Origin of the sequence: Shouchella miscanthi, assembly GCF_007725405.1 — a bacterium.
Taxonomy (GTDB): Bacteria; Bacillota; Bacilli; order Bacillales; family Bacillaceae_D; genus Shouchella; species Shouchella hunanensis.
Genome location: NZ_CP042163.1, coordinates 1,550,922 through 1,608,592 on the forward strand (window position 1 = coordinate 1,550,922; position 57,671 = coordinate 1,608,592).

59 protein-coding genes (2 of these 59 cut by a window edge) are annotated in these 57,671 nt (G+C 39.6%); 43 read left to right on the top strand and 16 right to left on the bottom strand.

Annotated features, from left to right (window positions below; translation table 11 throughout):
• Positions 1–10: the 3' end of an N-acetylglucosamine-6-phosphate deacetylase gene (gene nagA, locus FPV17_RS07715; RefSeq protein ID WP_144558674.1), read on the top strand. Its footprint begins 1,154 nt before the window's first position; only the last 10 of its 1,164 coding nucleotides appear in the window; the start codon falls outside the window, past its left edge; its stop codon occupies positions 8–10.
• Between the two features lie 16 nt (positions 11–26).
• Complete coding sequence (nagB, locus tag FPV17_RS07720; protein ID WP_035395258.1) at positions 27–767, top strand: glucosamine-6-phosphate deaminase; 741 nt, start codon at positions 27–29, stop codon at positions 765–767.
• A 16-nt stretch (positions 768–783) separates the two neighbouring features.
• On the opposite strand, the gene FPV17_RS07725 is transcribed toward nagB, so the two are convergent.
• Positions 784–1,989, bottom strand: coding sequence for a DUF418 domain-containing protein (locus tag FPV17_RS07725; protein WP_144558675.1), 1,206 nt, complete (start codon positions 1,987–1,989; stop codon positions 784–786).
• 153 nt (positions 1,990–2,142) lie between these two features.
• Between FPV17_RS07725 and nfsA the strand changes: the two genes are divergently transcribed.
• The 10 genes from nfsA (at position 2,143) to FPV17_RS07780 (ending at position 16,595) form a co-directional block, all read left to right on the top strand.
• Complete coding sequence (gene nfsA, locus FPV17_RS22510) at positions 2,143–3,531, top strand: oxygen-insensitive NADPH nitroreductase (RefSeq protein WP_367614632.1); 1,389 nt, start codon at positions 2,143–2,145, stop codon at positions 3,529–3,531.
• 59 nt (positions 3,532–3,590) lie between these two features.
• On the top strand, positions 3,591–5,129 hold the full coding sequence (locus FPV17_RS07740) for a GNAT family N-acetyltransferase (protein ID WP_144560441.1): 1,539 nt from the start codon (positions 3,591–3,593) through the stop codon (positions 5,127–5,129).
• A gap of 90 nt (positions 5,130–5,219) precedes the next feature.
• The gene (locus FPV17_RS07745; protein ID WP_035395255.1) at positions 5,220–5,609 is read left to right on the top strand and encodes a hypothetical protein; all 390 of its coding nucleotides are present in this window, start codon (positions 5,220–5,222) and stop codon (positions 5,607–5,609) included.
• A gap of 23 nt (positions 5,610–5,632) precedes the next feature.
• Positions 5,633–6,340 (top strand): DNA/RNA nuclease SfsA, encoded by a 708-nt coding sequence (gene sfsA / locus FPV17_RS07750; protein ID WP_035395254.1) that lies wholly within the window; start codon positions 5,633–5,635, stop codon positions 6,338–6,340.
• A 60-nt stretch (positions 6,341–6,400) separates the two neighbouring features.
• Complete coding sequence (locus FPV17_RS07755; protein ID WP_144558676.1) at positions 6,401–8,005, top strand: FAD-dependent oxidoreductase; 1,605 nt, start codon at positions 6,401–6,403, stop codon at positions 8,003–8,005.
• A 37-nt stretch (positions 8,006–8,042) separates the two neighbouring features.
• Positions 8,043–9,782, top strand: a complete 1,740-nt coding sequence (locus FPV17_RS07760; RefSeq protein ID WP_144558677.1) for a phospho-sugar mutase — start codon at positions 8,043–8,045, stop codon at positions 9,780–9,782.
• 102 nt (positions 9,783–9,884) lie between these two features.
• Positions 9,885–11,276, top strand: a complete 1,392-nt coding sequence (locus FPV17_RS07765) for a SpoVR family protein (protein WP_437183313.1) — start codon at positions 9,885–9,887, stop codon at positions 11,274–11,276.
• 369 nt (positions 11,277–11,645) lie between these two features.
• Positions 11,646–13,394: an ABC transporter ATP-binding protein gene (locus tag FPV17_RS07770; protein WP_035395251.1), complete on the top strand. Its 1,749-nt coding sequence runs from the start codon at positions 11,646–11,648 to the stop codon at positions 13,392–13,394.
• A 14-nt stretch (positions 13,395–13,408) separates the two neighbouring features.
• Positions 13,409–15,223: an ABC transporter ATP-binding protein gene (locus FPV17_RS07775; RefSeq protein ID WP_144560443.1), complete on the top strand. Its 1,815-nt coding sequence runs from the start codon at positions 13,409–13,411 to the stop codon at positions 15,221–15,223.
• A 163-nt stretch (positions 15,224–15,386) separates the two neighbouring features.
• Positions 15,387–16,595 carry an aminotransferase-like domain-containing protein gene (locus FPV17_RS07780; RefSeq protein WP_035395249.1) on the top strand — a complete coding sequence of 403 codons (1,209 nt, stop codon included), beginning with the start codon at positions 15,387–15,389 and terminating at the stop codon, positions 16,593–16,595.
• Between the two features lie 15 nt (positions 16,596–16,610).
• On the opposite strand, the gene htpX is transcribed toward FPV17_RS07780, so the two are convergent.
• On the bottom strand, positions 16,611–17,486 hold the full coding sequence (htpX, locus tag FPV17_RS07785; RefSeq protein ID WP_035395247.1) for a zinc metalloprotease HtpX: 876 nt from the start codon (positions 17,484–17,486) through the stop codon (positions 16,611–16,613).
• A 14-nt stretch (positions 17,487–17,500) separates the two neighbouring features.
• The gene (locus tag FPV17_RS07790) at positions 17,501–18,052 is read right to left on the bottom strand and encodes a LemA family protein (protein ID WP_035395246.1); all 552 of its coding nucleotides are present in this window, start codon (positions 18,050–18,052) and stop codon (positions 17,501–17,503) included.
• A gap of 265 nt (positions 18,053–18,317) precedes the next feature.
• Between FPV17_RS07790 and FPV17_RS07795 the strand changes: the two genes are divergently transcribed.
• The 6 genes from FPV17_RS07795 to FPV17_RS07820 all read left to right on the top strand — a co-directional run bounded on the left by FPV17_RS07795 (position 18,318) and on the right by FPV17_RS07820 (position 23,755).
• Positions 18,318–19,460 carry an acyl-CoA dehydrogenase family protein gene (locus FPV17_RS07795; RefSeq protein ID WP_144558678.1) on the top strand — a complete coding sequence of 381 codons (1,143 nt, stop codon included), beginning with the start codon at positions 18,318–18,320 and terminating at the stop codon, positions 19,458–19,460.
• 17 nt (positions 19,461–19,477) lie between these two features.
• Positions 19,478–20,845, top strand: coding sequence for an ATP-binding protein (locus FPV17_RS07800; protein WP_144558679.1), 1,368 nt, complete (start codon positions 19,478–19,480; stop codon positions 20,843–20,845).
• Positions 20,842–21,054 carry an acetyl-CoA carboxylase biotin carboxyl carrier protein subunit gene (locus tag FPV17_RS07805; RefSeq protein WP_144558680.1) on the top strand — a complete coding sequence of 71 codons (213 nt, stop codon included), beginning with the start codon at positions 20,842–20,844 and terminating at the stop codon, positions 21,052–21,054. The genes FPV17_RS07800 and FPV17_RS07805 overlap by 4 nt, the downstream gene beginning before the upstream one ends.
• Entirely contained in the window at positions 21,047–21,826 is a 780-nt protein-coding gene (locus tag FPV17_RS07810; protein WP_144560444.1) for an enoyl-CoA hydratase, read from the top strand. Before FPV17_RS07805 ends, FPV17_RS07810 begins: the two co-directional genes overlap by 8 nt.
• 11 nt (positions 21,827–21,837) lie before the next feature.
• On the top strand, positions 21,838–23,367 hold the full coding sequence (locus FPV17_RS07815) for an acyl-CoA carboxylase subunit beta (RefSeq protein WP_144558681.1): 1,530 nt from the start codon (positions 21,838–21,840) through the stop codon (positions 23,365–23,367).
• 181 nt (positions 23,368–23,548) lie between these two features.
• Positions 23,549–23,755 carry an alpha/beta-type small acid-soluble spore protein gene (locus tag FPV17_RS07820; RefSeq protein ID WP_035395237.1) on the top strand — a complete coding sequence of 69 codons (207 nt, stop codon included), beginning with the start codon at positions 23,549–23,551 and terminating at the stop codon, positions 23,753–23,755.
• 48 nt (positions 23,756–23,803) lie between these two features.
• Here the strand turns inward: FPV17_RS07820 and msmX are convergent, their stop codons facing one another.
• The 4 genes from msmX to FPV17_RS07835 all read right to left on the bottom strand — a co-directional run bounded on the left by msmX (position 23,804) and on the right by FPV17_RS07835 (position 26,376).
• On the bottom strand, positions 23,804–24,901 hold the full coding sequence (gene msmX / locus FPV17_RS07825; RefSeq protein WP_144558682.1) for an ABC transporter ATP-binding protein: 1,098 nt from the start codon (positions 24,899–24,901) through the stop codon (positions 23,804–23,806).
• Positions 24,902–25,014: 113 nt separating this feature from the next.
• Positions 25,015–25,878 carry a PucR family transcriptional regulator gene (locus FPV17_RS07830; protein WP_144558683.1) on the bottom strand — a complete coding sequence of 288 codons (864 nt, stop codon included), beginning with the start codon at positions 25,876–25,878 and terminating at the stop codon, positions 25,015–25,017.
• A 69-nt stretch (positions 25,879–25,947) separates the two neighbouring features.
• Positions 25,948–26,100 (bottom strand): hypothetical protein, encoded by a 153-nt coding sequence (locus FPV17_RS21830; protein ID WP_186370754.1) that lies wholly within the window; start codon positions 26,098–26,100, stop codon positions 25,948–25,950.
• 36 nt (positions 26,101–26,136) lie between these two features.
• On the bottom strand, positions 26,137–26,376 hold the full coding sequence (locus tag FPV17_RS07835; RefSeq protein WP_035395232.1) for a DUF5342 family protein: 240 nt from the start codon (positions 26,374–26,376) through the stop codon (positions 26,137–26,139).
• A 159-nt stretch (positions 26,377–26,535) separates the two neighbouring features.
• On the opposite strand from FPV17_RS07835, the gene FPV17_RS07840 reads away from it, so the two are divergent.
• The 3 genes from FPV17_RS07840 to FPV17_RS07850 all read left to right on the top strand — a co-directional run bounded on the left by FPV17_RS07840 (position 26,536) and on the right by FPV17_RS07850 (position 29,092).
• Positions 26,536–27,675 carry a DUF445 domain-containing protein gene (locus FPV17_RS07840; RefSeq protein WP_144558684.1) on the top strand — a complete coding sequence of 380 codons (1,140 nt, stop codon included), beginning with the start codon at positions 26,536–26,538 and terminating at the stop codon, positions 27,673–27,675.
• Between the two features lie 66 nt (positions 27,676–27,741).
• On the top strand, positions 27,742–28,098 hold the full coding sequence (locus tag FPV17_RS07845; protein ID WP_060705421.1) for a YlbF/YmcA family competence regulator: 357 nt from the start codon (positions 27,742–27,744) through the stop codon (positions 28,096–28,098).
• Between the two features lie 139 nt (positions 28,099–28,237).
• The gene (locus FPV17_RS07850; RefSeq protein WP_035395229.1) at positions 28,238–29,092 is read left to right on the top strand and encodes an HAD-IIB family hydrolase; all 855 of its coding nucleotides are present in this window, start codon (positions 28,238–28,240) and stop codon (positions 29,090–29,092) included.
• Between the two features lie 37 nt (positions 29,093–29,129).
• Here the strand turns inward: FPV17_RS07850 and FPV17_RS07855 are convergent, their stop codons facing one another.
• Positions 29,130–29,309, bottom strand: a complete 180-nt coding sequence (locus tag FPV17_RS07855; protein WP_035395228.1) for a YhzD family protein — start codon at positions 29,307–29,309, stop codon at positions 29,130–29,132.
• Positions 29,310–29,412: 103 nt separating this feature from the next.
• Between FPV17_RS07855 and FPV17_RS07860 the strand changes: the two genes are divergently transcribed.
• The 6 genes from FPV17_RS07860 (at position 29,413) to FPV17_RS07885 (ending at position 34,180) form a co-directional block, all read left to right on the top strand.
• Positions 29,413–29,733 (top strand): hypothetical protein, encoded by a 321-nt coding sequence (locus FPV17_RS07860; RefSeq protein ID WP_035395226.1) that lies wholly within the window; start codon positions 29,413–29,415, stop codon positions 29,731–29,733.
• A 152-nt stretch (positions 29,734–29,885) separates the two neighbouring features.
• Entirely contained in the window at positions 29,886–30,566 is a 681-nt protein-coding gene (locus tag FPV17_RS07865; protein WP_035395225.1) for a response regulator transcription factor, read from the top strand.
• Positions 30,563–31,978 (top strand): sensor histidine kinase, encoded by a 1,416-nt coding sequence (locus FPV17_RS07870; RefSeq protein WP_035395223.1) that lies wholly within the window; start codon positions 30,563–30,565, stop codon positions 31,976–31,978. The genes FPV17_RS07865 and FPV17_RS07870 overlap by 4 nt, the downstream gene beginning before the upstream one ends.
• A 132-nt stretch (positions 31,979–32,110) precedes the next feature.
• The gene (gene yhaM / locus FPV17_RS07875; protein ID WP_035395221.1) at positions 32,111–33,070 is read left to right on the top strand and encodes a 3'-5' exoribonuclease YhaM; all 960 of its coding nucleotides are present in this window, start codon (positions 32,111–32,113) and stop codon (positions 33,068–33,070) included.
• Positions 33,071–33,151: 81 nt separating this feature from the next.
• Entirely contained in the window at positions 33,152–33,430 is a 279-nt protein-coding gene (locus tag FPV17_RS07880) for a sporulation YhaL family protein (protein ID WP_144558685.1), read from the top strand.
• Positions 33,431–33,778: 348 nt separating this feature from the next.
• On the top strand, positions 33,779–34,180 hold the full coding sequence (locus tag FPV17_RS07885) for an NUDIX hydrolase (RefSeq protein WP_144558686.1): 402 nt from the start codon (positions 33,779–33,781) through the stop codon (positions 34,178–34,180).
• Positions 34,181–34,269: 89 nt separating this feature from the next.
• Here FPV17_RS07885 and FPV17_RS07890 read toward each other — a convergent pair whose 3' ends face one another.
• On the bottom strand, positions 34,270–35,304 hold the full coding sequence (locus FPV17_RS07890; RefSeq protein ID WP_035395219.1) for a peptidylprolyl isomerase: 1,035 nt from the start codon (positions 35,302–35,304) through the stop codon (positions 34,270–34,272).
• A gap of 332 nt (positions 35,305–35,636) precedes the next feature.
• On the opposite strand from FPV17_RS07890, the gene FPV17_RS07895 reads away from it, so the two are divergent.
• Both FPV17_RS07895 and FPV17_RS07900 read left to right on the top strand, forming a co-directional pair.
• Complete coding sequence (locus FPV17_RS07895; RefSeq protein ID WP_078390824.1) at positions 35,637–35,732, top strand: YjcZ family sporulation protein; 96 nt, start codon at positions 35,637–35,639, stop codon at positions 35,730–35,732.
• A gap of 148 nt (positions 35,733–35,880) precedes the next feature.
• On the top strand, positions 35,881–36,465 hold the full coding sequence (locus tag FPV17_RS07900; RefSeq protein ID WP_035395217.1) for a DUF2140 family protein: 585 nt from the start codon (positions 35,881–35,883) through the stop codon (positions 36,463–36,465).
• Between the two features lie 65 nt (positions 36,466–36,530).
• Here FPV17_RS07900 and FPV17_RS07905 read toward each other — a convergent pair whose 3' ends face one another.
• From FPV17_RS07905 to FPV17_RS07915, 3 genes are all read right to left on the bottom strand, one after another.
• Positions 36,531–37,064 (bottom strand): HTH-type transcriptional regulator Hpr, encoded by a 534-nt coding sequence (locus FPV17_RS07905; protein ID WP_035395216.1) that lies wholly within the window; start codon positions 37,062–37,064, stop codon positions 36,531–36,533.
• A 48-nt stretch (positions 37,065–37,112) separates the two neighbouring features.
• Positions 37,113–38,189 (bottom strand): 3-phosphoserine/phosphohydroxythreonine transaminase, encoded by a 1,077-nt coding sequence (serC, locus tag FPV17_RS07910; RefSeq protein ID WP_035395215.1) that lies wholly within the window; start codon positions 38,187–38,189, stop codon positions 37,113–37,115.
• A 140-nt stretch (positions 38,190–38,329) separates the two neighbouring features.
• Entirely contained in the window at positions 38,330–38,761 is a 432-nt protein-coding gene (locus FPV17_RS07915) for an HIT family protein (protein ID WP_035395214.1), read from the bottom strand.
• Positions 38,762–38,934: 173 nt separating this feature from the next.
• Here FPV17_RS07915 and FPV17_RS07920 point away from each other — a divergent pair, with 173 nt between their 5' ends.
• Genes FPV17_RS07920 through FPV17_RS07930 form a run of 3 tightly spaced genes read left to right on the top strand, consistent with a single transcriptional unit; the run spans position 38,935 to position 41,663 of the window.
• On the top strand, positions 38,935–39,678 hold the full coding sequence (locus tag FPV17_RS07920; RefSeq protein ID WP_035395213.1) for an ABC transporter ATP-binding protein: 744 nt from the start codon (positions 38,935–38,937) through the stop codon (positions 39,676–39,678).
• Positions 39,675–40,901, top strand: a complete 1,227-nt coding sequence (locus tag FPV17_RS07925; RefSeq protein WP_144558688.1) for an ABC transporter permease — start codon at positions 39,675–39,677, stop codon at positions 40,899–40,901. Before FPV17_RS07920 ends, FPV17_RS07925 begins: the two co-directional genes overlap by 4 nt.
• A 27-nt stretch (positions 40,902–40,928) precedes the next feature.
• Positions 40,929–41,663 (top strand): EcsC family protein, encoded by a 735-nt coding sequence (locus FPV17_RS07930; protein ID WP_052008003.1) that lies wholly within the window; start codon positions 40,929–40,931, stop codon positions 41,661–41,663.
• A 228-nt stretch (positions 41,664–41,891) separates the two neighbouring features.
• On the opposite strand, the gene FPV17_RS07935 is transcribed toward FPV17_RS07930, so the two are convergent.
• Entirely contained in the window at positions 41,892–42,608 is a 717-nt protein-coding gene (locus FPV17_RS07935) for a cytochrome c biogenesis CcdA family protein (protein WP_060705407.1), read from the bottom strand.
• Between the two features lie 283 nt (positions 42,609–42,891).
• Here FPV17_RS07935 and FPV17_RS07940 point away from each other — a divergent pair, with 283 nt between their 5' ends.
• From FPV17_RS07940 to hemY, 4 genes are all read left to right on the top strand, one after another.
• The gene (locus FPV17_RS07940) at positions 42,892–45,045 is read left to right on the top strand and encodes a transglycosylase domain-containing protein (protein ID WP_246117157.1); all 2,154 of its coding nucleotides are present in this window, start codon (positions 42,892–42,894) and stop codon (positions 45,043–45,045) included.
• 402 nt (positions 45,046–45,447) lie between these two features.
• Positions 45,448–46,488 (top strand): uroporphyrinogen decarboxylase, encoded by a 1,041-nt coding sequence (gene hemE / locus FPV17_RS07945; RefSeq protein ID WP_186370795.1) that lies wholly within the window; start codon positions 45,448–45,450, stop codon positions 46,486–46,488.
• A 4-nt stretch (positions 46,489–46,492) separates the two neighbouring features.
• Positions 46,493–47,431: a ferrochelatase gene (gene hemH, locus FPV17_RS07950; RefSeq protein ID WP_144558690.1), complete on the top strand. Its 939-nt coding sequence runs from the start codon at positions 46,493–46,495 to the stop codon at positions 47,429–47,431.
• A complete protein-coding gene (hemY, locus tag FPV17_RS07955; RefSeq protein WP_081762164.1) occupies positions 47,388–48,812 on the top strand; it encodes a protoporphyrinogen oxidase in 1,425 nt (474 codons plus the stop codon). Before hemH ends, hemY begins: the two co-directional genes overlap by 44 nt.
• Positions 48,813–48,835: 23 nt before the next feature.
• Here the strand turns inward: hemY and FPV17_RS07960 are convergent, their stop codons facing one another.
• Positions 48,836–48,973, bottom strand: coding sequence for a YrzI family small protein (locus tag FPV17_RS07960; RefSeq protein ID WP_081762162.1), 138 nt, complete (start codon positions 48,971–48,973; stop codon positions 48,836–48,838).
• A 492-nt stretch (positions 48,974–49,465) separates the two neighbouring features.
• On the opposite strand from FPV17_RS07960, the gene FPV17_RS07965 reads away from it, so the two are divergent.
• Genes FPV17_RS07965 through pheA form a run of 4 tightly spaced genes read left to right on the top strand, consistent with a single transcriptional unit; the run spans position 49,466 to position 52,687 of the window.
• Complete coding sequence (locus FPV17_RS07965; protein WP_052008002.1) at positions 49,466–49,987, top strand: Spo0B domain-containing protein; 522 nt, start codon at positions 49,466–49,468, stop codon at positions 49,985–49,987.
• 32 nt (positions 49,988–50,019) lie between these two features.
• Positions 50,020–51,306 (top strand): GTPase ObgE, encoded by a 1,287-nt coding sequence (gene obgE, locus FPV17_RS07970; protein WP_035395210.1) that lies wholly within the window; start codon positions 50,020–50,022, stop codon positions 51,304–51,306.
• A 37-nt stretch (positions 51,307–51,343) separates the two neighbouring features.
• On the top strand, positions 51,344–51,787 hold the full coding sequence (gene thrR / locus FPV17_RS07975; RefSeq protein WP_035395209.1) for a transcriptional regulator ThrR: 444 nt from the start codon (positions 51,344–51,346) through the stop codon (positions 51,785–51,787).
• Positions 51,788–51,811: 24 nt separating this feature from the next.
• Entirely contained in the window at positions 51,812–52,687 is an 876-nt protein-coding gene (pheA, locus tag FPV17_RS07980; RefSeq protein ID WP_035395208.1) for a prephenate dehydratase, read from the top strand.
• 85 nt (positions 52,688–52,772) lie between these two features.
• On the opposite strand, the gene FPV17_RS07985 is transcribed toward pheA, so the two are convergent.
• Both FPV17_RS07985 and FPV17_RS07990 read right to left on the bottom strand, forming a co-directional pair.
• On the bottom strand, positions 52,773–53,312 hold the full coding sequence (locus tag FPV17_RS07985; protein ID WP_035395207.1) for a transcription repressor NadR: 540 nt from the start codon (positions 53,310–53,312) through the stop codon (positions 52,773–52,775).
• Between the two features lie 5 nt (positions 53,313–53,317).
• On the bottom strand, positions 53,318–54,430 hold the full coding sequence (locus tag FPV17_RS07990) for an IscS subfamily cysteine desulfurase (protein WP_144558691.1): 1,113 nt from the start codon (positions 54,428–54,430) through the stop codon (positions 53,318–53,320).
• 93 nt (positions 54,431–54,523) lie between these two features.
• Between FPV17_RS07990 and nadB the strand changes: the two genes are divergently transcribed.
• The 3 genes in view from nadB to nadA are tightly spaced (at most 51 nt apart) and all read left to right on the top strand, a layout consistent with a single transcriptional unit that may run on beyond the window.
• Entirely contained in the window at positions 54,524–56,044 is a 1,521-nt protein-coding gene (gene nadB / locus FPV17_RS07995) for an L-aspartate oxidase (protein WP_186370755.1), read from the top strand.
• Positions 56,031–56,870, top strand: coding sequence for a carboxylating nicotinate-nucleotide diphosphorylase (nadC, locus tag FPV17_RS08000; RefSeq protein WP_144558693.1), 840 nt, complete (start codon positions 56,031–56,033; stop codon positions 56,868–56,870). The genes nadB and nadC overlap by 14 nt, the downstream gene beginning before the upstream one ends.
• Before the next feature lie 51 nt (positions 56,871–56,921).
• A protein-coding gene (gene nadA, locus FPV17_RS08005) for a quinolinate synthase NadA (protein WP_144560446.1) crosses the window boundary here: on the top strand, positions 56,922–57,671 show its 5' portion. It continues 303 nt past the right edge of the window; the window shows 750 of its 1,053 coding nt (coding positions 1–750); the start codon lies at positions 56,922–56,924; the stop codon falls past the right edge of the window.

Sequence of the window (57,671 nt, forward strand, 5' to 3'; positions counted from 1 at the left end):
CTGCTTATAAGAAAGGAAGGTTCTTTATGAAGATTGTGTACGTGAAAGATTATGATGCATTAAGTGAGGCTGGTGCGTCAATTTTACTGGAACATATAAAAGCAAAGCCATCATTGACAATGGGGCTAGCAACAGGTGGAACGCCAAAAGGAACTTATGAAAAACTAATTAACATGTCGGAGCAGGAAAAGGTTTCATTTGAACAAGTCCGAACGTTTAATTTAGATGAATATGTTGGGCTTTCAAAAGAAGATCCAAATAGCTATCATCACTATATGAAAGGCATGCTTTTTAACCATATTAACATTCAGTCAACGCACACCTTTATTCCAAATGGAGAAGCTGCATCCATAGAGTTGGAATGTCAGGATTATGAACAGCGTATAAAAGCAGAAGGCGGGATTGATATTCAGCTGCTTGGTATTGGCAATAACGGTCATATTGGCTTCAATGAGCCAGGGACTGATTTCTCAGAAACCACTCATATGGTTGAGTTGGCTGATGCGACAAGGGAAGCAAATGCGCGTTATTTTAACGCTAAAGAGGATGTGCCAAAGCAAGCCATTACAATGGGGATTGCAAGCATTATGGCAGCAAAGGAAATACTATTATTAATTTCCGGTAAAGACAAGCAACATGCCTTTTCCACCCTTATTGAGGGTGGAATAGATCAAGCGTTTCCTGCTTCGATTCTGAAAGAGCATCCACGTGTAACCGTTATAGTTGATCGAGACGCAGCTGGTCAATATTTTGACGAATCAGCATAAAAAAGATACGGGCGAATTACTTCTTCGCTACCGTATCTTTTTTTGTTATTGACTGCCACTTCAAATAAGTTCCACTTCGCCACATCCACTCTAAGGGACCAATTCGGAAAAAGTGTAGCCAAATCGAACTTAGTAACACTTGCAGCCCATAAACCCCGATAGAAAGGAGTGCACCATAAAAAACTCCTAATTGACCATAAAGTCCAAGTCCATATCCATAGAATAAAAATGTAAAAAGAATAGACTGAAGAATATAGTTTGAGAACGCCATCTTTCCAACGTTGGCAAAAGGGAAAAACCATTTAGACCCATATGATACAAGGATTGCTATGCACGTTCCGTAAAATAACGCTAGAAAAGGTGCGCCAATATATATCGATAACGTTTGATATTGAGTGTTCATTCCTTCAGCAAGTGCGTTTGGAAGCTTAGCTGCGATCCCTATTAGAAGTAATACAGGTAACAGCAACAATGCTTTTTTGCGGTATAAATGAAAGGCTTCAAGCCACTTACTTCGAGCCACAAATGCACCGAATAAAAACATTGGCATAACGGTTAATACAGCGGAGAGTTGATAAAACAATTCCCCGAAGACGAAAGCCACTGTGCTATCTCCTGTGCTAATGCCTATAAGATCGTGGCTTGCCCGAAATTGGATATGATCACGATACGAACCATCTGAAAGAACAGCTTGTTCAGCAGAGTAAAAATAAGGAGCAGGTGTTTCACCTACATCAGGAATAAGAGCCGTGAGTCCTAAAACTCCAAACCAAATGAGTGCACTAATGAGTATGCCACGTTTTTTTAACGGCATAAAAGCGAATAGAAGCATGGCCGTAAGCGAATAAGTAAGAAGGATATCTCCCCGCCATATGAAAAGAATATGTAATAAGCCAAATACTAACAGAAGTACGGTTCGACGCCAAAAAACAGGACTATAGGATTGATTTTTTTCTTTAAAGCGGTCACGCTGCAACGTCATTCCATAACCAAATAGAAATGAAAACAGGGTAATAAAACTTCCATCAACGAACAAGCGAATAAAAAAATGAGCTCCTTCGTCTAATTCACCATTAGCGTACATTCCACTAACGGGAGTCATACTACCGAGCATCCCAAATTGAAACACAATGCTATTAGCGAGTAAAATGCCAAGTAATGCAATTCCTCTAATTACATCAAGAGACATAATTCGGTCATGTTGCTGTAAAGGTGTATGCATGCTAAACGATCAATCCTCCAATATAAATAAATAACATAACCCACTAATTATCCCACGTTCTCAAAAGATTGAAAAGTGAATTCATTCTATTTGTATTTTTACTAATTTAAAGTAGACTAAAAGAGAGGCTAAAGAAAAAAGGAGTGGACAGGTATGAATGAAATAATAAAAGGAATGAGTGCACACCGTTCCATTCGTGCTTATCAGACGGAAAACGTTACGAAAGAACAAATACAAACGATAACAAATGCGGCTCGATGGGCGTCTACGTCAAATCATGTGCAAGCCTATTCGATTCTCTCCATTCAATCAAAGCAAACAAAACAAACCTTGGCTGAGCTCACAGGTGGTCAACGTTGGGTTGAAGAATGCCCTGTTTTCTTTGTTCTTTGTGCAGATTACACTAGACAGCGATATGCCAGCGAAAAGCATGGAGTTTCGTTTGATGTTGGTGGCGCTGAACAACTACTTGTTGCTGCTGTAGATGTTGCCCTTGTGGCGCAAAACATGTTGTTAGCGGCAGAATCTATCAATTTAAGCGGAGTTATGATTGGCGGAATTCGTAACCAACCAAAAGAAGTAAGTGAGCTGCTTGGCTTACCAGATTACGTTTTTCCGGTCATGGGGCTTGCAATTGGTGCACCTGGTCAAGACATAACCCAGAAGCCTCGTTTACCAGAGCAAGCGGTTGTACACGAAGAAGTGTATAACACAAGTCAACAGGAACTCATTGATACATATGATGCTGAAATGGAGCGCTATTACCTTGAGCGTACAAATGGAAGCCGATCAACCACATGGACTGAACTTATGGCTCAATACACAAGTGTTCGAAAGCGAGCACATATGGATAATTTTCTGAAAGAAAAAGGGTTTTTACAAAGTGAAAAGGGAGAGGATGGAATGACAGGAAACCGTTTTAAAGATATTGGGGATATTTATTGTGTAGGTCGTAACTATGCAGAGCATGCGAAGGAATTAGGTAACGATGTCCCAAAGCAACCACTTTTATTTACAAAGCCTAGAAGCTCATTAGCACTAGCAGACGGCCAGCAACTAGTGTTCCCGCATGATAAAGGGAGCATTCATTACGAAATTGAGCTCGTATTAAAAATTGACCGCGATGTTTCAGAAGAAGATAAATTAGTTGATGTGGTAAGCGAAGTTGCGTTAGGATTGGATTTAACATTGCGTGATGTACAAGATACGTTAAAGCAAAAAGGGCATCCTTGGCTGCGAGCAAAAGGCTTTCCTAATGCAGCTATCTTAACACCGTTTTTTGCTTTTACAGGTGAAGAAGCGTGCCAAATAATTCCTTTCCAACTCAAAAAAAACGGAGAGATAGTGCAAGAGGGCTATACAAGCCAAATGATTTTTAGTTTAAGCTCTCTTTTTGAAGAAGTGAAAAAGGAATTTGGGCTAAGAAAAGGTGACTTACTCTTTACAGGCACACCAAAAGGGGTAGGGGAAATGAAGCATGGCGATCACTTTGCCCTGTATTTCAACCATGAGGAAAAAGGTTCTTTCACTGTAAGTGAGTAAAAGTGTTAAAGAGAAGCGATACTGATGGTAGTGAAGAGTGTGAAGGGACGAAGAACAACATGAAAGAAATTGATGTGTCAAAGTTTGAAAAAAAGATGATCATTCGCAATATAGAAGAAAAAGATTTTGATGCGATTATTAAGCTATCAAAACAATGTTTTCAAAATATGGAGCCATGGCGATACGAAGAATTAAAGAGTCATATCTCTGTGTTTCCTGAAGGTCAATTCTGTGTTGAATATGATGGAGAAATTATTGGCTCGTGTTCTAGCTTAATTATTAATTTTGATGAGTATGATGACCAGCATACTTGGGACGAAATTACCGATGAAGGCTATATTACGAACCATGATTCTGATGGATTTAATTTGTATGGAATAGAGGTAATGGTTCATCCGGATTACCGGCGGATGAAAATTGGGCGACGTTTATACGAAGCAAGAAAAGAATTATGCCGAGAATTGAATCTTAAAAGTATTATCATTGGTGGTCGAATTCCGAATTACTACAAGTACGCAGACCGATTTACGCCAAGGCAATATGTGGATGAAGTGATGATGCATAATATCTATGACCCAGTGTTAACGTTTCAGGTCATTAATGGGTTTTCACTGAAGCGAGTAAATGCCAATTATCTTGATGATGATCGGGCAAGTATGCGCTATGCGACGCTTATGGAATGGAACAACATTGACTATCAGCCGTCCACACCTAAAAGAAGATTCAAAACATCGTTTCCTGTTCGTATCACAACCATTCAATATGAAATGAAGAAGATTTCTTCATTCGAAGAGTTCGCCGTGCAATGTGAGTATTACTCAGATGTCGCAGCAAGCTACAAGTCAGACTTCGCTGTATTCCCGGAAATTTTCACATTGCAATTGCTGTCGTTCTTGCCGGAGAAAAGCCCAAGTCGAGCGATTCGGCGCTTAACGGAATTTACAGAAGATTATATTGAGCTATTTACTAATCTGGCAGTTAAATACAATGTGAATATTATTGGTGGCTCTCATTATGTGGAAGAAGAGGGTAAGATCTTTAATATTAGCTATCTTTTCCGCCGCGATGGAACGATTGAAAAACAATATAAACTTCACGTAACACCGAACGAACGGTTATTCTGGGGCATTTCTGGTGGAGATGAAGTGAAAGTATTTGATACAGATTGTGGGAAAATTGCGATTCAGATTTGTTATGACGTTGAATTCCCTGAACTCGGTAGAATCGCAACTGATAAAGGAGCCAATATTATTTTCTCTCCTTTTTGTACAGATGATCGACAAGGGTACTTGCGCGTTCGCTACTGCTCTCAAGCTAGAGCGATAGAAAACCAAGTCTACACAGTCATCTCTGGTACAGTTGGAAATCTTTCTGATGTGGCAAACATGGATATTCAATATGCTCAGTCTGGAATCTTCACTCCGTCTGATTTTGAATTTCCACGTGACGGAATCGTTGGTGAGTGTAGCCCGAACGTAGAAACCGTTGTTGTTGGAGATGTCGATTTAGAGATTCTTAGGCGGAACCGTCGATCTGGAAGTGTGAATCAACTGCGTGATCGACGAGATGATATTTATCACGTCGTATACAAACAATAAAAGTGAGAAGACGCCCCAACTTTTTTGTGGGCGTCTTCGTTTATGTTTTTGTACAGTGGCAAGACTAGGTGTTAAAAGGAGTTGAGAATTGTGAATTCACCTTTTACACCTGTGATTCTGAAACAAATTAGCTTACTAATCTTAATTGTTGCTGCAGTAATTTTTATTTATTCGATTCGATCGTACGATGGTGTTCAGACGTTAGTCATTAAAGATGTCCCACAAACTGTTCAAAAGAACGAAACTGCCGATCTTCAAGTATTTGTAGAAGATCATTTTGGTGAGCCTATCACAACTGCGAATGTTGTAGGCCATTATGTGTTGAATGAGCATGAAGTGGATGTACAATTCCATCATAAAGAAAATGGGTTATATGAAGGAGAGATTTTATTTTTTCTTTCAGGTCAATGGCGAGGGGAAGTAAGAGCAAATACATTCTCATCTGAAGAAAAACTTGCTATGATAGTAGATGTAAACTAATTGTAGGGAAAAAAGGAGAGAGTATGTTGGTTGTTTTTCCAACACTAGTAAAAACGACATTTATAGAACGACCAAATCGGTTTATCCTGCTTGTAAAGAGAGAAGACACAGGAGAACAGATTGAAGCCCATCTTCCAGACCCAGGCAGACTAAAAGAACTTCTTGTTGAACAGGCAACGATTTGGGTAGAATACGTTGATAAAAGCAGTCGCAAGACAAGCTGGACAGCCATCCTATGCGAAACAAAAGAAGGCAATCTTGTATCTCTGCAGACAACGATCGCGAATAAGCTAGCAGAAACGGCAATAAGAGAGAAACGAATCCCTTCCTTACGTAAATGGTCAATTGAAAAAAGAGAATGTAAGGTAGGTTCTTCTCGTTTTGACTTTCTTTTAAAAAACGATCAAGGTAAAAAACGGTTGTTAGAAGTGAAAAGCGTTACACTATCGAGGACAGGAGAAGGCTTTTTTCCTGATGCACCAACCGCAAGAGGTGCTCGTCATGTACAAGAGTTAACAAAGCTTACAGAACAAGGACGTTATGAAGCGGCCATTTTATTTGTTGCACAAAGAAATGATATTCGGTCTGTGGCTGTTGAGGCTATCATAGATCCAGCATTTGCCCAATCGATTATGGAAGCGAATCAAGCGAACGTTCAGATTGTAGCTGTAAGCACAAACCTGTCTAAAGATAAGATTGCCATTGGACAGGAAATTCCTTTTTTAATCTGATTTAATTGTAAATGAATGGTATAGTGTTGAGAAGGAATAGGCTATGAATGGGGAGAGCAAATGATTCGTACTTTTTCTAACGAAGATAGAGATGAAACCATTGATAAAATGGGAGAAGCAACGTATGATTTACTCGTTGTTGGTGGCGGTGTCACAGGAGCGGGGATTGCATTAGACGCATGCATACGCGGCTTAAAGACGCTTTTAGTTGATCAGCAAGATTTTGCTTCAGGTGCTTCAAAAAATTGGTCTAATCTGTTTCATGCTGAAATCCAGCATATGCACCATTTAGAAATGAAAATGTATAATGATTTATTTAAACAGCGTTTAATTTTAAAAGAGAACGCTCCACACCTGATTAAACAAACCGAATTGATCTTACCAACTTATAAAACTGGTCTCTTCACAAAATCATTTCGCTCAAAGCTACTCGATCGGCTCACCGAAATGGCATTTAAAGAGAAGCGAAAGCACATTACGAAGAAAGAACTAGCAAAGCTGGAACCTGCATTATCACTAAAGCATGCAAAGCACGCTTCTTTGTATAAAGAATTCCTTATAGATGAGTCAAGATTAGCTATCGATTTATTAAAAGAATCAGTAAAAAGAGGTCTAGATGCGCTTAATTATATGAAAGTAGAGAGTTTTCTCTATGAAAATGATAAAATAAGCGGTGCACTTGTAGTCGATCAGAACAAAAACGAAGTACATAAAGTAACAGCAAAGCACGTTGTTAATGCAAGTGGTACAATGGTTGATTCCCTTCGCGTTCAAGATCGTTCTCTTACAAACATCGTCATTGACTCTGTCGAGGATTATTTTTTTACGGTGCCAAGAGACCGTATGCCCGTTCATCATGCCATGTACATCGAAACCGAACAACATCAGCTTGTTAGCTTGGTGCCGTATCGTCAGTCTATTATTGTTGGGCATTCTGTTCAAAAACAAAACGAGCGCACAAGTAATAAAGAGTTGCTCGATTTGTTAAATCGCACCTTTAGTGAGCACCCTTTAGAGGATGATGACATTGAAGCAAGCTGGGTCGTGAAGCGTCCATATCCAATTGATAAGAAGAAAAAGCATCACGAATATAAGCGACAGGAGTGGATTGAATCTCCATCAGGTCTTTTATCTGTTGTGTGTGGCCAGCATACGTTTTACCGCTCCGTTGCAGAACAAGTAGTGGATCGTATATGCAAACAACTGCATCATAAAAGAAATTGTCAAACCGATACAGTGACCATTTCAGGTGGATATGTAGGTGGCTTAGATGACTTTCTTTTCTATAAAAAGAAACGGACAGAAGAGGGCTTACAGTATGGCTTAACAGAGTACGAAGCCAATCAGCTCATTGACCGATATGGTTCAAATATAGGACAGCTTTACGTAAGGCTGCGGACGTTTGGGAAGCAAGCAAAAATGTTCGGCTTAAGTCCGGCAATTTTTGCTGAACTCCTGTATTGTATTGAAGAAGAATCGATTCTTAGTCCTGTTGATTTTCTTGTGCAGCGCACGGGTTATTTGTATATGGACAAAGCATTAACAATGACTGTCAAGGAACCGATTTTTCGTTATATGCGCGATCGCTTAAATTGGACAGAAGAGCAAGAGTTACGATTCCGAGAAAAGCTAGAGAGTGAAATCACTCAAGCCTATGAAACTTAACGTAACGTAAAATGCTAGATTTTTTGGAGGAGAATTAATGAATTATCAAAAGTTAGCTAAGAAGTGGAACGATTATTCAGCGTTAGAGCCAGATGTGCGAGAAGAATTAACGGAATTACTACAAGATGAGAAGGCGTTAGAAGACGCTTTTTATACAACATTAGCATTTGGCACAGGAGGGATGAGAGGGCTAATTGGTCCAGGTCCTAATCGAATGAACACTTACACTGTAAGAAAAGCCGCAAGAGGCCTGGCTTCCTTTATCGCTAAACGTGGAGAGGGTGCGAAAGCAAGAGGAGTCGTCATTGCATTTGATTCGCGACATAAATCTGCTAAGTTTGCTCATGAAGCCGCATTAACATTAGGAGCACAAGGAATTAAAGCTTATGTCTTTCATGACTTACGACCAACACCTGAGTTATCCTTTGCGGTTCGGCATTTACAAGCTGAGGCAGGTATTGTCATTACAGCGTCACATAACCCGCCAGAGTACAATGGTTTTAAAGTGTATGGCTCAGATGGTGGACAATTCCCTCCAGCTCTAGCAGATGAGTTAGTGGATTGTGTAAATGAAATAGAAGATGAACTAGGTATTGCGGTAGGCGATGAAAATCAATTAAAAGCTACTCAACTGTATGAAATCATCTCTGCAGACATTGATGACGCTTATAATGAAGAATTAAAAAGCATCTTGCTTCAAAAGGATTTGATTAAAGAGGCAGGAGATCAGTTGAAAATAGTCTTTACACCACTACATGGAACAGCAAATATTCCCGTTAGACGAGTTCTAGAAGATGTTGGGTTTAGCCAAGTAAGCGTAGTAAAAGAGCAAGAGCTGCCGGATCCTAATTTTTCAACCGTATCGTCTCCTAACCCAGAAGAGCATGCGGCGTTTAAAGAAGCGATTCGTTATGGGGATGCAGAAGGCGCGGATATTTTACTCGCTACAGATCCAGATGCCGATCGAGTCGGTCTCGCTGTGAAAAATGATGCAGATGATTATGTGGTGCTTACCGGTAATCAAACCGGCGCATTAATGCTTGATTACTTAATTTCGATAAAAGATGCCGGAGGGACGCTCCCGGATAATGGAATTGTTTTAAAAACGATTGTTACATCTGAGATTGGACGAGCTATTGCCGAACGGTATCAATTAACGTCTTTAGATACATTAACAGGATTTAAGTTTATTGGCGAAAAAATTGGAGAATATGAACGTACAGGTGACTATCAGTTTCTCTTTGGGTATGAAGAAAGTTACGGCTATTTAATTGGAGATTTTGTACGTGATAAAGATGCTGTACAGGCTTGTCTTTTTGCGGCTGAGCTAGCCCTTCATTACAAACAAAAAGGGTTAACCGTATATGAAGCACTTCAACAAGTGTTTGAGAAGTACGGTTTCTACAGAGAAGGACTTGAATCGTTAACCCTCAAAGGCAAAGAAGGCGTAGAAAAAATAGCAGCGATTATGACGAGCTTACGTGAGAATCCTCCAGAGAGCATGGCAGGCTTGTCCATTAACAAAATAGAGGATTATGAGACAGGACTCAGTATTTCACCAGAAAGTCAAAAAACAACACCAATTGATCTTCCGTCGTCAAATGTCTTGAAATACTTCCTTGAACAAGATGCGTGGTTCTGCGTACGACCATCAGGTACAGAGCCGAAAGTGAAGTTTTATTTTGGTGTGAAAGGTGAATCATTAGAAGACAGCGAGCAAAAACTTCAACAGTTAAAAGATGCTGTTATGGCGTATATCCACCAGTATACTGCTTAATAAATAGAAGACCTATCAAGCACTTTGCGACCGCAAAGTGCTTTTTTGTTTCATTTTCTAAGTTCGTACTTCATAGAATGAGTGAAAAGAGGAGGGACGATTGTGTCAACTAATTGGAGTGAATTAGAGCGATCAATTGCTGAAATAACAGAAATTGCAACGGGTTTTGGGCTAGATTTTTATGAAATGAGATATGAAATCTGTCCAGCAGATATTATTTATACATTCGGTGCTTATGGAATGCCGACTCGCTATAATCATTGGTCCTATGGTAAACAGTATCACCGAATGAAGCTACAATATGATCTTGGCTTAAGCAAGATTTATGAACTAGTGATTAACTCAGACCCTTGCTATGCTTTTCTACTCGATAGCAACACATTAATTCAAAATAAGTTGATTGTCGCCCACGTATTGGCACACTGCGATTTCTTTAAGAACAATATCCGATTCTCAAATACTAGAAAAGACATGGTTGAAAGTATGAGTGCCACAGCGGAACGAATTGCGAGATACGAGCATGCGTATGGGAAAGGAGCCGTTGAAGATTTTCTTGATGCGGTGCTTGCAATTCAAGAACATGTGGATCCAACACTTGTAAAACCACAAAAGAAAGACAGCGAACCAGCCAATTTAAAGAAAGCTACTGATTATGATGATTTGTGGGCTCTTGATGAAAAAGAGGAAAAGGTAGTAAAGCCAGTAAAAAAAATATTCCCGCAGCATCCAGAAAAAGATATGCTATTATTCATTGAAGAAAACAGTCGTCATTTGGAGTCATGGCAGCGAGATATTTTAACGATGATGAGAGAGGAAATGCTTTATTTTTGGCCACAGCTTGAAACGAAAATTATGAACGAAGGCTGGGCTTCATATTGGCACGCGAAAATATTAAGAGAAATGGATCTTACAAGTGACGAAGTCATTGAATTTGCTAAATTAAATGCAGGAGTCGTACAGCCGTCACAGACATCGATTAATCCATACTATCTGGGCATTAAACTATTTGAAGATATTGAACGTCGGTATGATCATCCAACCGAAGAAATGGTTCGACTTCAAGGCATTAAAAAAGGTAGTGGAAGAGAGAAAATCTTCGAAGTAAGAGAAATTGAATCAGACACTTCATTTTTAAGAAATTATTTGACGAGGGAATTTGTTGAAGAAGAAGATCTATACTTATTTCAGAAGCAAGGTAGCGACTATAAAATCACTGAAAAAGCATGGGAGGGTGTTCGTGATCAGCTAACGCAATCAAGGGTAAACGGCGGTTTCCCTTATCTTGTAGTCACAGATGGTGATTACTTGAAAAATGGTGAGTTATATATTAAGCATGCGTTTGAAGGAACTGAATTGGATGTTAGTTATTTAGAAAAAGTGGTTCCCTATGTGTATCAGTTATGGGGAAGAACGGTTCATTTAGAGACGAGTGTAAATGGGAAGATGGTTACCTTTATTTATGATGGAAACAAAGTTCATCGAAAGTATATGTAAGGGTCAGTACAAAAGCGTATTCGGCGACGATTCTGTAATGAATGCGTCTGTCAAAAGCGCTTTTTTCTTTTAGTTTCTTTCATTCAATAGGGGGAACTTGTCGGGAGGCGTTCAAAAAAACATATGTAACCGTTTAGTAATCCTTTTTTAGGAACGAAAAGCTTAACAACAGGGAAGAAGCAGAGTGTAGTTTATTACCGCATTCCCTGAAAACGAGAGCGTCATCTTTAAGTGAAAATCCAGTTAAAAAATTTTCAAAAAAAAGCGTCAAATTGATTGACGCCTTATTGTTTTCAGAGTAAGATAAATTTTGTGACTAAAAATGTATTTCGTTAGTCTAAGGATTAAGGTGTAAAGAGGTGATTTGTTATGGAAACGTTTAGACGTTTAGCGAAGTATTACTTACCCGATAAGCGGTATTTTATTTGGTCTCTAATTGCATTGGTGTTTGTTACAGCCATCACCGTTATTTATCCAGTATTTTTACAAATTGCCATTGATGTAGGGATTACAGGTGGAGAGTATGGAATTATTCCTTATCTGGCCATTGGGTTAATAGGAATTATGGCTATAAAAGGTGTAGCCACATACGTAAACCAATATTTTGGGGATCTTTTCGGTGTTCGATCGGTTTATAGGCTACGAAAAGATTTATACAAAAAGTTGCAATATCTCCCTTTCCGCTACTATGACAATGCTAAAACAGGTGACTTAATGTCGCGGCTGACAGCAGATGTAGAAGCATTTCGCTTTTTCCTTTCTTTTGGTTTTGCCCAATTAGTTAACTTCGTCTTACTTGTTGGATTTGCTATGGTTGTCATGTTTTATTATTCCGTTCCCCTTACCTTAGTAACAATGGTTACACTCCCATTTCTAGCAGTTGCTGTTTACAAATTTGATCAGCGTGTTCATCCTGGCTTTCGTAAAGTCCGTCGTTCCCTTGCGCGGTTAAACACGAAAGTACAAGAGAATGTTAGTGGTATGCATACAGTTAAAGCGCTATCACAAGAGACAACGGAGAAAAATCGTTTTGGTTATACAAATGAAGACTATCGCACAAAAAACATTGCCATATCAAATGTATGGAGTACATATTTCCCGCTAATGGAGTTTATCGGCAACGTTTCTGCTGTTCTCCTTTTAGGTTTCGGAGGATATTTGGCAGTTCAACAACAGCTAACAGCTGGAGAGTTAACCGCATTCTTTAGTCTCGTTTGGTTTATTATTGGACCAATAATGAACCTAGGATTTGTGATTAACCAATTTTCTCAGTCAAAAGCTTCTGGAGAACGATTGCTAGAAATTTTAGATGAAAAAGAGCGTTATAATGGACCGGAAAAAACGAAGCCTTATGCAAAATTAAAAGGAGAGGTTCGTTTTGAAAACGTTAGTTTGCGCTATCATAATAAGGCTAAAAATGCGCTTACCGATTTAACTTTTAATGTGCCTCAAGGTTCAACCATTGGTTTGGTTGGTTCAACTGGTTCAGGAAAATCAAGTATTATTCAACTATTGATGCGCTTTTATGAAAAAACGTCCGGAGATTTACTAATTGACGGAAAACCGATTGAAGAGTACGACGTGAAGGAATTACGTCAAAACGTAGGAATTGTCTTACAACAAACCTTTCTTTTTTCATCGTCCATTCGCGATAATCTTGCTTATGGGAATCCTGATGCCTCTATGGAAGATATTATTGCGGCAGCAAAACGAGCTGATGCCCATGAATTTATAGAACAGCTACCTGAAGGGTACGACACAATCTTAGGAGAAAGAGGACTAGGGTTGTCAGGAGGACAAAAGCAACGAATTGCAATTGCCCGGGCAATGATTATGAATCCAAGCATTTTAATTATGGACGATTCAACAAGTGCAGTCGATATGCAGACAGAAGGAAAGATTCAAAAAGCAATGCGGGAAATTATGAAGGGACGAACAACGTTTATCATTGCGCACCGAATTTCTTCCGTCAAGCATTGTGACCAAATTTTTGTGCTTAATGAAGGAGAAATAGAAGAACGCGGTACACATGAGGAGCTACTCCAAGAACATGGAATTTACCGCAGAATTTACGACATTCAAAACCAAGATCAACATTATGTACTTCAACAGGCTTAAGGAAGTGGTGTATGATGGAAGAAGTGAGAAAAAAAACGCGTTTTCATTATCCTGTTGAACAAATTATTGAAAAACCGTTTAACTGGAAACAAATGGTGCGGTTGTTTAATTTCTTAAAGCCGTACGCAAAAACGCTTTTACCAAAAACGATACTAATGATGCTTTTCGCTACTGCTGTTCGTTTAGCAATTCCCATTTTCATTGGTGTATTTGCAGTTGGACAGCTAGAGCAAGGTGTGGCAACAACTCAAGATATGCTCATTTACGCGACGATTGTGCTCGGTCTTTATGCCGTTTCATACATTGCCAACTACTTTAGAATACGCTGGATGAACCAGCTTGGGCAATTTGTCATATTTGATATTCGAAAGAAATTGTTTGATCATATTCAGCATTTATCTCATCGCTTTTTTGATAAGCGATCAGCGGGTTCAATTCTCGTCCGTGTTATTAACGATGTGAACTCGTTGCAAGATTTATTTACAAATGGTGTTATTAACTTGTTAATGGATATTGTTATGCTTCTTGGAATTGTGGCGATTTTGTTTTACTTGAGTCCGGAACTTGCCGTTGTGATTTTAATTATCTTGCCCATTATGTTCTTTATCTCAACAAAGTTAAGAAGAAAAATCCGTCGAGCTTGGCAAACCGTTCGTTTGCGCCAGTCCCGGCTCAATTCTCACTTAAATGAGAGCATTCAAGGTATTCGCGTTACTCAAGCGTATGCGCAAGAACATGAGAACATGGACTTCTTTGATGATGTAAACACTCAGAATTATGAAAGCTGGCGCGAAGCAACGAAGCAAAATGCCATGTTTCGTCCATTTGTAGAAATGGCCAGTGCCATTGGCGGTGCCATTCTTATATGGTACGGAGCGTTTCTCATTCAAAGTGATGGTAGCGGATTGACATTAGGGGTCTTTGTATCCTTTGCTTTTTACATTGGCATGTTTTGGGAACCAATCTCAAGGCTTGGTCAAGTGTATAATCAGCTACTTGTTGGAATGGCTTCAAGTGAGAGGATCTTTGAGTTCTTAGATGAAGAACCGAATGTAAAAAGTAAGAAAGACGCAAAACCGTTAACGGATGTAAAAGGAAAAATGGTCTTCAAAGACGTTGAGTTTTCATATGACGACAAGCGAATGGCATTAAAAGGGATAAACTTAACGTTTGAAGCGGGAACCACTATAGCGCTAGTAGGTCATACTGGATCAGGTAAATCAACGATAGTAAACCTAATGAGCCGTTTCTATGACCCAACAAAAGGTGAAGTACTGTTAGATGATGTGAATTTAAAAGATATAAAAGTTGATGATCTTCGTAGCCACGTTAGCTATGTGCTACAAGATACGTTTATCTTTGCAGGCACTATCATGGAAAACATTCGCTTTGGTAATCCTCATGCAAGTGACGAAGACGTTATTCACGCTGCTAAAGCAATCGGTGCAGATACGTTTATTAGTAAATTAGAAAAAGGCTATGCCACAGAAGTAGAAGAGCAAGGAAGCGTCCTGTCAGTAGGTGAGAGGCAGCTACTTTCTTTTGCTCGAGCACTACTTGCTGATCCAAAAATCCTCATTCTGGACGAGGCGACTGCCAGTATTGATACAGAAACGGAATTGAAAATTCAAGAAGGGTTAAAGACGCTTCTTGCTGGTCGAACAGCCATTATGATCGCCCATCGGTTATCGACGATACGAGATTCTGATAATATTATTGTGCTTGAACAAGGCAATGTGATGGAACAGGGCACACATATCGAATTAATGACAGAAAAAGGCCTTTATTATCATTTAGTGAAATCACAGTACGCCGCTATTAAAGAATAAATAGGAGGGTCGTAGGAATGCTAGAGATGGTTCCTATGACCTTTTTACGTAAACCATAGAGGGTAACGTTATTTCCTTTTAAATTGATTGACTTTTTAGTTAAATGAGGTAGAATAGAAGCACTCTTTTATATAAAAAAAGAAATGGAATTGAGGGAGTAGAGATGAAATACGCATTCGCAAAACGAGTTCGACATTTGCAGTCATCAGTAGTAAGGGATATTTTGAAAATTGTTAATCAAGGAGATGTCATTTCATTTGCTGGAGGTCTACCAGATGATGGTCTGTTTCCCACACAAGCCATAAAGGACGCATTTACAAGTGCCTTTGAAAAAGGGAATAAAGCCTTTCAATATGGAGAAACAGAAGGATACCGTCCATTGCGAGAAGTGATCCTACAACGAATGGCTGTTAAGGGGATAAAAGGCTATTCGCCAGACGACGTCCTCGTTACAACGGGTTCGCAACAAGCCATTGATTTGCTCGCACGGGTCATGATTAGTCCTGGAGACGTTATTTTAACAGAAGAACCTACTTATCTAGCTGCTCTTCAAGTGTTCCAATCCTATGAAGCGCAAATTGTGTCAGTCCAGTGTGATGAAGATGGTATGGTAATGAGCGACTTAAATGAAAAAATTAAGCAATACAACCCGAAGATGGTTTATGTTGTCCCGACTTTTTCAAATCCATCAGGTCGTGTTTGGACATTAGCAAGAAGAAAAGAGTTAGTTCGCCTTATAAAAAAGCAACATGTACTTGTTTTTGAAGACGATCCATACGGTGATATACAGTTTACAAATGATTCATATACACCTATCGCTGCTCTCGATAACGGCTCTCACGTACTTTATACTAGTACATTTTCAAAAACGGCAGTTCCTGCTTTACGTACTGGTTGGATTGTGGGTCCGTATCAAATTGTACGAATGATGGCACAAGCAAAGCAAGCCAACGACTTACACTCAAACTCCTTGGCACACCAAGCTCTCTATGAATTGTGCCAAAATTTTGACCTTGATGGTCACATTCAGAGGATAAGTGAAGTGTACCGTACTCGTAAAGATGCAATGGTATACCATTTGCAGCAAGCAAGAAATGACGGATTACTACATTTTGTTGAGCCTAAAGGTGGAATGTTTTTATGGCTTGAACTTCAAGAACAAGTGAATGCCGAAGCGCTTCTTCCGAGAGCCGTTGAAAGAGGAATGGCCTATGTTCCAGGAGCGCCATTCTATGCACAGGATCCAAAAGCGAACACGTTAAGACTTAATTTTACCCATGCAACAGAAGATCAAATTGAAACGGGTATGAAAATTCTGGTTGAAATGCTTCAACAAGTAGATATGGAAAGAGCCCAATTAAAAAGTCGCTAAGCTTAGCGACTTTTTTTACATTTGTCTAAGTCTACGAACGCGTTCGTCAGCTGGTGGATGTGTAGAAAATAAGGAAGCGGCTTTTTTCTTTAGTGGATCTGCAAAGTAAAGTGAAGCTGTTGAACTTGATGCTTCTTCAACAGGTGTATGTGTATCTGTAATCCGTTCTAATGCTGTTGCAAGTGCTTCTGGATTTCTTGTTAGTTCCACTGCACTAGCGTCCGCTAAATATTCTCTGTTCCGTGAAATCGCTAGCTGCATGACAACTGCAATGATAGGCGCTAGTAAAACGAGAAGAAGAGCGATTATCATAATGAGAGGATGTTTATTATTGTTGTTTCGTCCTCCAGAAAAAATAAAAAACCGCATACCAATATCGCTAAGAATGGCAATAGCAGAAACAAGGGCAACTGCTATTGTAGAGAGACGGATATCATAATTTCGTATATGTGCAACTTCGTGAGCTAAAACACCTTCAATTTCTTCTCGATTCAAACGGTTCATCAAACCAGTTGTTACTGCTACAGCGCCTGATTTAGGCGATATTCCTGTTGCAAATGCATTAGGGCTCGGATCATCGATGATATAGATTCGAGGCATCGGAATTCGCGCAGCAATTGACAGTCCCTCTACAGTGTGCCATAGAAAAGCTTGATCCGTTGATGAAGTAATTTCTCTAGCATGATTCATGCGCATAACAACATTTGTACTTGTTGTTATCATGAAGATGGTATAAACGGTAGCGATTACACCAGCAAAGATTGCCCCACTAATATAATCACCTGCCCTCACATACGTAACAGCTGAGCCAATACCAAGAACAATGACGATGAACAAGCAAACAAGAAAAACAGTATTTCGTTTATTACGAGCAATTTGCGTATAAAACAAGCGGCTCAACCTCCTTAAAACGTAACTTGAACAGGTTCTTTCTCTTCGTCAGGGATGTCAAGCATATCATTCCTAGTAAAGGAATGAGTAGAAGCAACAATGTTTTGTGGGAAAGATTCAATTTTTGTATTGTAGCGCATAACCATTGAGTTATAAGCTTGTCTTGCATAAGCAATTTTATTTTCTGTCCCGCTTAACTCTTCTTGTAGATGTAAAAATTGTTGATTGGCTTTTAAGTCAGGATAGGATTCACTCAAGGCAAATAGTTGACGTAAAAGACCGTTTAGCTCTGCATCCTCTTGCACTCGCTCGTTCCGACTTGCGTTTGGTTCGGCAATGGTATTTCGCTTTTCAATAACTAAAGCTAATGTTTCTTTTTCATGTTTAGCGTAACCTTTTACCGTTTCAACTAGATTTGGAATTAAGTCATAGCGTCGTTTTAGTTGAACATCAATTTGTGCCCAAGATTCCTCTACCCAATTTCGGTGTTTAATTAGGGAGTTATAGCTTCCGGCCCACAAAAGTCCAATTACTACAACAATGCCAATGAGAATAATGACAATCATAATGTTCCTCCTTCTTTCTTCTTCTTTATAGTTACGGATGTATACACATATAGGTTTCTATTTTTATTAAAACATACGACCACAAAATAATGGAAATTTAAAAAGATGGCATGAAAAGACCGAATAGCCATAAAGTAAAGAGAAATGATTTGACTTCCATATAAGAGTACGTTACGATTTTGATAGCGCTTACATTTTTAGATTTGTCTTTTTCGGTCTGATTCTGAACGACCGCTCATATTAACGGAAAAGAGGAGAGCACATAATGACTTTGACAAAAGATCAACTTATGATTCGGGATATGGTACGTCAGTTTGCACGAAAGGAAATTGCCCCATTAGCTGTTCAGCTTGATCAAGAGTCACGATTTGCAGATGACATCTTTAAAAAATTAGGAGAATTAGGTGTTTTAGGTATTCCATTTCCTGAAGAATATGGTGGCTCTGGAGGCGACACGGTCTCTTATGCATTAGCTGTTGAAGAAATCGGCTACGCTTGTGGTGGAACAGGGTTAAGTTATGCAGCGGCAGTTTCACTTGGTGCAAGTCCAATCTATTATTACGGTACAGAAGAACAAAAGCGACAGCATCTCACGCCTCTTGCAAAAGGACAGTCGCTTGGTGCCTTTGGGCTTACTGAGCCAAATGCAGGATCTGATGCTGGAGGAACCCAAACGAAAGCCCGTTTAGAGGGGGATGAATATGTTATTAACGGTGAAAAGTGTTGGATTACAAATGCTGAATATTCTCGAACCGTCATTGTTACGGCTGTTGTCGGTCAAAAAGAAAACGGCAAAAAAATGATTTCAGCGTTTATAGTTCCAACGGATACACCTGGTTTTAAAATTTCATCCAACTACGACAAGATGGGGGTTCGGGCTTCGAATACATGTGAGCTTGTTTTAGAAGATGTCCGTGTTCCAAAAGAAAATCTATTAGGTGATCCAGACAAAGGATTTAGTCAATTCTTATATACACTTGATGGAGGAAGAATCTCCATAGCGGCTCTTGCAGTAGGTATTGCACAAGCAGCTTTTGATCGTGCATTAGCGTATTCAAAAGAAAGAAAGCAGTTTGGTAAAGCAATAAGCTCGTTTCAAGCAATTCAGTTTAAGCTTGCGGATATGGCAATGGAAATTGAACTGGCAAGAAACATGGTGCATAAAGCCGCACAGCTAAAAGATAGTGGGAAAGCATTTGGAAAAGAAGCAGCATATGCTAAGCTCTTTGCCTCTGAAATGGCAACGCGTACATGTAACCAAGCACTGCAAATTCATGGTGGCTACGGCTATATGCGTGAATATGAGGTGGAACGAATGTTAAGAGACGCGAAGTTACTAGAAATTGGTGAAGGGACATCAGAAATTCAGCGTCTTGTTATCGCTAGACATTTAGGCTTAGGTAGATAAAGAAAGGAGCTCATTTCATGATTCAGTCCATTCTCATTGCAAACCGCGGCGAGATTGCTTCCCGTATTATCCGAACGTGCAAAAAAATGAACATTCGCACCGTGGCAATTTATTCAGAAGCGGATCGAGATGCAGAACATACAGTACTAGCTGATGAAGCGTATTTGGTTGGAGAATCGAGTGTAAAAGAAAGTTATTTAAATCAAGATCGAATCTTACTTATTGCGAGAGATGCAAATGTTGACGCTATCCATCCTGGTTATGGGCTTTTATCAGAGCAAGCCATTTTTGCTGAGAAGTGCCGCGCGGATGGGTTTTGTTTTATTGGACCGGATGCATCTGTCATTTCCCTTATGGGGGATAAGCTGCAAGCTCGAAAAACGATGATGGAAGCAGGAGTGCCGGTTATTCCTGGAACAGATGCAGTGGAAACGATTGAAGATACATTGTTCGAAGCAAATCATATAGGTTATCCGGTTATGTTGAAGGCAGCATCAGGTGGAGGAGGTATTGGCATTACGATCTGCCGCAGTGATGACGATTGCCAAAAAGCGTTTGAAAAAAATAAGAAACAAGCTGCTTTATTTTTTGGAGACGGGGCGCTCTATATAGAAAAATATGTAGAAAATCCAAGACACATCGAGTTACAAGTATTAGCTGATGGAAAAGGTCATACACTTGTTTTTGGTGAGCGAGAGTGTTCCGTTCAAAGAAGACATCAGAAGATTATTGAGGAGGCACCATCGCCTTTTTTAACGGATGAGCGTCGTCAAGAAATGATCAATATGGCATTAAAAGCAGCTCAAGCGATTCAGTATCAAAATGCTGGGACTATCGAATGCCTTGTTGATGAAGACGGAATGTTCTATTTTTTAGAAATGAACACGAGGCTTCAAGTTGAACACCCGGTAACAGAAGAGATTTACAAGCTTGATTTAGTGGAATGGCAAATCCGAATCGCTTCAGGAGACACGTTGCCGTGGAAGCAGCATGAATTAAGGACAACAGGACACGCCATCGAAGCAAGAATCTATGCTGAAGACCCGGTACGCTTTTTTCCATCACCTGGGACTGTGAAAGAAATTGAACTGCCAGAAGCGCCGCACATTCGTCACGAATGTCCGATTAAAGCAGGTAGCGTCATTAGTCATTTTTATGATCCGATGATTGCGAAGCTCATTGTTCATGGAAAAGATCGTAATGATGCGATAGCAAAGCTTGAAAACGCATTAAATGACTATAAAGTGATCGGGATTAAAACGAATATCCCCGCGATAAAAGCGATTGTCGATCATCCTATTTTCAAACAAGGGGGAGCAACGACTGCTTTTATGGATACGTATAAAGACGAACTAACAAGACGAATTCAGGAGGTTAACCAATGAGTTATATTAAAGCATCTATGGCAGGAAACGTGTGGAAAGTAGTTGTGTCGGTTGGTGATCAAGTGGAACAAGGACAAGAAGTAGCCATTTTAGAGTCAATGAAAATGGAGATTCCAATTGAATCAGAGGTGGCAGGAACGGTGAAAGCCATTCTTAAACCAGAAGGTGAGTTTGTCAACGAGGGAGATTATTTAATTGAACTTGACTAACGAATTCTTGAAAAAAGAAGGAGCAGAAGTTGTTACGTTAACACTCGATCGACCACAAGCAGCGAACGCCTTATCGACGCAGCTGTTAAAAGAACTAAACGTTCAAGTCGAAGCATTACGGAACGATTCTCAAGCAAGGGTTGTCATTATACGTTCGGCTGGTGAAAAAGCTTTTTGTGCAGGTGCTGATTTAAAAGAACGTATTGCCATGACAGAAGAAGAAGTTCGTGAAGCTGTGAGGTTAATCGGGGATACTATTCAAGCAATATCCACACTACCTCAGCCAGTCATTGTCGCGGCAAATGGTCTAGCATTAGGAGGTGGATTGGAATTGGCCCTTGCGGCAGACTTACGGGTATTCTCAGAGAGGGCTCAATACGGTTTAACTGAAACATCTTTAGCAATCATTCCAGGTGCAGGAGGAACACAGCGCTTAACGCGTATGATTGGTGTCGGTAAAGCAAAAGAGTTAATTTATACAGCTAGACGTATAAGTGGTAAAGAGGCTGAACATATTGGGCTTTGTGAATACGCTGTCTCCTCTGCACAGGTGTATGAAAAAGCAGTTGAGCTGGCGACAGTTATTGCACAAAATGGTCCAGTGGCAATCCGGGCTGCAAAACAAGCCATAGATGTAGGTCTTGACTGCACAATGGAGGATGGATTAAAGGTTGAAAACAATGCGTATCAACAAACGATATATACGGAAGATCGAATGGAAGGATTAAACGCATTCAAAGAAAAAAGAAAACCCCGTTATCAAGGGCGCTAGAGGTGAAGGCTGTGAGTATTGAAAAGCGATATAAAGAAAAAGTAGAGACGATTCACCAAGGTGGTCAAGAAAAATATCATCAGCAAAACGAAGCGAAAGGAAAACGCTTTGTACGGCAACGGCTTGCACTGTTATTTGATGATGGTTTAGAGACTGAAGATGGCATGTTTGCAAATTCAGAAGCAGAAGGTTTACCTGCTGATGGGGTTATTTGCGGAACCGGGAAAATAAACGGTAAAACCGTTTGTGTCATGGCGAATGATTCCACAGTAAAAGCTGGCTCATGGGGGGCGCGGACAGTTGAAAAAATCATTCGCATCCAAGAAACGGCTGAGAAATTAGCAGTACCAATGCTGTATTTAGTTGATTCAGCTGGAGCGCGTATTACTGATCAAATTGACATGTTTCCAGGTCGTAGAGGTGCGGGCCGAATTTTTCATAATCAAGTAAAGCTTTCTGGTAAAATTCCTCAAGTATGTATTCTCTTTGGCCCATCAGCCGCTGGTGGCGCTTATATTCCAGCGTTTTGTGATGTTGTCATTATGGTTGACGGAAATGCGTCCATGTATCTTGGCTCGCCTCGTATGGCGCAGATGGTTATCGGTGAGGATGTTTCCCTTGAAGAAATGGGTGGTGCATCTATGCATTGCCGTGTGTCTGGCTGTGGCGATATGCTTGCAAAAGATGAATTAGAAGCAATCGATTTAGCAAGAGAATATATTGGCTATGTCCCACAAAGTTATAAAGGTCGAGTACCTCTATCGGAGGCAATCCCGCCTAAAGATTTACCTAAAACAATTGAAGAGATCATTCCAGAAAATCAAAATGCGCCTTTTAATATGTACGATCTATTAGATCGACTGGTAGACGATAACAGCTTCTTTGAAATTAAAAAGCTCTTTGCACCTGAACTTATTACTGGATTTGCTCGTTTAAACGGAAGAACGATTGGCATTATAGCAAATCAACCTAAAGCAAAAGGCGGGGTATTATTTCACGATTCAGCAGATAAGGCAGCGAGGTTTATTACATTATGCGATGCCTATCACATCCCATTACTATTTCTGGCTGATATTCCTGGCTTTATGATTGGGACAAAAGTAGAACGTGCGGGTATCATTCGTCATGGTGCAAAAATGATTTCAGCGATGGCTGAAGCGACGGTTCCGAAAATTTCTGTAGTTGTTCGTAAAGCATATGGTGCTGGACTTTATGCGATGGCAGGACCTGCATTTGATCCCGATTGTTGCTTAGCTTTACCACAAGCACAAATTGCTGTTATGGGACCAGAAGCCGCTGTAAATGCAGTTTACGCAAATAAAATTGCAGCATTAGCTCCGGAAGAAAGAGCCGCATTTATTGCTGAAAAAAGAGAAGAATACAAAGAAAATATTGATGTGTATCGACTTGCTTCAGAATTAGTCATTGATGGGGTTGTTAATGGAAATGATTTACGCGAAGAGTTAACACGAAGGTTCGCTTTATATGAAACCAAAGAAGTAGTATTTACAGACCGCAAACACCCTGTATACCCCGTATAGTGCGATAACGTTTAAAAAGACTTAAGAAATTAAGTCTTTTTATTTGTCATTATGAGCCTGTGTAACTACATTTTATCGTTATAATTACTTCCTTTTATTTCCTTAAAAAATTTTTTTAATAAACATACATAGAAAACGAGAGACCGTGACATTCTATAGTTACACAGGGAGGTGAAACATAATGGCAGATAACAGAAGTTCAAATAACCTAGTTGTACCTGGTGTACAACAAGCAATTGACCAAATGAAGTACGAAATCGCTTCAGAATTTGGTGTTAACCTTGGTCCTGAAACAACTGCACGTGCTAACGGTTCAGTTGGTGGGGAAATCACTAAACGTTTAGTTAAAATGGCTGAACAACAAATGAGTGGCGGTTACCAAAAATAATTAAATACAATGGAACAAGAAAAGAGACGATAAACTCGTCTCTTTTTTTTAGCGAATACGTTGTTCGTTTTCTGGGTTGAAGAAATGGGCTTTATTCATATTTAATGCAAGCTCAATCGTATCTCCACTTTGTGCAGTCGTTCTAGAATCGACACGTGCAACAAATTCTTGACCTTCAATTGAAGAATAAAGTACAGTTTCAGCACCTGTTAATTCAGCTACATCAATTAAAGCATCAATTTTAGTTCCTTCTGATGAAGAAATGAAAATAGGCTCATCATGAATATCTTCAGGGCGAATGCCAAGAATGAGTTCTTTATCTGTAAAGCCTTGTTCACGTAAAACAGATAGTTTTCCTTCTGGAACCTCAATACGCTGATTGTTGATAACAAAATCCTTACCATCTAATTTACCACTTAAGAAGTTCATAGATGGGGAGCCAATAAAGCCACCAACAAATACGTTTTCTGGATTATCATACACATCTTTAGGTGTCCCAATTTGTTGAATAAGACCGTCTTTCATAATAACGATGCGAGTCGCCATTGTCATTGCTTCTGTCTGATCGTGAGTTACATAAATCGTTGTTGTTTGTAAACGTTTATGAAGTTTTGTGATTTCAGCACGCATTTGTACACGTAGCTTTGCATCTAAGTTTGAAAGTGGCTCATCCATTAAGAATACTTGTGGATCACGTACTATAGCACGACCTAGTGCAACACGCTGACGCTGACCGCCTGACATCGCTTTTGGCTTACGATCTAGCATTTCTTCTAACCCTAAAATTTTTGCTGCATTATCAACACGTTTTTTGATTTCGTCTTTTTTGAACTTTCTCAATTTCAATCCGAATGCCATATTGTCGTAAACGTTCATATGTGGATACAACGCATAGTTTTGGAATACCATGGCAATATCGCGATCTTTTGGCGCTACGTCATTCATGCGCTTATCGCCAATAATCAAATCACCTTTTGATATTTCTTCAAGTCCAGCAATCATACGAAGCGTAGTTGATTTACCGCAACCTGATGGACCAACGAATACGATAAACTCTTTGTCCTCAATATCAAGATTAAAATCTGAAACTGCCGTTACATCTCCATCATACACTTTGTATACATTATTTAATTGAATTGACGCCATTTTTCTTCCCCCTCGTTTTTAACTAAATTTATTGTAAACCCTTTCATAAGATGAAAGCTATGTACAGCTTGCACAAAGAATGACAATATGGCTTTGTGCAAACTGTACATGAATCAAGTTGGCTGGTGCATAAACAAATGCGTAAGCGCTGCATGAGAGAATATGCGTAAATCAAGCCCTGTTTGGGCGTTGAATTTATCAAGTCGGTACTGAAGACTATTTCGATGTAAATGAAGCGCTTTAGCTGTTTGTGATGTATTCAAATTATTTTTGAAGAATACAGTGATTGTATGTAACAATTCTTCATCGTGAAGCAGCTCGTTTGAAAGAAAGTGACTGCGCAATTGTTCAAATTCGGTGTTATGCAGCTGTTGTTTTAATTCAGCTAAACTTGATTCAGTGGCACTGAAAATATGGGTTGAACGTTTCTTGTCCATTTGTTTTAAAAAAAGCTTTTTTTCAAATGACAGTCTTGTTTTACATTGATTTGAGTGAATAGGAATGCCTAAAAATGTATAAAGGATTGTATAGAAATCTGACTCAATTAATTCCGTTAAAGCATCTAAATCATATTCACGATAATCAGATGGAAACAATAGCAAACCATTCGTATTGCTTTCCCAAATCATAAGGGTAGAGATAGGGAAGAATGATAAAATTGCTTCTCGAAACGAGTCATGATCATCGATAGGTTGTTCAATATAAAAATGTAAAGCGGTGAACGTTCCAGCATTTGGTGGTTGTTCACCAGCAGCATATAAATAATTTGACCATTCTTGTTCCTCAGCTGTGGCTGGTCGTGGTGTATGATCCACCTCTGTTAACAGCAAGGATAAAAGCGTTCGTTCACGTTGTGTAATCTTTAACCGATGAAAATAGAAAACGTGTTGTTTATACTGAAAAGAAATACGGTCTGATACGTTATCACTAGGCTGCCAAAATGCATGTGAAAATGTTTGGTTTATGGTTTCATTCATTTGAAAACATACCTTTCTGTTGATCGCTTGTGTGTAGTATAACAAAAAAAAAGCTCGAGATTGAGCTTTTTAATCCTGTTTTTCCTTTGTAATTGGCATGTCTTCTTCAATTTTTCCGCCAGTATGCGGATCAACACGTCCACCATGTAAACCTTCGTTTACATAGCGGTCAATATCAAGTTCGTATTCTTTACGGCTATCCAAATCTTTTCGTTCCTTCATTTTACCATCCCTCCTCTTAGTAGAATGGCAAAATGATTAGATTTTATGCTTTGGTTGGTGTTCTTCTTCATAAACGTGATAGAGCATTAAGTCATGTACAGCTTGCTTTAACTGCTCATCCCTTATTTTTTTCTCAACTTGCGCACCCTCCCACGTAATGGAACCATCAAAGTGATAAGTGCCAGATATGAACTGTCCTTTAAAGTAAAAAGAAAAAGCCCAACTTTGCTTCTGAGTGCGTTGATATAAGGGTTTATATTGGAAATGTACAAGCATTCGAATCGCTCCTTTATCAAGTTGTAAAGGGTTACATAATTCAGTCTATCATAGTGTTCGTTTTCTGTGGGAACAAAAATAAGCTATACTAAGGACAAAGCGTTTAAATTCTTTTTTTGAAGGAGGCAGTTTGCTGCTAAGAAGCAGTAAGCGTTTAATGTGCAATGGATTTTGTTAGTTCTTCTTCTCGCTGTAGTAGGTGCAATTGTCGGTGCAGCGACTAATGCGCTAGCGATTAGGATGTTGTTTCGACCTCATCGAGCGTACTATATAGGAAAGTGGCAACTGCCGTTAACACCAGGATTATTACCGAGAAGACAGCAAGAGCTCGCAACACAGATGGGAAATCTAGTAGCGAATCATTTATTAACAGCCGAAGGGTTAAGTAAAAAATTAACGAGTGAAATGTTTTCAAAGGAGCTCACTGATTGGGTAAGTGGGCGAGTGAAACAATGGTTAACAAGCGACAATACAGTTGAATCAATGTTAAAACCACTATTATCTATTGACAATGGTAAAGACCAGCTTGTTATTAAATCAAGGACGTGGTTAAAAGAACGACTGAAACAGTATGTACAGAAGCACCAAGATACAGCAGCAAAGCAACTGGTTCCACAGGAAATTCAGTCTGCTATCGTAAGCTATTTGCCAGGTCTCTCAAAAACGATGGTTTCAAAAGCGAAAGTATATGTAGAAAGTGCAGAAGGCCAAGAAAAAATGGCTGCTATGGCGACGAACTTTTTGTCGTCAAAAGGCAAGTTTGGTGGAATGGTTTCAATGTTTCTTTCCAGCGAAAAAGTAGTGGAGATGGTTTATCCAGAAATTGTTAAATTTTTGGATGATGAAAAAACAACAGAGATGCTTCATGGTTTACTTGCTCGTGAGTGGGAGCAGTTACTAGAAAAACCTGTATCGTCATTTGAAGCAGAAAAATATATTGACACCGTCATTGATAAAGCAACGGTTGGTTTAGAAAAGAACATCCCGCTTTTAAATTGGTACGATGCACCTCTTCAAACATGGACAACGCCATATATTGATCAAATTGTCGATAAGTGGGCCCCTCAACTTGTTCGTGTAACAACAGGTTATATAGAGGTGCATTTAACGTCCATTATGAAGAGCTTGCGCTTAAATGAAGTGATTGAACAACAGGTAGCATCCTTTTCTATGGCGAATTTAGAAGAGCTTATTATGAAGATTACAAAGAAGGAATTGCGATTAATTACGCTATTAGGAGGCGTAATTGGAGGAACCGTTGGTCTGATTCAAGCGCTAATTGTTCATTTTTTTTATTAGGAATGGTCGTATGACGTGAATTCTGTCGACTGACGTGTTATAGTCGGTTGGTAGGGAGTGATAAACATGAGTATGACATATGATAAGGCACATGAATTAAAAGACGCACTTGAACAAAGTGATGAGTTTAAGGCGCTTCATGAGCTACATGCACAAATTGAAGCAGATGAAATTGCAAAAAAAATGCTTGAAAACTTTCGTAAGCTTCAGCTAGATCTTCAACAAAAGCAAATGCAAGGTATTCAAATTTCTGAAGAAGAAGCGCAACAAGCACAGCAGCAATTTGAACTTGTTCAGCAGCATGAGTTGATTTCAAAACTGATGGAAGCAGAGCAACAACTTAGTGTAATTATTACAGAGTTAAATAAGATTATTACTGAGCCATTGGAGAAGATCTACGGCGATCCTTCTCAAGAACAGTAATGAAGTAAAAGCTTGTCACTTGTTAAAAGTGGCAAGCTTTTTTTAATGGATCCTTGTTCTACTTCATCTAAAAACGCATAAAACTTAAACAAGGTTAGGTCCAGCTATACAACATGAACTTCATGAAGGAGGAACACGTTTGAAAACCTATAACTTGTTAGTCATGAACATTGATAAACTGTTTTTAGAAGGGGAAGCCAAGGCATCAAAAAAGACGAAAATGGCGATGGCATACTTAGAAAAAAAGCAAGTATCCGTTGTGTTGGTGACAAATCATTCCTTTTCGTATGCAAAAAAAATTGCCCGAAATGTAAAATGCGACGCAACGATTATTGCTCACGGAGGCTCCTTTATATCCGATACAGACCAAAACGAGTGGTACAATCGACCGTTAAGTCTTGAAACAACGTTAGATCTGTGTCATGTTATGGAACGATTTGATTGTGAGGTAAAGCTACAGTATGGCGATTATTGCGCATCTATTCGCCCACAGCACAAACAAACACTTTTAGCGAGAATGTCTTTTAATGCTCCTGGTGAGCAAATTCTGTACCCGTTAACGTATGTGGACTCCTTGTATGAGCACGTTCTGAAGGAAGGGAAAGGGCCGTTAAACGTTAGCCTTAAATGCGACGAGCAAAAAGATCTAGACTATATTTGTGAGATTGTTAAACAAGAGATACCTGAATTAAACGTTATGAAAACGAATAAAGGCGAATGCTTTGTTGTTGGTGCAGGTGCTGAAAAAGAGCGAGCACTTCAATGGCTTGTAAAGCGCAATCAGCTCTCTTTAGACCAAGTCATTGTTGTGGGAGTGGGCGAGGAAGATTCTGAAATGATCGCAATGGCAGGTTTAGGTGTAGCGATGGGAGACGCGACAGAATCGGTGAAAGAAAAAGCAAATTGGGTTACTCGTACTATGAATCAAGGTGGATTAGCATACATGGTTCATGAAGTGTTCCGTAAGCAGTTAAATATGCAATTGAAAGAGTGAACCTAAAGCCCTAGCGGCTCATCCGCTAGGGCTTTTATTAACGTGCAAACAAAATCATCTTGCCCTGGTGAGTTAAACGGTGAGTTAAACTTTGGGCATTTGCTTCTTCTAGCTTTGCTTTTGCTACTTGAATTGCAGATTCTTCGGATTCCGCTTCAATGCGCTCATTTAAAACTACAGAACTATCTTTATTAAATGCTGTTAAAAAATACGTCATAACAACCTCCTGATAACGTTTTCATTAAGTGTATCATGGATAGAGTGTGTATTCACCTATTTTTAACTTAATGAATAGAGTAAAGAAAAAGGGGGAATACAACATGAGAAACGAAGAAATGATGTCGCTTTGTCAACGCTATACGAACTACCCTGTTAACGTTTCTTTAACAAATGGCGAGGAATTTGAATCGGTTATTGAATATGTGGATCAAGAAAACGTCTATGTACTTTATCCGGTTGATCAGAATGAATACCCAATGCAAATCACTCAACTTGAAGGGTTTCATTCTGCCAACGAACCTCATCGCTATGGGTATGGGTATGGTTATCCACCTCCGTATGCGTATGGTGGTTTTCGTCCATACGGGTGGAGAAGATGGGTATTGCCTTTAACGGCACTAGCAGCGATCTCTTTACTATAGGGCTACTCACATGAGTTGTCCTTTTATTACATAATCGTGGAGTAATAGTCAAATAAATACGTGAGATTACGTAATTTACGAACTTAAATGGCGTTTCCCGTTAAAATTATGTAAAATGTATTACAAGTGAAACGATAGAGAGGATGCTGAAAATGGAGAAGTATGATATTTACTTAGTTGAAGATGAAGAAAACTTATCAGAAGTTTTAAAAGCATATATGCAAAAAGAAGGTTGGAATGTTACAGTCTTTGATAATGGAGATGCGGCGGTTGATGCAGTGGCGGACAAGCCTCACTTATGGGTGTTAGATATTATGCTTCCAGGCACAGATGGGTATCAAGTATTAAAAGCAATAAAAAATGAAGAAGATACGCCGGTAATTTTTATTTCTGCAAGAGATCAAGATTTGGATCGTGTGTTAGGGCTTGAAATGGGAAGTGATGATTATTTATCAAAACCATTCTTGCCACAAGAACTCATTATTCGTGTAAAGAAAATTTTAAATCGGGTTTACGGTTCAAGTACATCAGACGTACAAAAAGTCGAATTAAACGCATATACAATTGATCCTATTGGACGTACGATCATTGACACAGAAGAGAATAATGAAGCGGTTGATTTAACAACGAAAGAAATGGATCTAATGCTATTGTTATCAGCCGAAATTGGTAAAGCCTTCTCAAGAGAGAAAATTATCGAGCATGTATGGGGCGATAATTACTTTGGATCTGAGAGAGCTGTTGACGACGTCGTCCGCCGGGTTCGTAAGAAAATGCCGCGTATTCATTTAGAAACGCTTTATGGGTACGGGTACCGGATCTTATCCTCATGATAAAAATTAATTTAACGAGACGAATATGGCTTGCATTCGTTTCGTTAATTGTGCTTGTCGCACTCTCTATTATTATTGTTTATCCCATTTCAATTCGTGGGGCGCTGACAGAAGAGACGTACCAAATTATTGATAACAGTGTCCGGGACCAATTAATGCAAGAAGATGCAAACTGGGAGACGTTCCTGAGCCAGCAGCCGGGGTTTTACCAATCTAGGCAGGAGCAACGAGCGACGGTTTCGTTTTTAATTGAAATTACCGGATCAACGTATGCCATTTATAATACGCCAATTGATGTGGTACCTGACCCACCAGTTCACGAAGAGATGCGTCAAAACGCAGTTGATCAAAATACACAAACAGGCCGATATGAAACGACATTTGGTGGGCAAACTCTCTTTTATACGGTGAATGATTTAGTTAGTCCGATTGAAGGTTCCGATTTATATTTGATCACCTATATGTGGGACACGTATCGTGATGAAATGGTCCAGAATCTTTGGGAGCGACTGCTTTATTTATTATTGCTCACAAGTGCACTAAGCTTACTTCCTGCCATTTGGTTAAAGCATTATTTGCGACAACCATTAGCCATTTTAGAAAATCACCTAGAACAAATTGCAAATCGAAACTGGCAAGAGCCGTTAAAATGGGAAGGGGACGAAGATTTTGAGCGTCTTTCGTATCAATTTGAACGAATGCGACAAAATTTAAATAGCTATGATCGCGCTCAGAAAACGTTTATTCAGCATGCTTCTCACGAATTGAAAACACCGATTATGGTCATTAAAAGCTATGCTCAATCAGTAAAAGATGGCATTCTACCAAAAGAAGATCTTGGTAAGACAATGGATGTTATTACAGAAGAAGCGAATCGGATGGAGCGTCGAGTCATTGATATGCTTTACTATACAAAGCTTGACCAGATGCAAAAAGAGCAGCTTAAAGTAGAAGAGTTTCCTTTTGGAAAGCTTGCGTATCAGATTGAAGAGCGATTTCGTTATCAAAGAGATGATGTGACCATTGATGTACAAGGTGCAGATAAAACACTAAAGGCAGACATCGAACAATGTGAAGTGCTCCTAGAAAATTTAGTCGAAAACGGATTGCGCTATGCTAAACGTCAATTAACTATCCGTGCGGAAGAAGATGAGCGCTATTCATATATCATTGTTGAAAACGAAGGAGACCCAATTGATGCAGATCTCAGCAAATTGTTTAGCCCATTCTATAAAGGAAATAAAGGGAAATTTGGTTTGGGGTTAGCCATTGTTAAGCAAATTGCCGAATTGCATCATGGATTCGCGAAGGTAGACAATATTGAAGAAGGCGTTCGATTTACCATTGGACTGCCAAAACCTTATCAAGCACAGGATGTAAAACAAAAGAAAAAAGAAAAGAAACGATCATAAAGGTTTGATCTTGTCATAGTCACTGTGGCAGGGTCGAGCTTTTTTTTAGATTCTTTAAGAAGAAGCGTTCATACGATAAGAGCTGTATATGCTATACTAATGAAAGATTAAAATGTTAAAGAGGTGACCGTTATGGAAAAAGGAATAAAATACCATCAAGTGGGGGAAGCGGTTAATCGGTACTTGTTAATAAAGACGGCGACGAAGCAAATAGCGAGTAACTCAAAGCCATTTTTAACCTTAATTTTAGGTGATCATACAGGAGAAATTGAAGCGAAATTATGGGGTGTCTCGCCAGAAGACGAAGGCACATTTGTCAATAAAACGATTGTACATATACAAGGTGACGTGATTGATTATAGAGGACGTACCCAACTGAAAATTGCGAGCATTCGTCCCACTAGTCCAATGGATGGAGTGGAAATTAACGACTTTGTGCGCTCCGCGCCATTGTCAGCTGAAGACATGCTTGATGAGGTTAACCAATTTATTTTTGATATTCAAAACCCAAATATCCAGCGCATTACCCGTTACATTGTGAAGAAGCATCAAACCGCGTTTGTTGAATCTCCAGCAGCTACGAAAAATCATCATGAATTTATGGGTGGATTGGCTTTTCACGTTGTTTCCATGTTACGTCTAGCAAAAAATATTGCTGCACAATATGAGAACCTAGATACAGACTTGCTGTATGCAGGCGTTATTCTTCATGATATTGGAAAAGTAAAAGAGCTCTCTGGAGCCATTGATACGACCTACACGCTTGAAGGCAAGTTGCTTGGACATATTTCCATTGGTGCTATGGAAATTCACGAAGCGGCACAGGAATTAAAAATTGAAGGCGAAGAGCTACTAATTCTTCAGCATCTTATGTTAAGTCATCATGGAAAAGGGGAATGGGGAAGTCCTAAGCCCCCTTATATTCGTGAGGCAGAGGTGTTGCATATGATTGACAATGTTGATGCAAAGATTAATATGATGGATCGTGCGCTAGAGCGAGTGGAACCAGGAGAATTTTCTGAACGAGTCATGGCATTAGAAAATCGGAGCTTTTACAAACCGAGTTTTCATAAAAAACCACTCGATCTATAAAAAAAGTTCTACTTAGGCTTGATCACCCATATCATTAGATAAGAAACGCTTACTAGAAAGTAGAAAGGGTGAATAATTCTAATGAAAACAAAAGAGACAAGCCAATTTCTTGCACTTGGAGCCGTAGTCGTATTAGTTGTAGCCTTTCTGTTAACACAAACATCCGTTGGTCAATTCGTTCTTGCCAGCCCTTGGTGGACGTATTTACTCATCCTCGGTATTGTTTTTAGTGGCTATCAGTGGATTCGGGCACTAAAAGAAGAAAAGGAAATTGATGAGGACTTTATTGAACAAGAAGGAAATGTCTATATGGAACGTATTCAAGAAGCAAAGAAATTAAAAGAGCAGCAAGAGCTTTAAGCCTCATGTTACGATTTGGAAAAACAAAAGAATGGCCTTCAGGTTAGAAACAACTCTTCCTGAAGGTTTTTTGTTTATAAAGGAGAAATAGAAAAAGAGAGCAGTAGAGCGATTAGAGTAGATCAATTTCACCTATTTTTAAGGCAATTGGAATGCGATGATATGGTCTCAACTGCCGTCGAAGGAGTGGTTTGACAGAATAAACGTTTAATGCTTAAAACAAAGGCAACAGAGGGCATCCATTGTAGCGAGCACTTAGATGTCCGAATGGTAAAGAGGATTTAATCACATCGCTGCTTCAGTGGCGTGGTTTCGTCTAATTGAATAGTGCTTTTAAAGGAGTGTCTCATGAGAAATCGAGGATGTGCGGTACTCATTAAAGATCAAAAAGTAGTATTAATAAAAAGAGTTCATAACAACGATACTTACTTTGTGTTCCCTGGCGGTGGGGTAGAGAAGGATGAAACGCTAGAGGAAGCAACCATTCGAGAAGCCCTTGAAGAACTCAATGTACACATTTGCATTGAACGATTGCTCACGACTGTTTTTTATCACGGTACACATTATTTTTTTCTTGCCTCTATTCTTGAGGGAGATATTGAAATTGGACAAGGGGACGAGTATGTCGACAAAGAGAGAAAACGTGGCACGTATGAGCCAGTATGGGTACCTTGTAATCAATTATCTTCATTAGATGTTAGACCAAAAGAGATAGGGCATTATGTTCAACAATTCTTGGGGGAATTCTAAAAGAAACGTAGGATGAATTTAGTATGCGTGACATTAAAAAAGCTTGCTGATCCTATCCGACTTGGATAAGGTCAACAAGCTCATTTTATTTATTCGTTCTCTTCATCAGTAGTGTCTTCGTCAGTAGTGTCTTCATCAGTATCTGTTGAATCATCTTCTGTCGTGTCTTCATCAGCTGGCTGTTCTTCCTCTGTCTCAGGTTGGTTTGTGCTCGCTTGGACTTGATCAATAACACCTTGGAAGAACTCGTCTTCTACGGTTACATCATATTGCTCAAGCAAGTCCACAACTACCGCAAAGAAGTCACGTCCATTTTCTTCAATATAAGCGCGTTTAACGGCCATCTGCGCCGAGTCAGGCATTGTGTCATACTCAAGTGCCTCGTCTGTCTTTTCAATTACGTGAAAGCCGAATGCTGATTCAACAGGCTCACTTGTTACTTCGCCAACTTCTAAGTCAAATGCAGCTTCCGCGAAAGCCTCGTCCATTTCAGCGCGTGTAAAGAAACCAAGATCACCGCCGTTACTAGCAGTGCCGTCTGTGCCGAATTCTTCAGCGAGATCAGCAAAATCGCTTCCATCATTTAATTGTTCAATAATGTCATTTGCAACGTCTTCTTCCTCAACAAGAATATGACGAGCTTCGACTTGCTCATATTGCTCACGATTGTCTTCGAAATAAGCGGCAATGTCTTCATCAGTGTAGTCTAAATCTTGGGCTTGAAGCTCAATTAAAGTTAGTTCTGGAATGATTAAATTATCAATCATATCATCACGGTCTTCTAATCCAAGTCTTTCAACTACAATGTCAACGAGCTCATCTTCTGAGTTAACACCGAATTCATCTTGAAGTGTTGCAACCATTGCGTTAATTTGTTCTTCAGAAAAGTCCATATCTTCGCCAGCAAGCGCTAATAGTTGTTCAGTTAAGTCTGTAAAGAAAGCGTTTTGCAAAGCGCCTGCTGCTTGTTGATTGTTTTTTAAATCTTCAAATAGCGCTTCTTGTGTAATCGTTTCTCCACCCTCAATTGTAGCAATGGTAGATCCGTTTCCTTCGTCATTATTACATGCTGCTAAAGTTGTTAGCGCAACAGCACCGAAACCAGCGAGTAAGTACTTTTTCATTTGTAACACTCCTTGAAGAGATCTATTATCGTCAGCATAACTTGTACACAAGGTCAACTAGTTAAATTACCCAGTTTTTTCTTGCACAAAACCTACTATATCATAAATAAAAACCTACAACAATTGCTGTATTATTGGGAAATTAGGTCATTCGCCTAGTACCCATATTTACTTTTTGCATAGGATAAGGTAACAAAGCACAAAGAAAGCTCTAAAACCTCCGGGTAGCAAGGGTTAAGCGTGTTTTGAAGCGTTTCTAATGCTTCACATTCAACATGCTCAATGTGCTTTCTATCAAAAAAAATGTGAAATTTTCAAAGGAGGAAATGTACATGAGTTACGCAGGCGGAGGATACAACAGTGGGTTTGCATTAATCGTAGTTTTATTCATTTTATTAGTGATTATCGGGGCTTCTTGGATTTGCTAGTAAAGTGTAGCGCTCATGGATTTATCCATGAGCGCTTTCTCTATTCAGAACAAAAATTATCAAAAAACAGGTTAAACTATTGTTGAAAGAGAGTAGAAAAGGGTATAAAGACAGTAGAACACATTCATACATAGGAGTAGGAGGAAGCATGAGTAGACGACAACAAACCAACCGTTTTTATAAAACAGGCTTTTTTATTGTTCTTGCAGTTTTAATCATCATTCTTTCTGTATTGTTAATTGGGGCAATAAGGCTCTTTGGTAATTTAGATTCTGATTCAAGGGAACGGCCTACTGTAAACAATGAAAGCGAAGAGCTATTGAGTTTTCAGATGACGCTAAATCAGACAAATCTTTTATTGGACAATTTACTAGAGGAAGATATACCATTTCACTTTTACCTGGCTGAAGATGGTGTTTATTTGGAAGGTGAAGTCGATGCTGTCCTTTCTTCAATTGATGTAGCTATGCGTTTCGATCCAACGGTACAGGAAGATGGCAGTTTATTGTTAGAAGCAGACAATCTGTCAGCAGGATTTTTATCAATCTCACCGGAAACTGCGTTGCGTATGTTTAATCAAGTAGCTGATCTGCCAGAATGGATTTATCTTTATCCAAGTGAAGAACATGTGGTGATTGATTTAAGAACGATTGAAGAGTTAGAGCCTTTTGGTTTACGCTTTAATGATGTCAACTTAGATGAGGATGTTTTAGACATATCACTTATACAATAATGTTTTCAAAGAACCATCAGCAGACGCTGATGGTTCTTTAGATAGAGAGTAAGAAAACGCCTCTCCTATAAATAATTTTTTTGCTTCAATGATGGCTGAGGTGAAATAAAGGAATCGTCATTAAATTGTCTAATAAAATCATCATCATATAAGTGACGTACAATCGACACTAATTCTGAGAATTCCGGGAACCTTCCGTAAATCTCTTTGATTGGCAAAGAGCCTTGATAAACATTAAAGGTTTGTTCGTTAAATACACGTAAAGTCTCGTGTAACAGTATTTCTCCTTCTTTCGTTAGGCAAACGTACGTGTTTCTTTTATCTTCTTGCTTTTTCGAGAATGTTAATAACCCTCGCTTTTCTAGCTTTTTGGAAAAGTTAAAGGCAGTTGACACATGCATGGCACCGTATGAGGCAATGTCAGAAATGGAAGCGCCGTTGAACTGATCAGCAATCCATAAAATATGATGCTCATTCAAGTTTAAGTTAAACGGTTTAATCCAATTTTGCCAATCTTTCTCGACGGATTTCCACATCGCTTTGCTTAATACAGCTAGCTTGTAACTATATAACATTGAGTGCTTAGCCATTGGCTCCATAACCATTCCTCCATCTATATTCTATTTGTAAAGGGTGACTTTTGTATGCTACGAATGTTTTCTTTTAAAGGAATCCATGAAAGCTGCAAGTACTTCACATGATTCTAGTGGAACTGCATTGTAAATACTTGCCCGAATACCACCAACCAAACGATGACCAGGTAATCCAATAAGGCCAGCTTCTTCAGCTTCTTGTAAAAACATTTTCTCTAAATCATTATTTTGCAAATTGAAGGTCACGTTCATTGTAGAGCGAGCTTCTTTTTCGGCGTGACCACGATAAAACCCTTCACTGCGATCAATGATGTCATAGAGTAGGGAAGCTTTCTTTTCATTTCGGGCTTCGATTACTGAAACGCCGCCTTCGCTTTCAATCCACTCCAACACTAAGTTCAACATGTAAATCGAAAAGACAGGTGGTGTATTATACATAGATTGACTTTTAGCAAAGGTTTGATAAGAAAGCATTGGTGATACGTCTACATGAGCGTTTTTAAGAAATGAATCTTTAACCACGACGATGGTCACACCGGCAGGACCAAGATTCTTTTGAGCACCTGCGTAAATAAGATCAAACGCATTATAATCAATGTCTCTTGACAAAATATCACTAGACATGTCACAGACAAGCGGCAATTTCTGATGAGGAAATGTTTTCCATTGTGTTCCATAAATTGTGTTGTTTGATGTTATATGTAAATAGGAATTTTCGTCATTATAAGAAAGCTCATCCGGAGATGGGATGGTTGAAAACCCACTTTCTTTAGCTTGTGTTTGTACGTCAATAGTCCCGAATCGTTTCGCTTCATTTGCGGCTTTTTCTGACCAGACACCTGTTAATACATAACTGGATTGATTATTTAGAAAATTCATAGGAACCATGGAAAATTGAAGGTTCGCTCCACCTTGAAAAAATAATACATGGGTATCTTCATCTAAGTTCATTAACGACTTCAGTCGAGAAATTGCTTGAAAGTGAACGTTTTCATAGGTTTTAGAACGATGACTCATTTCCATAATAGAGACTTGTGATGCATCATAATTAAGAAAACTTGCTTGTGCTTTTTCGAGTGCTTGGCGAGGTAAAGCAGCAGGACCAGCGCTAAAGTTATGAACATTTTTCATTTTTTTGACTCCCTTTATCCCTTTAACGTGTGTTTTTAGAAATGATATCATAATTTTGACTTTTTGGGCGATAAAATCGTAAATTATTTTTATTTGAGAATAATAATGTAAAAAAAAAGTCACCAGGAAGTGACTTTTTCTTAAATGGAGCTGTTTAGTATGTCTTTGAAACGTTTTGTATAAGGTTCTAACCCGTTTACATGATCTGGGCTTGCTTCTTTATCCCAAATATGGCTGTAAATAGCTTCTTCTCCATATCGAGGAACAAGATGAAGGTGGTAGTGAAACACAGTTTGGCCAGCCACTTGTCCATTATTGTTCACGATATTCATTCCTTTACACGAATAGCTCTCTTTTAAAGCAGAAGCCAGTTTTGGCACAACTGAAAATAGGTGAGAAGCTGTTTCTGAGGGAAGGTCAAAAATAGCCTCATGATGCTGTTTCGGAATAATCAGTGTGTGTCCTTTCGTTATTTGTTGAATGTTATAAAATGCTAAAACGTGCTCATCCTCATACAGTTTTGTGGCTGGTAGCTGTCCATCTCTTATAGCACAGAAAATACAATCTGACATAGAAAATCCTCCTTTAAACTACTTCTTAGCTAAAAGTGTACGCATATTTATGGAAAGAAGCAATCAAGAAGGGGAAAGGATTTTAAAAGCGTTATGGTGAATAGAGTGAAAGAGGTCTGAAAGTGCTTTTCTGGTTTTTTTTTGCTAAACTACAAGGGGGAGTGATGACATAAATGGCTAATATGTTAGAGATTAATGAATTATCAGGTGGGTATACACCAAAAAAGCCTGTTTTACATAACGTTTCATTTGGTGTCCAAAAGCAAGAAATAGTTGGTTTAATCGGCTTGAATGGTGCTGGAAAAAGTACCACCATTAAGCATGTACTAGGGTTAATGGACCCACAAGCTGGTGAAGTGAAAATTAACGGGTTGCGTTTTGCCGATAATGCAGACCAGTACCGAAGATCATTCGCCTATATCCCAGAAACACCACTCTTATATGATGAATTGACATTATGGGAGCATTTAGAGTTAACAAGTGTTGCCTATGGAATTGAAAAAGCAGACTTTGAAAAGCGTGCAGAAATACTCTTAAAAGAATTTAATATGGTAAAGATGAAAAAGTGGTACCCTAATCATTTTTCAAAAGGAATGCGTCAAAAAGTGATGATTATGAGTGCTTTTCTAGCGGAACCAGAGCTATATGTAGTGGATGAACCGATTGTTGGTCTAGACCCGGTAGGAATACAGTCCTTCTTAAACTGGATATCTGAAATGAAGAAAAAAGGCGCAGGAATACTAATGTCAACCCATATTCTAGCAACGGCTGAGCGTTACTGTGATCGCTTTGTTATTTTACATCAGGGAAAAGTGGTGCTTACTGGTACGCTCGATGAAATGAGACGAGCCATTGGGAAAAGCGATGCAACTCTGGATGATATTTATATTGAAATGACGAAGGACGTTCAGGAATGAGACAGGCACAAGAGCTTTGGGAATCTAGACGTCATCAATACTGGTCAGAGGCGAGAGGATATTTAAAATTAATCTTAAACAGTGGCTTTGTTATTTCTGTTTATTTCCTATTTATTTTCCTTACCGTTTATTACCAGCAGTTTGTAGAGCAGATGCCTGCGGACTTTCCGCTTGTACTGTTGTTAACTGTGCTGTTTACGTGGCGCTTAACGGCAGGTTCCATTCGGACCTTTGTTAAACCGGCTGATATTGTTTTCTTATTACCTTATGAAACAAAGATGACGGTTTATTTCAATCAAGCATTAAGATACTCAAGTATATGGCAAGCCAGTTACATCGTCTTGTTATTTATGGCTGTTGGCCCAATGTTCACAGAACGTATTGGCACAGGGGCTGCCTTCTGGCTAGCACTATTGTTTCTTATTTTAATAAAAATATGGAACCTCTTATGTGTTTGGCAGGAGCAACGCCTTGTGGCAAAAGGAGAGCGCTATTCAAATATGGCTCTTCGCTTGCTAATTAATGCTGTGGCGACTTATCTGCTATTCGCACAAGCTACGGTGTGGTTAATAGTAGCCATTATCGTTCTTATGACGATCCTGTACAAAGGATATTGGCAACCACTTGAAAAAAAGCATAGCTTAAAATGGGATCGATTAATTGAAGTTGAAAATCAGATGGTCATGTTCTTTTATCGAATCGCGAACGCTTTTACAGATGTACCTCAGCTTCGCAATAAAGTGCGGGAGCGTCATTACTTACAATGGGCTGTTCAATCGTTAGGTGGAAAAAAAGGTACTGTCTACCACTACTTATATGCGCGGACGTTTATTCGAGCGAATGACTATCTTGGTACGTATTTGCGCCTCGCTGTTGTGGGTGGCCTCTTCATTTATGTGCTACCGTTAGGGTGGATGAAATTGGCAATGGCATTGCTGTTTACTCATATTACGATGATGCAGTTATCAACTCTTTCTTTTCATCATTCTGCTAGTATTTGGATTGATTTATATCCGATAAAGCCTGAAGAAAAGAAGCAAGCATTAACGTATATCACAGCTCGTTTACTGTTTTTACTTGCTATCGTATACGGGGTACTCGCAGTTGTTACAAGTGATCTTTTGTATGGTGTGCTTGTCTTAATTGCCAGTGCGCTACTTGGACTATATGGAAGCCAAACACTCGTTCATCGAAAAAAAGGAAAGTATCGCAGAGTCCGCTAATAAAATGTAGCGAAGGGGGCTCTCGTAATGAATGTAAAGGGTGTAGAGGAAGAGCTTGCAGTATGGAAACGGCAGCAACAACGACCAGAATCACACTTGAAAAAAAGGATTGGACATTTGCAAGATGCGATCAATCTAAAGATGCCTAAACTCTACCATGCAGCTGCTACACAATGTGTGAAAATGACAGCGGAAGCAATTATGTACGGCATTGATATGTCCAATCAACTAATTGTGAAAGAAATACGTTCTTTTTCCCTTGAAGAAGCAGACCAGAAAGCGGTGGATATGTTTCGACGTTATCGCCGTATGGCATTAGCGGAGGGGATTGGAACTGGGGCAGGGGGATTTGTTGCAGGGGCAATGGATTTCCCTCTTTTTCTATCGTTAAAATTAAAAGCGTTGTTTGACGTTGCACATCTATATGGATTTTCAACCGCAACACTACACGACCGTTTTTTTATTTTATTATTGTTTCAGTTTAGCTATGGTAATCGAGCACATCGATTAGATGTATTAAAAGAAGTTGAAACCTATATTCAGTTTGGTACGATTAATGAAACGAATTGGAAACAATTGCAGCTTCAATATCGAGATACCATTGATATTCCGAAGACTTTGCAACTCCTTCCAGTTGTTGGGGCGGTATTTGGAGGAACAGCGAACTACTATTTATTCACAAAACTTGAAGAGAACACCATTCAGCTCTGTCGAATGCGTTGGCTAGCAGAATTCAAGCGAGCAGCTCTGGAGAAGGGTTAAATGAGGAATATGTAGAAAAGGTCGTTCCATAAAGTCATTGTTTGACTTTACTAGTTACGGCTTTTTTTTTTGGTATTGTGTTTAAAAGCGAATTGTTATGAGCTGTTTACGAAGGATAAGGTTCAAAATAAAGCTCACGTTTAAATTTCTATTAAGTTACTCCAGCATGAGTAGTACCACGATGCGGCACTACTCATGAGTAAGGAGAATCTTGCAAGAACATACGGTTTATTTCATCCAGCTAGGCGTATACTGGGCCATCATCGCTGCAAGTGTTGAAAAATAACCAGTGAATAAAAGAATGCCCAGGATAATCATAATAACGCCACTGACTTTTTGGATAATCGGTAAGTAACGATTCATACGTCTCATTTTGTGCAAAGAACGTGCCCAGAGCATGGCAATAAGTAAAAACGGAATGCCAAGTCCAACAGAATAAATAAAGAGCAAAAAGACGCCGCTCCATATAGTAGCAGATGTACTTGCTAAAGTGAGAATACTTGCTAACACAAGCCCAATGCATGGTGTCCAGCCAGCAGCAAATAAAAAGCCGAACAATAACGATTTTGAAAAACTTGCCGCAGTATTAGAAGACGGCTCTAATCTTTTGTCTGAGAACAGAGCACGAATAGAAATCAGTCCAGTCATTTGTAGACCGAATAAAATAATAACAATTCCTCCAAGGCGCTCTAGTAGTGCTTGATTGCTAACAAAAAGCTGCCCAAGCATCGTGCTTGCTAATCCGAACAGCATAAAGACAAGTGTGAAACCAGCAATAAAGCCAAAACTTCTGGACAGGATGATCCTTCTAGGTGCAGCAATGGCCCCATTTGTGACAGTAGTGCCTGTTAGTTGAGATAAATAAGCAGGCATTAAAGGAAAGATGCACGGTGAAAAGAAAGAAACTAAGCCTGCGAAAAACGCAATGCTAAAGGTTACTTCCATTTAGCTCAGCCCCTTAAAACAAAAAATAGATAATGATGTACTAGTCTATGACCTTTCCAAGTGTAACATGTTTAAACAAATGAAAGCGAATTCGTTTAGCATGCAATTTTGAACATTACGTGATAAATGTCAAAGAACCCCTAAATACATTGTAAATTAAGCGAAAATCTCACCGAATCCTGTCTTTTTTTTATATGATAAGTACGATAGACTGGATTGTAGTTTGTTTTCATTGTGTTATAAGACCTATAGGGGGGTCATTGATCTGCTGAAAAAATGGAGTTTGGTTGCGAGTGCGTTCGTCGGTATGGTAGCACTGTCTTTCATTATATTCGTAATCTTTATGTTAGCTGGTTCTTATCAGCTAGACGAAGAGAAACTTATGATGAATCGATCGAGCGTCCTCGTCGATACAGAAGGAAATGTAATTACGAACTTATATATGGAAAATCGAGAGTTTGTTAGCATTACAGAAATCCCTGAGTACGTACAGCAGGGGTTTGTTGCGATGGAAGATTCACGCTTTTATGAACATCAAGGCATTGATTTTAGAGCAATTGGTCGGGCGCTTTATCGAGATTTACTAGCAGGAGCAAAAGTTGAAGGGGGGAGTACGATTACCCAACAACTTGCAAAAAATTTGTTTTTATCAAATGAAAAAGCATGGCTCCGTAAGACGAATGAAGTACTAATAGCAATGAATTTGGAGCGACGGTACAGTAAAGAAGAAATTTTAGAAATGTACTTAAATCAAATATATTTTGGTCATGGTGCTTATGGCATTGAAGCAGCCTCTCAATTGTATTTTAATAAACCTGCTAAAGAGTTAACCGTGTATGAAGGTGCTTCGTTAGTTGCTGTCGTGAATGCGCCTAGTACGTTTTCTCCATTAAATGAAGTGGAAAAAAACAAAGAACGCCGCGACCTAGTACTAAAGGTCATGGCGCAACAGGGTTACTTATCAAGCGAAGAAGCATCATCTTATCAGGATGCTCCGGTAGAAACGGATCATCAAGAATATGTATTGGATGAAGCGTTGTTTACGTACATTGATATGGTGATGGATGAAGCAAGCGAGCGCTACAACATAAGTAACAATGAATTACTTACAGGTGGATATCGTATTGTGAGTCCGATTGATTTGGCGTTTCAGCATGAGACTTATCGAGCATTAAATGATGAACGTTTTTACCCTGAAGGAAGTAAAGATGCGCAAGGAGCCATGATGTTCATGGATGTTAACACTGGCGGGGTGTTAGCGGCACAAGGTGGAAAAGAGTATGTTCGAAGAGGGTTAAATCGACTTAATGTTAATCGATCTCCAGCATCAACATTTAAACCACTTGCTGTATATGCGCCAGCTTTGGAAAGTGGCATGTATCATCCTTATTCTACGTTAAAGGATGAATTGCTTCTATATGAGGATGAAACAGAAGATGGCTACACACCACGAAACGCCACTGGAGAGTATAGTGGTGAAATGACATTATATGATTCCCTCGTTCAATCGGCTAATGCACCAGCTGTTTGGCTACTAAACGAAATGGGAGTCAGTGATTCGGTTCGTCAATTAAGAAAGTTTGGATTGCAGGTGCCAGACAGACAGTTATCACTCGCGTTAGGTGGTCTTTATGAAGGCGTGACTCCTTACGAAATGACCAAATCGTATCGACCTTTTGCTCATGAAGGTCAGTTGATTGAACCTCATTTTATTAAAGATATTTATGATTCCAATGGCAAGCGAGTTGGTGGAGCTAATCTAGTTGAAACAGAGGTCATGTCTGAGCAAACCGCTTGGTCAATGACGCGAATGCTCGAACAAGTAATGAAAGAAGGTACTGGCGCTACTGGTGTGCAAACGACGTCTCCTATCGCTGGAAAAACAGGAACTCAGGGCTACCCAAATGTAGCGGGAGCAGTACGAGATGCTTGGTTCGTTGGGTATACGCCTGAGGTCGTTGGAAGTGTGTGGATGGGATATGATACGACAACCGACGATCAGTACTTTACAGGGGGAAGTCAACACCCGACGCGTTTATTTCAAGCGATGGTAGATGAGCTGCCTGCTTCAAATCAAGGGACAGCGTTTGTAAAGCCAGAAGGTGTTAAAGATCTTGAGCCACCTATTGCGATGCAAGAGATAAATAATTTCGAAGCGAGTTATTCTCTCGGAGGAAATGGTTTGTTAAGCGTCTATTTAGAGTGGGATGCGTTTGAAGATGATCGAATGGAATTCAACGTTTATGAAGTTCAAGACGATGAACGAAAAAGAGTAGCTTCGAACTTAACAGAATCTAGCTACTCAGAAGGACGGTACAATCCATTTTCCATTCCAAGTTATCAAATCGTTGCATATGATCCTGTAACAGAGGTAGAAGGATCTGAGAGTGAGGTTCTAAAACCGAGCTTTGAGTTTTCTTTTTCTCTTACTCCATAATCATAACGAAAACGTAGTGTTTTGACGCTACGTTTTTTTTAGTTCATTCTATTAAAATGACGGGTATAAGCATTGGTAAGTAATGTGGCTATACAGTGAAGCGTATTCTTTTTATGGAGACGCATGATCAAAAAGGAATGAAAATATAGCTTTTGAATGTCCCTTAACTTGGAGATACTAGGACGTGTGTTGAGAAAATAACGCTTATGCCAAGATTTTTGACAAAATCCATCAAAATCATGACAATTTATCATAGTGTGTGTACAACTGTTCAGTAGGTTATTATAGTTAAAGAGATAAAAAGAGAACGATAAATAAGCAGAAACGTCGATTTTCTGTTTTGTTTCAAGTAAGATAGACTTTGTGAGATTTGTTCGTTTGGAGAGGTGGATAATAGTGAGTATGGCGTTTAACGACACATTTTTGAAAGCATGTAGGGGAGAGGCTCATGACCATGTACCGGTTTGGTATATGAGACAAGCAGGGCGCTCTCAACCTGAATATCGGAAAATCAAGGAAACACATAGCTTGTTTGACATTACACATGACCCTGAACTTTGTGCGTATGTAACGAAGCTACCAGTTGATCAATATAACAATGACGCTGCTATTTTATACAAAGACATAATGACACCGCTCCCTTTTATCGGTGTGGATGTAGAAATTAAGTCAGGAATCGGTCCAGTCATTTACAATCCTATTACGTCAGAAAAAGATGTCGAGCAATTAGGGGAATTAAATCCTGAAAAAGATGTTGCTCATGTATTAGAAACGATAAAAATTCTACGTAACCAGCTTCATGTACCGCTAATCAGCTTTGCTGGAGCGCCATTTACATTAGCGAGTTATATGATTGAAGGCGGTCCCTCAAAAAATTATCATAAAACAAAAGCATTCATGCACTCGAACCCTAAAGCGTGGCATTTGTTAATGGATAAGCTTGGTACGATGACTGTTGCGTATGTGCATGCACAAGTTGCGGCTGGTTCGCAAGCCATACAGTTGTTTGATTCATGGGTGGGAGCATTGAGTGTAAGTGATTACAAACGGTTTATTAAACCAGTAATGGATCGAATTTTAACGGAAGTCCGTTCGGAAGGAGTTCCGCTCATTTTACATGGGGTAGGTACGCCTCATTTAATGAATACGTGGAAAGATATGCCAGCTGATGTCATTGGACTTGACTGGAGAACGACAATCGATGAAGCCAGAGCAATAGGAATTGAAAAAACGGTTCAAGGAAATTTAGATCCGTCCATTTTACTTGCACCATGGAATGTTATTGAGCAAGAGACGAAAGCAATTTTAGACCAGGGACTAAAGAGTAACCACTTTATCTTTAACTTAGGCCAGGGCGTTTTCCCAGAAGTATCTCCGGATACATTAAGACGATTAACGGCCTTTATTCATGAATACTCAGCTGAAGTGAAGCGAAAGGGGTAAGAAAATGAAGAAAAAAATTGGGTTACTTGTAATGGCGTATGGTACCCCTCGAAAGAAAGAGGAGATTGAACCCTATTACACGCATATTCGTTATGGGCGCCCGCCTTCTCAAGAGGCGTTACAAGATTTAACGGATCGGTATGAGGCAATTGGTGGGATTAGTCCATTAGCTCGTATTACCGAACAACAAGCAGACGGACTTGCTGAGGTACTTAATAAACGGTTTGAACAGTATGAATTTATTCCATATCTAGGGTTAAAGCATATCTCACCTTTTATAGAGGATGCGGTTCAGCAAATGCATGCGGATGGTTTAGATGAAGCGGTATCTATTGTACTTGCACCACACTTTTCCACGTTTAGCGTAAAGTCGTATAATGGACGTGCAAAAACGGAAGCCGAGCGATTAGGTGGACTCACAATTAAATCAGTAGAAAGCTGGTACACTGAGCCGAAATTTTTAACTTATTGGTCAGAAATGATTCAAGAAGAAATGAAAAAAGTAGCTTCAAAAGACGATCTTTGCGTGATTTTTTCTGCACACAGCTTGCCTGAGAAGATTATTGCAGCAGGAGACCCGTACCCTGAGCAATTAAAAGAAACGGCACAGCTACTAGCTGAAAAAGCAGATGTTATGCATTATGAAATTGGATGGCAGAGCGAAGGGAATACACCGGATCCTTGGCTTGGCCCTGATGTGCAAGACTTGACGAGAGAGTTGTATGCCGACAAAGGCTATAAAGCTTTTATGTATTGTCCAGTTGGTTTTGTAGCAGAGCACCTAGAAGTCTTATATGACAATGATTACGAATGTAAGGTTGTAACCGATGAGATTGGTGCTACCTATTTAAGACCACCAATGCCAAATGATCATCCGCTCTTTTTAGAAGCAATGGCAGATGCCATTGAAAAACAGTTTGCTGCTGTTGATACGTATGAGTAATGAACAAGTAGCCATTATCGGTGCAGGGGCTACTGGATTAGCTGCTGCACTTTGGTTAGAAGACCATACATCCATACAGTACCACGTGTTTGAGCAACAGGATCGTGCGGGTGGTAAAGTTGTAACAACAGTGGATGATGGGTTTATTATTGAAGGTGGCGCGGATTCTTATTTAGAGCGTAAAATCGCCATGACCGATTTAATTAAGAGAGTTGGTTTAGAAGAGGAACTTGTTCGTAATGAAGTGGGACAAGCATATATCTTAAAAGATGGCGACCTTTATCCAAATCCAAAGCGAACGGTTTTAGGTATTCCTACTGACCTTGATGAATTTATGAAAACGGACTTAATTTCGGATGATGGTAAGAAAGAACTTTTAAAGGAATATAATAAGCCAATGGCCCCTAGAGTGAATGAGGACATCTCGTTAGGAGATTTCTTTGAACATCGACTAGGTAAAGAAATGGTCTCTTCATTAATTGAGCCTTTATTAGGTGGTATTTACGGTGGAAATATTTACGAGTTAAGTATGAGAGCGACTTTCCCTCATTTTTTAAAGATGGAGGAAGAAGGTAGTTTGCTCAGAGCACTCGAACAGAAACAGCAGCCTCATGAAAACGTCAAAAAACAAGGTATGTTTTTAACAGTAAAAACGGGACTACAATCAGTATTTGAGGCAGTTGTTGCGAACCTTAAGGAAGGGAGTGTTTCCTTCAATACACAAGTGGAAGAGATTGTGAAAGAAGGAGACAATCGTTATTTAGTCCGTTTAGCTAATGGTGAGAAAAAAGGACCGTATCACTCGGTGCTTATTACGACACCACCGCAAAAAGCAAGTGAGCTAATACCGGATAATAAGATTAAACAGCAATTGCAAGCTCTGACAGCTACAAGTTGTGCAACCGTTGCTCTGACCTTTCCCGAGTATGCAATCGATAATCCTCATGAAGGAACTGGTTTTGTCGTTGCTCGAAATGGACAAGAAACGATAACAGCTTGTACGTGGACAGATGTAAAATGGCCACATACAGGAAAGTCAGGTAAAACGTTAATGCGCGCATATGTAGGGAAGCCTGATCAACCTGAGATCGTTCATGAAAGTGACGAATCTATAACAAATGCCGTTTTAGCAGATTTAAAAGGTATTATGAATAGTAACGCGACCCCCGAGCGCGTACACATTACAAGGTGGCATGAAGCAATGCCACAATACAAGGTTGGTCATGTCGAACGGGTAAAACAACTTGCACATGAGTTGACTGCAACACATCCTGGCTTGCATGTTGCTGGTGCTGCATTTGAAGGTGTTGGTGTTCCGGACTGCGTGAAGCAAGGGAATGAAGTAGCGAAGAAAATAGTTGATACAGTAAAAGTGACGTGATAAATGCCATCACGTCACTTTTTTTAATGCATGTAATAAGTTGTGCGAATTTCTTCTAATCGCTCCATTGCTTTATTATTATAAACAATGGTCTCAAGTTCTTTTTTTGAATACGTTCGTTTTTTAATATGAATAGAAAAGAACAAAATCGAAAAAGTCATTGTGTTACTGACCTCCTTTCGTAGGAGGTGCTAGTTTAGGTAAAGCCTGGCACCTCATCGATCATCATTAATAAATGTGTTTGCAGTTGGCATTGCGTAATTGTCATTATAGACACTCCTTTTCTAAAATTTTCCAGTAAATAGGCATAAAAAATACAGGTCCTCTTAAAAGGCATTAAAAGCCCTTCGTTTACCTGTTCACCGTATGCTAAGCCATATTTAAAAGAATGACTGTTAACGAATATAACGTGAACAAAACGAATCGTATGAAATTGGCTGTGCTGTTTTCATTGTCATAAACATTTTGTTCATCTCCTTTTTCATTAACTATTGTAAATCATAACGGATGTTCACAAATTTGTAAATATTTTTTTGGGAAAAAAGTGAATTTTTTTTGACGGCGTGTGCAAATTTCATCCCTGTTTGTCTGAATTTGTTTATGCTATAATAGGAAAGATGTGCTGGATTTCCTTATTAAAAGGAGAGTTGACGATGAAAGACGATAAAGAGATAATCAAGCTTCTTAGTTCAATCCGACATGATTGGTTGAATGCGATGCAGCTTATCAAGGGAAATGCTGCATTGGGAAACCACGATCGGGTCACAACGATTATCAATGAAATGGTCTTTCAAACTGCAAATGAAAGCCGGTTAAGTAGCCTGGATTTACCACAAGCTGCCGTAACCATTTTAATGCAAAAGTATATGCAAACGAATCATTTACTGGACGTTGAAATAGATGGAGAGCTATTCTCTTTAGCAAAGTATGACGAGCATTTAACTTGTGCGCTAAGGCAATTCTTTTTAGCTTATGACGCGATTGTAGAAAATGATACGAGTCAATTGCATATTTTCTTCACTTTTTTCGATTCTTCTTGTTTAATTGAAATCAGTTCTGACCAGATTTTAAACAGGCAGACATTGGATAATAGCCTAGCATCATTGGGTAAAATTAGTAAGCTAACAGCAATTGATCAACATACGTACGCAATTACAGCGCTACTAGAAGCTTAATAGCATCGAGCGTTATATAGAGGTGGAATAAAATGTTTATAGATAAAGTAAAGGTATATGCAAAAGGTGGCGACGGCGGGAATGGTATGGTCGCTTATCGTCGTGAAAAATATGTTCCTGATGGTGGACCTGCTGGTGGAGATGGAGGCCGGGGCGCCAATGTTGTGTTACAAGTAGATGAGGGATTACGGACATTGATGGACTTTCGTTATAACCGTCATTTTAAAGCAAAGCGTGGAGAACATGGAATGTCAAAAAACATGCATGGGAAAAACGCGAAAGACTTAGTGGTTTCAGTCCCTCCGGGAACGACAGTAACGGACGAAACGACAGGTGCACTAATTGCTGATTTAACGGAACACGGACAATCAGCTATTGTTGCAAAAGGTGGACGTGGTGGACGTGGAAACGTTCGATTTGCCACACCAGCAAACCCAGCTCCTGATCATGCTGAAAATGGAGAGCCAGGTATAGAACGAAATTTAGTTCTTGAACTCAAAGTATTGGCTGATGTTGGGCTAGTTGGCTTTCCGTCTGTTGGTAAATCGACATTGCTTTCAATTGTGTCTGCAGCGAAGCCAAAAATAGCTGATTATCATTTTACAACGATTACACCGAATTTAGGCGTTGTTGATACACAGGATAATCGTAGTTTTGTTATGGCGGATTTACCAGGATTAATTGAAGGCGCTCATGAGGGTGTAGGTCTTGGACACCAATTCTTACGTCATATTGAGCGTACACGTGTCATTGTGCATCTAATCGATATGTCGGCCATGGAAGGACGCGATCCAGTTGACGACTATAAAAAAATTACAGCAGAACTGGCACAGTATAATTATCGTTTAACAGAGCGCCCGCAAATTATTGTAGCTAATAAAATGGACATGCCAGATGCTGCTGAAAATCTAGAGCGATTTAAACAAGAAATGGACGAAGAGGTTCACATTCATCCAATGTCTGCGATTACGCGAGAGGGTGTAAGAGAGCTCCTTTTAGCGATAGCTGATGAGTTAGAGCATGCGCCGGAATTTCCACTCCATGATAAAGAAACAGATGAAGAAGCGCGAGTGGTGTATCGACATGAAACACCGGTTGATCCATTTATCATTACACGTGCTGATGATGGTGTCTATGAAGTGAGTGGTGCTGAGCTAGAGCGTGTATTTAAGATGACTGATTTTGCAAGAGACGAATCGGTACGACGATTTGCTCGAAAGCTAAGACGAATGGGTGTTGATGCGGCTTTACGTGAAAAAGGCGCTAAAGACGGTGATATGGTTCGAATTATGAAATTTGAATTTGAGTTTATTGACTAGCTAAGACGAATGAATACGAGTGGGGGGGATACGAAGGGTGAGTGACAATCAGTTTTTTCTAGTGAGAGAAGATATGTTAACCGATGCAATGCAGCGAACGTTAGAAGCAAAGGCACTACTTGCAACTGGAAAAGCAGCGAAGATTAATGAAGCCGTTCAGCTTGTAGGCATCAGTCGAAGTGCATTCTATAAATATAAGGATGGTATCTTCCCTTTTCATTCTGTTAATAAAGAACGTATTATTACGTTAATGATTAATTTAGAAGATCGATCCGGGACGTTATCAGAATTACTTCAAATTGTTGCGAGTACCGGAGCGAATATATTAACAATCAATCAAACGATTCCACTTCAAGGTCGAGCGAGCATTACCTTATCCGTGGATACCGCTCCAATTCAAATTGGGCTCCATGAGTTATTTGCAAAAATGAAATCACTTGAAGCAGTCGAGCGAGTAGAAATGGTTGGCTCTGGCTCGTAGATAAAGAGGGGAGTGGAGAGTAAAATGAAAAAAATCGGCTTTCTTGGACCAAGAGGAACCTTTACAGAAATGGCAGCGAAGTTTCTTTTCCCTCAAGATGAGAGAATACCGTTAAAAACCATACCAAGAACAATTGATTTAGCCTTTAATAAAGGAACAGATTATGCAGTTGTTCCAATCGAAAATGCGATCGAAGGAACTGTTAACGTCACCCTTGATTATTTAATCCATCAAAAACCAATGCCTATCGTTGGGGCGGTTTCAATTGGTATTGCACATCACTTATTGTCCGCTTCAAGAAAAGAATTTGCTTCTATTGCTCCAAAAAAAATCATCTCGCACCCGCAAGCATTGGCTCAATGTCATGCTTTTATACAGGAGCATTTTCCTGACGTCATAGTGGAGCATGCAGATTCGACGGCGCAGGCAGCTGCTTGGCTTGCGAAACATCAGCAAGATGATGTTTGTGTAATTGCAAACCGAGAGGCAGCGAATCTATACGGTCTCTCTATCGTCGCAGAAGACATTCATGATTACCGTGAAAATCAAACGCGATTTTTAGTCGTTTCGGCTAGTCATCAACAAGAGCAACTCGTAACGAAACAAGCCCACGTAGGTGAAGTAACGACACTAATGGTAACACTCCCGTCTGATTTTACAGGAGCGCTTCATCAAGTGTTATCTGCTTTTGCATGGCGGAAACTCAACTTATCTAAGATTGAGTCTCGTCCAACGAAAACAGGATTAGGTAACTATTTCTTTATTATTGATGTTCAACAGTTAATGGACGATGTACTATTACCTGGAGCGATTGCCGAATTGAACGCATTAGGCTGTAAAGTAGATGTGCTTGGAAGCTACTGTACGTATAGCGACCAACTTACGCGAGTAGAAAAATAAAAAAAACGCTGGACTCATGTAAATCGGTAAATCGATCTACATGAGGCTCAGCGTTTTTTTGTGGTATTTAACTTAGCCTATCATCTTATTCCTCTACTAAATAGCCTTTTTCCTTCAGATGTTGAAGTGCTCGCTCAATTTGTTGTTCAGTATCTGCTTCAACAGAATGTAGATGGATTCCGTTCGTTAATTGAGATAGTAAATAAGCACCTTCTTGCTGCAAGCGATCGCAAAAGGCATTCACATCTTGACGATTGGATAAACGTAATGTTCCTGTAATTTCACCATAAATAGGGTGTTCAATGATAACGTCTATTACGGTTAAGCCACTATCGACAAACGTATATAATTCGTCTCTTGTATCTTCAGGAGCGTGTTGAACAGCGATAAGACGCTTGATTCGCTGTTCTTTTTGCTGTTGTAAATACAGGTACCCTTGGGCTGTAGAAAAAATAGGCTCGCCTTTTGCTTTTAACAGCGACATATCTTGGACAATGACTTGGCGGCTAACACCTGAACGTTTAGCTAAATCACTTCCTGTTATCGGCTGACCTTCTTCAAGCAACCACTGTAAAATTGCAGAACGTCTTTCTGAGGATACTAATTTTTTTGGTTGGTTTTTCATCGTAATCACCTTGTTAATATTGTCTTAAACGTTTGAATCAAGAAAGAGATATCTTCTGATGTTGTTGGCTCTCCAAACGTAACGCGAACGTATTGTTGAGTATATTCAGCTGTATACCCAAGGGCCAGTAAAGCTTTAGAGGGCTCAGCTTGTCCAGCTCGACAAGCTGAACCAATCGCGATACATAATCCAGCTCGACTACATTCAAGCATAAATTGTTGACCGCTCCATCCGTGAACCATCATCCCTAGATGAAAAGGTAAACGGTTAGGAGGATTAGTGCCGACAATGGATACGTCTGTTCCTAACTCTGAGAGAATGGAGCACTGCCAACGAATGTGCTTAGTTGAGAGTGTTTCCCTAATAGACAATGCGTGCTCCAGTTCAACTGTAAAAGCAGCAATAGCTGGCAAGTCCACTGTACCTGGTCTCATCCCGTACTCATGGGTAACAGCTTGTAGAAACGGTTTAAAATAATGCTCAGGTGCTAAATAAATGATACCTAAACCTTTTGGAGCGTACAACTTATGAGCAGAGAAACTGGCTGCATCGACTAATGAGAGATCGATCTCAATCTTTCCTAAACCTTGAACACAATCACTATGAAATAGTATATCATGACTTCGTAAAATCTCACTAAGGATGTGTACATTCTGTATGGTGCCTACTTCGCTTGCTGCGATTGAAACTGAACAAAATACGGTGTCTTCGCGAATGACTGCTAGTAAAGATGGAATCGATACCTCACCAGTTGGAAGAACTTCCACATAATCAACGTCAAATCCTTGTGTTTGCAAATACAAAAAAGTGGATAAAACGGATGGATGCTCTGTCTTTGTTGTAAGGATATGTTTTCCTTTATGAATCAACGAACGCACTAAAGAGACAATGGCTAAAAAATTTGCTTCAGATCCTGATCCTGTAAAGTAGATTGCGTCCTTTGCCACATTTAACTGTGTTGCAATTCGCTCTCGGTAATAATGTAAATGCCATTCAGCATGAACCCCAAGTGTGTGGGCGCTCATGGGATTAGCGAATTGTTCTAATGCGCATTCTCGGTAAGCGGTAAGCGCCCTTTCTGACATTGGTGATGTAGAACTATAGTCAAAATAATGCATACTGGCTCCTTAAAATTATAGTTGTATTTTCTTTTATTCTATGTAAATATAGGTGACAAGACAAGTGTATATTTACACGAGTGGGAGGTTCAATTGAAAACCGTCATTATTATTGGATCTGGAATAGCTAGTTTAACTGCAGCACATAAGCTTGCTGACCATTTTAATGTGATTATTTTCACAAAGTCATCTTATAAAGAAAGTAACTCGGCCTTTGCTCAAGGTGGGATTGCGGCAGCCCTTGATAAGATGGACCATCCCATTCATCATTTTCAAGACACGTTAAGCGCCGGGAAAGGGGCTAATGACGTAAGGATGGTCAAGTTGATAACAGAAAAGGCTGGAAACCTCATTCATGAGCTTGAAGAGATAGGTGTGCAGTTTGATACGCAAAATGGGTATTACGCACTTGGCCGCGAAGGCGCACATCAAAAAAATCGAATCGTTCACGTAAAAGATCAAACAGGTAAAGCCATTATAGAAACCTTATGGGCGCGTGTTGCTCCTCGCGTAACTGTATACGAACATACAGAGGTAACGGGGTTGATTAGAAAAGGGGGTGTGGTCACGGGGATATGCACGTTAGAAAGAGAGTGGACCGCTTATGCTGTGGTATTGGCAACAGGAGGAGTAGGCCAACTTTACGCGTTAAATTCAAATGCAAGGACAGCTACAGGAGAAGGAATGTATCTCGCTTACCAAGCAGGTGCTGTGTTAAAAGATTTAGAATACATACAATTTCATCCAACGATTTTAAAGGGGAAATATTCGATCCTAATTAGTGAAGCTGTTCGTGGTGAAGGGGGCTATTTAATAAATGGAAAACAAGAGCGTCTAATGAGTCGGTATCCAAAAGGTGATTTAGAAGGAAGAGATCTCGTATCAGCTGTTCTTCATGAGGCAATCGTGCAAGGAGAAGACATTTATTTAGATGTAAGACATCTTCATTATTTTTCAACTCGTTTCCCATTTCTATATCAAGCATGTTTACAGAAGGGGATAGATCCAGCAAGAACCCCCATTCCGGTTGCGCCAGGTGCCCATTTTATTTGTGGAGGAGTGGAAGTAGACCAAGTCGGAAGAACGGCAGTTGGACACTTATATGCGATTGGTGAAGTAGCTTGTTCTGGCGTACATGGTGCAAACCGGCTTGCAAGCAATTCTTTACTTGAAGCAATTTATTTTGCAACAGCATGTGCAGACGACATAGTATCAGAATCTAAAAAAAACCCACCAGTACATCCGGATGATCCCTTTTCCCATGTGCTCGTGGACCCTCAGGAACATCTATTGCCTAAACGTGATGAATTGCAGCAGCGGATGATGCATCAAGTAGGCATAAAGCGCTCCCAGCAAGGCTTGCAGGAGATGCTAGAGTGGCTTGATGCATATCGAAGACAGCCTGCCTCATGTAAGCAATCCTTTGAGGATAAAGGTATGTTTGAAGTAGCGACCTTCATTACACGTGCGGCATTAACAAGGGAAGAATCAAGAGGAACCCATCAACGGAGCGACTTTTTAACGGAATCATCTAGTTGGAGAGAGCGAACAATTCGTTTTTGCTATGGGAAAATGTCCGTCATAACTCAAGGAGGTTTCTGTGAACAGCATTAAAGTAAAAGAAGCGCTAAAACAATTTATTTTAGAAGATATTGGCGATCGAGACGAAACGTCAGAAAGTATTTTTTCTAGATCAACCGTGACAGCAACTGCTGAAATAACCGCTAAAGAGTCAGGTGTATTTGCAGGTGCCCAAGTGATGAGTACGTATTTTTCTCTCTTTGATAATGACATTCAAACGTCCAGTTATAAAACAGAAGGACAGTTTATTGAAAAAGGGGATGTTCTTGCAACATTTGAAGGGAGCGTAAGTACCATTCTTCAAGGAGAACGTGTGTTACTAAATGTATTGCAACGTATGTGCGGCATTGCGTCAACGGTTCATTTAGCAAAGGAGCGCTTAAATGACCCTTCCATACGCTTGTGTGATACAAGAAAAACTGCACCAGGGCTTAGAATGTTTGATAAAGCAGCCTGTCGCGCTGGTGGTGGGTATAATCACCGAAATGGCTTACATGATGCTGTGATGTTAAAGGAGAATCATATTGCGGCTTGTGGTTCCATTTCAAAGGCTGTTCAACGTGTAAAAGCAATTGCAGGGCCGATGCTGAAAATTGAAGTAGAAACAACGAATGCCGAGGAAGTAAAAGAGGCTGTGGCGGCAAAAGCAGACGTCATTATGTTTGATAATGCTTCGCCTGACGAGATTCGCGCCTATCAACAACTCGTCCCACCTTCAATATTAACCGAAGCTTCCGGGGGAATTGATTTGTCAACGATACACCTATACAAAGGCACAGGAGTAAACTTTATGTCTTTAGGGTTTATCACCCATTCGGTAAAAGCACTTGATTTAAGCATGTTACTTAAGAGAGGGTGAAGCACAGTGGAACTGGTAAAACCAACAATTCTACCTGAGCACTACCGGACGATGTCAACGGAAGAGAAAGTAAAGCGAATACGCCAAGCAAAAGCCTACTTTGGTAGTGAATTACTAATACCAGGTCATCATTATCAAAGAGAAGAAGTCATTCAATTTGCGGATGCGACAGGGGATTCCTTGCAGCTTGCCCAATTATGTGCAAAAAGTGATGCAGCATTTATTGTGTTCTGTGGCGTTCATTTCATGGCGGAAACGGCTGACATGTTAACGAGTCGTCGTCAAACGGTTCTTTTACCTGATCTCGCAGCGGGCTGTTCTATGGCAGACATGGCAACCCATGCACAAACGAAACGAGCATGGAAAAGCTTAACAGAGCTTTACGGAAATACTCTTGTGCCATTAACGTATGTTAATTCAACTGCTGCTATTAAGGCTTTTTGCGGTGAACATGGTGGAGCTTGTTTAACGTCATCAAATGCAAAAGAAATGGTCAGCTGGGCGTTGGGTCAAAAAGAACGGCTCTTGTTTTTACCAGATCAACACCTTGGTCGCAATACAGCAGCTGAAATTGGCATTCCGCTTGAGCAAATGGCTGTTTGGTGTCCACACAAAAATGAGTTGGAACGAGTGGCTGACACTAGTCTAGAAGACATTAAAATCATTTTATGGAAAGGGCATTGCTCGGTTCATGAAAAATTTACTGTTACCCAGATTGATGAAAAGCGGGCGAAATCTCCTGATATGACTATTATTGTGCATCCTGAATGCAGTTATGACGTTGTTCAAGCTGCTGATGAT

Bases quoted from the DNA above. Each gene is read 5' to 3' on its own strand.
- FPV17_RS07905 (WP_035395216.1), bottom strand. From the start codon at position 37,064: ATGGAGCCAATGGCTAAGCACTCAATGTTATATAGTTACAAGCTAGCT.
- FPV17_RS07895 (WP_078390824.1), top strand. From the start codon at position 35,637: ATGAGTTACGCAGGCGGAGGATACAACAGTGGGTTTGCATTAATCGTA.
- nagB (WP_035395258.1), top strand. From the start codon at position 27: ATGAAGATTGTGTACGTGAAAGATTATGATGCATTAAGTGAGGCTGGT.
- FPV17_RS07930 (WP_052008003.1), top strand. From the start codon at position 40,929: ATGAATGTAAAGGGTGTAGAGGAAGAGCTTGCAGTATGGAAACGGCAG.
- FPV17_RS07900 (WP_035395217.1), top strand. From the start codon at position 35,881: ATGAGTAGACGACAACAAACCAACCGTTTTTATAAAACAGGCTTTTTT.
- FPV17_RS21830 (WP_186370754.1), bottom strand. From the start codon at position 26,100: ATGAAGGAACGAAAAGATTTGGATAGCCGTAAAGAATACGAACTTGAT.
- FPV17_RS07920 (WP_035395213.1), top strand. From the start codon at position 38,935: ATGGCTAATATGTTAGAGATTAATGAATTATCAGGTGGGTATACACCA.
- FPV17_RS07755 (WP_144558676.1), top strand. From the start codon at position 6,401: ATGATTCGTACTTTTTCTAACGAAGATAGAGATGAAACCATTGATAAA.
- FPV17_RS07925 (WP_144558688.1), top strand. From the start codon at position 39,675: ATGAGACAGGCACAAGAGCTTTGGGAATCTAGACGTCATCAATACTGG.
- FPV17_RS07740 (WP_144560441.1), top strand. From the start codon at position 3,591: ATGAAAGAAATTGATGTGTCAAAGTTTGAAAAAAAGATGATCATTCGC.
- FPV17_RS07865 (WP_035395225.1), top strand. From the start codon at position 29,886: ATGGAGAAGTATGATATTTACTTAGTTGAAGATGAAGAAAACTTATCA.
- FPV17_RS07800 (WP_144558679.1), top strand. From the start codon at position 19,478: ATGATTCAGTCCATTCTCATTGCAAACCGCGGCGAGATTGCTTCCCGT.
- FPV17_RS07725 (WP_144558675.1), bottom strand. From the start codon at position 1,989: ATGCATACACCTTTACAGCAACATGACCGAATTATGTCTCTTGATGTA.
- sfsA (WP_035395254.1), top strand. From the start codon at position 5,633: ATGTTGGTTGTTTTTCCAACACTAGTAAAAACGACATTTATAGAACGA.
- nfsA (WP_367614632.1), top strand. From the start codon at position 2,143: ATGAATGAAATAATAAAAGGAATGAGTGCACACCGTTCCATTCGTGCT.
- hemE (WP_186370795.1), top strand. From the start codon at position 45,448: ATGGCGTTTAACGACACATTTTTGAAAGCATGTAGGGGAGAGGCTCAT.
- FPV17_RS07760 (WP_144558677.1), top strand. From the start codon at position 8,043: ATGAATTATCAAAAGTTAGCTAAGAAGTGGAACGATTATTCAGCGTTA.
- FPV17_RS07935 (WP_060705407.1), bottom strand. From the start codon at position 42,608: ATGGAAGTAACCTTTAGCATTGCGTTTTTCGCAGGCTTAGTTTCTTTC.
- FPV17_RS07775 (WP_144560443.1), top strand. From the start codon at position 13,409: ATGGAAGAAGTGAGAAAAAAAACGCGTTTTCATTATCCTGTTGAACAA.
- obgE (WP_035395210.1), top strand. From the start codon at position 50,020: ATGTTTATAGATAAAGTAAAGGTATATGCAAAAGGTGGCGACGGCGGG.
- pheA (WP_035395208.1), top strand. From the start codon at position 51,812: ATGAAAAAAATCGGCTTTCTTGGACCAAGAGGAACCTTTACAGAAATG.
- FPV17_RS07780 (WP_035395249.1), top strand. From the start codon at position 15,387: ATGAAATACGCATTCGCAAAACGAGTTCGACATTTGCAGTCATCAGTA.
- FPV17_RS07860 (WP_035395226.1), top strand. From the start codon at position 29,413: ATGAGAAACGAAGAAATGATGTCGCTTTGTCAACGCTATACGAACTAC.
- FPV17_RS07790 (WP_035395246.1), bottom strand. From the start codon at position 18,052: ATGATTGTCATTATTCTCATTGGCATTGTTGTAGTAATTGGACTTTTG.
- FPV17_RS07870 (WP_035395223.1), top strand. From the start codon at position 30,563: ATGATAAAAATTAATTTAACGAGACGAATATGGCTTGCATTCGTTTCG.
- FPV17_RS07835 (WP_035395232.1), bottom strand. From the start codon at position 26,376: ATGCTTGTACATTTCCAATATAAACCCTTATATCAACGCACTCAGAAG.
- FPV17_RS07890 (WP_035395219.1), bottom strand. From the start codon at position 35,304: ATGAAAAAGTACTTACTCGCTGGTTTCGGTGCTGTTGCGCTAACAACT.
- hemY (WP_081762164.1), top strand. From the start codon at position 47,388: ATGCCATTGAAAAACAGTTTGCTGCTGTTGATACGTATGAGTAATGAA.
- FPV17_RS07885 (WP_144558686.1), top strand. From the start codon at position 33,779: ATGAGAAATCGAGGATGTGCGGTACTCATTAAAGATCAAAAAGTAGTA.
- FPV17_RS07880 (WP_144558685.1), top strand. From the start codon at position 33,152: ATGAAAACAAAAGAGACAAGCCAATTTCTTGCACTTGGAGCCGTAGTC.
- FPV17_RS07985 (WP_035395207.1), bottom strand. From the start codon at position 53,312: ATGAAAAACCAACCAAAAAAATTAGTATCCTCAGAAAGACGTTCTGCA.
- serC (WP_035395215.1), bottom strand. From the start codon at position 38,189: ATGAAAAATGTTCATAACTTTAGCGCTGGTCCTGCTGCTTTACCTCGC.
- FPV17_RS07965 (WP_052008002.1), top strand. From the start codon at position 49,466: ATGAAAGACGATAAAGAGATAATCAAGCTTCTTAGTTCAATCCGACAT.
- FPV17_RS07830 (WP_144558683.1), bottom strand. From the start codon at position 25,878: ATGAATGAAACCATAAACCAAACATTTTCACATGCATTTTGGCAGCCT.
- FPV17_RS07990 (WP_144558691.1), bottom strand. From the start codon at position 54,430: ATGCATTATTTTGACTATAGTTCTACATCACCAATGTCAGAAAGGGCG.
- hemH (WP_144558690.1), top strand. From the start codon at position 46,493: ATGAAGAAAAAAATTGGGTTACTTGTAATGGCGTATGGTACCCCTCGA.
- FPV17_RS07805 (WP_144558680.1), top strand. From the start codon at position 20,842: ATGAGTTATATTAAAGCATCTATGGCAGGAAACGTGTGGAAAGTAGTT.
- msmX (WP_144558682.1), bottom strand. From the start codon at position 24,901: ATGGCGTCAATTCAATTAAATAATGTATACAAAGTGTATGATGGAGAT.
- FPV17_RS07795 (WP_144558678.1), top strand. From the start codon at position 18,318: ATGACTTTGACAAAAGATCAACTTATGATTCGGGATATGGTACGTCAG.
- FPV17_RS07915 (WP_035395214.1), bottom strand. From the start codon at position 38,761: ATGTCAGATTGTATTTTCTGTGCTATAAGAGATGGACAGCTACCAGCC.
- FPV17_RS07855 (WP_035395228.1), bottom strand. From the start codon at position 29,309: ATGACGTATTTTTTAACAGCATTTAATAAAGATAGTTCTGTAGTTTTA.
- FPV17_RS07845 (WP_060705421.1), top strand. From the start codon at position 27,742: ATGAGTATGACATATGATAAGGCACATGAATTAAAAGACGCACTTGAA.
- FPV17_RS07820 (WP_035395237.1), top strand. From the start codon at position 23,549: ATGGCAGATAACAGAAGTTCAAATAACCTAGTTGTACCTGGTGTACAA.
- FPV17_RS07770 (WP_035395251.1), top strand. From the start codon at position 11,646: ATGGAAACGTTTAGACGTTTAGCGAAGTATTACTTACCCGATAAGCGG.
- yhaM (WP_035395221.1), top strand. From the start codon at position 32,111: ATGGAAAAAGGAATAAAATACCATCAAGTGGGGGAAGCGGTTAATCGG.
- FPV17_RS07960 (WP_081762162.1), bottom strand. From the start codon at position 48,973: ATGACTTTTTCGATTTTGTTCTTTTCTATTCATATTAAAAAACGAACG.